At 68.6% G+C, this 55,377-nt stretch carries 54 protein-coding genes (2 of these 54 running past the window's edge); 26 read left to right on the top strand and 28 right to left on the bottom strand.

Annotated features, from left to right (window positions below; genetic code table 11):
* From M2351_RS38065 to M2351_RS38050, 4 genes are all read right to left on the bottom strand, one after another.
* Positions 1-277: the 5' portion of an exopolysaccharide biosynthesis protein gene (locus tag M2351_RS38065; protein ID WP_264661173.1), read on the bottom strand. Its footprint begins 398 nt before the window's first position; 277 of the gene's 675 nt are visible here — the first part of the coding sequence; the start codon lies at positions 275-277; its stop codon lies beyond the left edge, outside the window.
* 144 nt (positions 278-421) lie between these two features.
* Positions 422-1,657: a sensor histidine kinase gene (locus M2351_RS38060; protein ID WP_264661172.1), complete on the bottom strand. Its 1,236-nt coding sequence runs from the start codon at positions 1,655-1,657 to the stop codon at positions 422-424.
* Positions 1,658-1,668: 11 nt separating this feature from the next.
* Entirely contained in the window at positions 1,669-2,781 is a 1,113-nt protein-coding gene (locus tag M2351_RS38055) for a cobalamin B12-binding domain-containing protein (protein WP_264661171.1), read from the bottom strand.
* 132 nt (positions 2,782-2,913) lie between these two features.
* Positions 2,914-3,348 (bottom strand): response regulator, encoded by a 435-nt coding sequence (locus M2351_RS38050; RefSeq protein WP_264661170.1) that lies wholly within the window; start codon positions 3,346-3,348, stop codon positions 2,914-2,916.
* Between the two features lie 242 nt (positions 3,349-3,590).
* Here M2351_RS38050 and M2351_RS38045 point away from each other — a divergent pair, with 242 nt between their 5' ends.
* Complete coding sequence (locus tag M2351_RS38045) at positions 3,591-5,744, top strand: ATP-binding protein (RefSeq protein WP_264661169.1); 2,154 nt, start codon at positions 3,591-3,593, stop codon at positions 5,742-5,744.
* A gap of 65 nt (positions 5,745-5,809) precedes the next feature.
* Positions 5,810-6,406 carry a hydrolase gene (locus M2351_RS38040; protein ID WP_264661168.1) on the top strand — a complete coding sequence of 199 codons (597 nt, stop codon included), beginning with the start codon at positions 5,810-5,812 and terminating at the stop codon, positions 6,404-6,406.
* Positions 6,407-6,431: 25 nt separating this feature from the next.
* Here M2351_RS38040 and M2351_RS38035 read toward each other — a convergent pair whose 3' ends face one another.
* Together M2351_RS38035 and M2351_RS38030 are read right to left on the bottom strand one after the other, a co-directional pair.
* Complete coding sequence (locus M2351_RS38035; RefSeq protein WP_264661167.1) at positions 6,432-7,172, bottom strand: DUF4410 domain-containing protein; 741 nt, start codon at positions 7,170-7,172, stop codon at positions 6,432-6,434.
* 339 nt (positions 7,173-7,511) lie between these two features.
* A complete protein-coding gene (locus M2351_RS38030) occupies positions 7,512-8,033 on the bottom strand; it encodes a helix-turn-helix domain-containing protein (RefSeq protein WP_264661166.1) in 522 nt (173 codons plus the stop codon).
* Positions 8,034-8,614: 581 nt separating this feature from the next.
* On the opposite strand from M2351_RS38030, the gene fliF reads away from it, so the two are divergent.
* From fliF to M2351_RS37980, 10 genes are read left to right on the top strand one after another with little or no spacing between them, the layout of a single operon-like run.
* Positions 8,615-10,279, top strand: coding sequence for a flagellar basal-body MS-ring/collar protein FliF (gene fliF / locus M2351_RS38025; RefSeq protein ID WP_264661165.1), 1,665 nt, complete (start codon positions 8,615-8,617; stop codon positions 10,277-10,279).
* A gap of 4 nt (positions 10,280-10,283) precedes the next feature.
* Positions 10,284-11,045, top strand: coding sequence for a FliH/SctL family protein (locus tag M2351_RS38020; RefSeq protein WP_264661164.1), 762 nt, complete (start codon positions 10,284-10,286; stop codon positions 11,043-11,045).
* A 24-nt stretch (positions 11,046-11,069) separates the two neighbouring features.
* Positions 11,070-11,399, top strand: coding sequence for a flagellar motor switch protein FliN (gene fliN / locus M2351_RS38015; RefSeq protein WP_264661163.1), 330 nt, complete (start codon positions 11,070-11,072; stop codon positions 11,397-11,399).
* Positions 11,396-12,292 (top strand): motility protein A, encoded by an 897-nt coding sequence (locus M2351_RS38010; RefSeq protein ID WP_264661162.1) that lies wholly within the window; start codon positions 11,396-11,398, stop codon positions 12,290-12,292. Before fliN ends, M2351_RS38010 begins: the two co-directional genes overlap by 4 nt.
* A 3-nt stretch (positions 12,293-12,295) precedes the next feature.
* Positions 12,296-13,825, top strand: a complete 1,530-nt coding sequence (locus tag M2351_RS38005) for a sigma-54 interaction domain-containing protein (RefSeq protein ID WP_264661161.1) — start codon at positions 12,296-12,298, stop codon at positions 13,823-13,825.
* A gap of 35 nt (positions 13,826-13,860) precedes the next feature.
* Positions 13,861-16,029, top strand: coding sequence for a flagellar biosynthesis protein FlhA (gene flhA / locus M2351_RS38000; protein WP_264661160.1), 2,169 nt, complete (start codon positions 13,861-13,863; stop codon positions 16,027-16,029).
* 46 nt (positions 16,030-16,075) lie between these two features.
* Complete coding sequence (locus tag M2351_RS37995; RefSeq protein ID WP_264661159.1) at positions 16,076-17,128, top strand: flagellar biosynthesis protein FlhF; 1,053 nt, start codon at positions 16,076-16,078, stop codon at positions 17,126-17,128.
* Complete coding sequence (locus M2351_RS37990; RefSeq protein ID WP_264661158.1) at positions 17,125-17,919, top strand: MinD/ParA family protein; 795 nt, start codon at positions 17,125-17,127, stop codon at positions 17,917-17,919. The genes M2351_RS37995 and M2351_RS37990 overlap by 4 nt, the downstream gene beginning before the upstream one ends.
* A gap of 34 nt (positions 17,920-17,953) precedes the next feature.
* On the top strand, positions 17,954-19,909 hold the full coding sequence (locus M2351_RS37985) for a hypothetical protein (protein ID WP_264661157.1): 1,956 nt from the start codon (positions 17,954-17,956) through the stop codon (positions 19,907-19,909).
* 14 nt (positions 19,910-19,923) lie between these two features.
* The gene (locus M2351_RS37980) at positions 19,924-20,283 is read left to right on the top strand and encodes a hypothetical protein (protein ID WP_264661156.1); all 360 of its coding nucleotides are present in this window, start codon (positions 19,924-19,926) and stop codon (positions 20,281-20,283) included.
* Between the two features lie 13 nt (positions 20,284-20,296).
* Here M2351_RS37980 and M2351_RS37975 read toward each other — a convergent pair whose 3' ends face one another.
* Together M2351_RS37975 and fliI are read right to left on the bottom strand one after the other, a co-directional pair.
* Positions 20,297-20,734, bottom strand: coding sequence for a flagellar FliJ family protein (locus tag M2351_RS37975; RefSeq protein ID WP_264661155.1), 438 nt, complete (start codon positions 20,732-20,734; stop codon positions 20,297-20,299).
* Positions 20,731-22,077, bottom strand: coding sequence for a flagellar protein export ATPase FliI (fliI, locus tag M2351_RS37970; RefSeq protein WP_264661154.1), 1,347 nt, complete (start codon positions 22,075-22,077; stop codon positions 20,731-20,733). Before fliI ends, M2351_RS37975 begins: the two co-directional genes overlap by 4 nt.
* A gap of 268 nt (positions 22,078-22,345) precedes the next feature.
* Between fliI and ctrA the strand changes: the two genes are divergently transcribed.
* The gene (gene ctrA / locus M2351_RS37965) at positions 22,346-23,077 is read left to right on the top strand and encodes a response regulator transcription factor CtrA (protein ID WP_264661153.1); all 732 of its coding nucleotides are present in this window, start codon (positions 22,346-22,348) and stop codon (positions 23,075-23,077) included.
* Positions 23,078-23,150: 73 nt separating this feature from the next.
* On the opposite strand, the gene M2351_RS37960 is transcribed toward ctrA, so the two are convergent.
* Positions 23,151-23,375 (bottom strand): DUF1127 domain-containing protein, encoded by a 225-nt coding sequence (locus M2351_RS37960; protein WP_264661152.1) that lies wholly within the window; start codon positions 23,373-23,375, stop codon positions 23,151-23,153.
* A 145-nt stretch (positions 23,376-23,520) separates the two neighbouring features.
* Here M2351_RS37960 and gcvA point away from each other — a divergent pair, with 145 nt between their 5' ends.
* On the top strand, positions 23,521-24,462 hold the full coding sequence (gene gcvA, locus M2351_RS37955; RefSeq protein WP_264661151.1) for a transcriptional regulator GcvA: 942 nt from the start codon (positions 23,521-23,523) through the stop codon (positions 24,460-24,462).
* Here gcvA and M2351_RS37950 read toward each other — a convergent pair.
* Genes M2351_RS37950 through M2351_RS37930 form a run of 5 tightly spaced genes read right to left on the bottom strand, consistent with a single transcriptional unit; the run spans position 24,428 to position 30,162 of the window.
* Positions 24,428-25,273 (bottom strand): CheR family methyltransferase, encoded by an 846-nt coding sequence (locus M2351_RS37950; protein WP_264661150.1) that lies wholly within the window; start codon positions 25,271-25,273, stop codon positions 24,428-24,430. The genes gcvA and M2351_RS37950 overlap by 35 nt on opposite strands.
* Positions 25,270-26,436: a protein-glutamate methylesterase/protein-glutamine glutaminase gene (locus M2351_RS37945; RefSeq protein WP_264661149.1), complete on the bottom strand. Its 1,167-nt coding sequence runs from the start codon at positions 26,434-26,436 to the stop codon at positions 25,270-25,272. Before M2351_RS37945 ends, M2351_RS37950 begins: the two co-directional genes overlap by 4 nt.
* Before the next feature lie 54 nt (positions 26,437-26,490).
* Entirely contained in the window at positions 26,491-26,856 is a 366-nt protein-coding gene (locus tag M2351_RS37940) for a response regulator (protein WP_209762250.1), read from the bottom strand.
* 52 nt (positions 26,857-26,908) lie between these two features.
* The gene (locus M2351_RS37935) at positions 26,909-27,409 is read right to left on the bottom strand and encodes a chemotaxis protein CheW (RefSeq protein ID WP_264661148.1); all 501 of its coding nucleotides are present in this window, start codon (positions 27,407-27,409) and stop codon (positions 26,909-26,911) included.
* A complete protein-coding gene (locus tag M2351_RS37930; RefSeq protein ID WP_264661147.1) occupies positions 27,406-30,162 on the bottom strand; it encodes a hybrid sensor histidine kinase/response regulator in 2,757 nt (918 codons plus the stop codon). Before M2351_RS37930 ends, M2351_RS37935 begins: the two co-directional genes overlap by 4 nt.
* 240 nt (positions 30,163-30,402) lie before the next feature.
* On the opposite strand from M2351_RS37930, the gene M2351_RS37925 reads away from it, so the two are divergent.
* The gene (locus M2351_RS37925; protein WP_264661146.1) at positions 30,403-30,576 is read left to right on the top strand and encodes a hypothetical protein; all 174 of its coding nucleotides are present in this window, start codon (positions 30,403-30,405) and stop codon (positions 30,574-30,576) included.
* 186 nt (positions 30,577-30,762) lie between these two features.
* Here M2351_RS37925 and M2351_RS37920 read toward each other — a convergent pair whose 3' ends face one another.
* Positions 30,763-31,413: a histidine phosphotransferase family protein gene (locus M2351_RS37920; protein ID WP_264661145.1), complete on the bottom strand. Its 651-nt coding sequence runs from the start codon at positions 31,411-31,413 to the stop codon at positions 30,763-30,765.
* A gap of 150 nt (positions 31,414-31,563) precedes the next feature.
* Between M2351_RS37920 and M2351_RS37915 the strand changes: the two genes are divergently transcribed.
* The 4 genes from M2351_RS37915 to M2351_RS37900 all read left to right on the top strand — a co-directional run bounded on the left by M2351_RS37915 (position 31,564) and on the right by M2351_RS37900 (position 34,332).
* The gene (locus tag M2351_RS37915) at positions 31,564-31,773 is read left to right on the top strand and encodes a DUF3553 domain-containing protein (protein ID WP_264661144.1); all 210 of its coding nucleotides are present in this window, start codon (positions 31,564-31,566) and stop codon (positions 31,771-31,773) included.
* A 35-nt stretch (positions 31,774-31,808) separates the two neighbouring features.
* Entirely contained in the window at positions 31,809-32,189 is a 381-nt protein-coding gene (locus M2351_RS37910) for a c-type cytochrome (protein WP_264661143.1), read from the top strand.
* A 104-nt stretch (positions 32,190-32,293) separates the two neighbouring features.
* The gene (locus M2351_RS37905; RefSeq protein WP_264661142.1) at positions 32,294-32,416 is read left to right on the top strand and encodes a hypothetical protein; all 123 of its coding nucleotides are present in this window, start codon (positions 32,294-32,296) and stop codon (positions 32,414-32,416) included.
* Between the two features lie 134 nt (positions 32,417-32,550).
* Positions 32,551-34,332, top strand: coding sequence for a sensor histidine kinase (locus tag M2351_RS37900; protein WP_264661141.1), 1,782 nt, complete (start codon positions 32,551-32,553; stop codon positions 34,330-34,332).
* A gap of 88 nt (positions 34,333-34,420) precedes the next feature.
* Here M2351_RS37900 and pdxA read toward each other — a convergent pair whose 3' ends face one another.
* From pdxA to lptG, 3 genes are all read right to left on the bottom strand, one after another.
* Positions 34,421-35,437: a 4-hydroxythreonine-4-phosphate dehydrogenase PdxA gene (gene pdxA / locus M2351_RS37895; RefSeq protein ID WP_264661140.1), complete on the bottom strand. Its 1,017-nt coding sequence runs from the start codon at positions 35,435-35,437 to the stop codon at positions 34,421-34,423.
* Positions 35,437-36,933 carry a peptidylprolyl isomerase gene (locus tag M2351_RS37890; RefSeq protein WP_264661139.1) on the bottom strand — a complete coding sequence of 499 codons (1,497 nt, stop codon included), beginning with the start codon at positions 36,931-36,933 and terminating at the stop codon, positions 35,437-35,439. The genes pdxA and M2351_RS37890 overlap by 1 nt, the downstream gene beginning before the upstream one ends.
* Before the next feature lie 162 nt (positions 36,934-37,095).
* Positions 37,096-38,190 carry an LPS export ABC transporter permease LptG gene (gene lptG, locus M2351_RS37885; protein WP_264661138.1) on the bottom strand — a complete coding sequence of 365 codons (1,095 nt, stop codon included), beginning with the start codon at positions 38,188-38,190 and terminating at the stop codon, positions 37,096-37,098.
* A gap of 227 nt (positions 38,191-38,417) precedes the next feature.
* Between lptG and M2351_RS37880 the strand changes: the two genes are divergently transcribed.
* The 3 genes from M2351_RS37880 to M2351_RS37870 all read left to right on the top strand — a co-directional run bounded on the left by M2351_RS37880 (position 38,418) and on the right by M2351_RS37870 (position 41,862).
* Complete coding sequence (locus tag M2351_RS37880; RefSeq protein WP_264661137.1) at positions 38,418-39,917, top strand: leucyl aminopeptidase; 1,500 nt, start codon at positions 38,418-38,420, stop codon at positions 39,915-39,917.
* Between the two features lie 8 nt (positions 39,918-39,925).
* Positions 39,926-40,375 (top strand): DNA polymerase III subunit chi, encoded by a 450-nt coding sequence (locus M2351_RS37875; RefSeq protein WP_264661136.1) that lies wholly within the window; start codon positions 39,926-39,928, stop codon positions 40,373-40,375.
* Positions 40,376-40,614: 239 nt separating this feature from the next.
* Complete coding sequence (locus M2351_RS37870) at positions 40,615-41,862, top strand: ATP-binding response regulator (protein WP_264661135.1); 1,248 nt, start codon at positions 40,615-40,617, stop codon at positions 41,860-41,862.
* Here M2351_RS37870 and M2351_RS37865 read toward each other — a convergent pair.
* The 3 genes from M2351_RS37865 to M2351_RS37855 form a co-directional block, all read right to left on the bottom strand.
* Positions 41,859-42,464 (bottom strand): helix-turn-helix domain-containing protein, encoded by a 606-nt coding sequence (locus M2351_RS37865; RefSeq protein WP_264661134.1) that lies wholly within the window; start codon positions 42,462-42,464, stop codon positions 41,859-41,861. The genes M2351_RS37870 and M2351_RS37865 overlap by 4 nt on opposite strands.
* Positions 42,465-42,814: 350 nt before the next feature.
* Entirely contained in the window at positions 42,815-44,365 is a 1,551-nt protein-coding gene (gene guaA / locus M2351_RS37860) for a glutamine-hydrolyzing GMP synthase (RefSeq protein ID WP_264661133.1), read from the bottom strand.
* Positions 44,366-44,399: 34 nt separating this feature from the next.
* On the bottom strand, positions 44,400-44,945 hold the full coding sequence (locus tag M2351_RS37855) for a GNAT family N-acetyltransferase (RefSeq protein WP_264661132.1): 546 nt from the start codon (positions 44,943-44,945) through the stop codon (positions 44,400-44,402).
* A gap of 278 nt (positions 44,946-45,223) precedes the next feature.
* Here M2351_RS37855 and M2351_RS37850 point away from each other — a divergent pair, with 278 nt between their 5' ends.
* On the top strand, positions 45,224-46,360 hold the full coding sequence (locus M2351_RS37850) for a hypothetical protein (RefSeq protein ID WP_264661131.1): 1,137 nt from the start codon (positions 45,224-45,226) through the stop codon (positions 46,358-46,360).
* 23 nt (positions 46,361-46,383) lie between these two features.
* On the opposite strand, the gene M2351_RS37845 is transcribed toward M2351_RS37850, so the two are convergent.
* A complete protein-coding gene (locus tag M2351_RS37845; RefSeq protein ID WP_264661130.1) occupies positions 46,384-47,211 on the bottom strand; it encodes a class I SAM-dependent methyltransferase in 828 nt (275 codons plus the stop codon).
* A gap of 70 nt (positions 47,212-47,281) precedes the next feature.
* Positions 47,282-48,652, bottom strand: coding sequence for an RsmB/NOP family class I SAM-dependent RNA methyltransferase (locus tag M2351_RS37840; RefSeq protein WP_264661129.1), 1,371 nt, complete (start codon positions 48,650-48,652; stop codon positions 47,282-47,284).
* A gap of 323 nt (positions 48,653-48,975) precedes the next feature.
* Here M2351_RS37840 and mltA point away from each other — a divergent pair, with 323 nt between their 5' ends.
* On the top strand, positions 48,976-50,139 hold the full coding sequence (mltA, locus tag M2351_RS37835; RefSeq protein ID WP_264661128.1) for a murein transglycosylase A: 1,164 nt from the start codon (positions 48,976-48,978) through the stop codon (positions 50,137-50,139).
* 12 nt (positions 50,140-50,151) lie between these two features.
* Entirely contained in the window at positions 50,152-50,673 is a 522-nt protein-coding gene (locus M2351_RS37830) for a GNAT family N-acetyltransferase (RefSeq protein WP_264661127.1), read from the top strand.
* Positions 50,674-50,685: 12 nt separating this feature from the next.
* Here M2351_RS37830 and M2351_RS37825 read toward each other — a convergent pair whose 3' ends face one another.
* The gene (locus tag M2351_RS37825; RefSeq protein WP_264661126.1) at positions 50,686-51,003 is read right to left on the bottom strand and encodes an EthD family reductase; all 318 of its coding nucleotides are present in this window, start codon (positions 51,001-51,003) and stop codon (positions 50,686-50,688) included.
* Positions 51,004-51,038: 35 nt separating this feature from the next.
* The gene (locus M2351_RS37820) at positions 51,039-51,287 is read right to left on the bottom strand and encodes a DUF1272 domain-containing protein (RefSeq protein ID WP_264661125.1); all 249 of its coding nucleotides are present in this window, start codon (positions 51,285-51,287) and stop codon (positions 51,039-51,041) included.
* Between the two features lie 274 nt (positions 51,288-51,561).
* On the opposite strand from M2351_RS37820, the gene M2351_RS37815 reads away from it, so the two are divergent.
* Positions 51,562-52,323 carry a TrmH family RNA methyltransferase gene (locus M2351_RS37815; RefSeq protein ID WP_264661124.1) on the top strand — a complete coding sequence of 254 codons (762 nt, stop codon included), beginning with the start codon at positions 51,562-51,564 and terminating at the stop codon, positions 52,321-52,323.
* Between the two features lie 93 nt (positions 52,324-52,416).
* On the opposite strand, the gene guaB is transcribed toward M2351_RS37815, so the two are convergent.
* The 3 genes from guaB to M2351_RS37800 form a co-directional block, all read right to left on the bottom strand.
* On the bottom strand, positions 52,417-53,895 hold the full coding sequence (gene guaB / locus M2351_RS37810; RefSeq protein ID WP_264661123.1) for an IMP dehydrogenase: 1,479 nt from the start codon (positions 53,893-53,895) through the stop codon (positions 52,417-52,419).
* Between the two features lie 163 nt (positions 53,896-54,058).
* Positions 54,059-54,769 (bottom strand): RlmE family RNA methyltransferase, encoded by a 711-nt coding sequence (locus M2351_RS37805; RefSeq protein WP_264661122.1) that lies wholly within the window; start codon positions 54,767-54,769, stop codon positions 54,059-54,061.
* 14 nt (positions 54,770-54,783) lie between these two features.
* Positions 54,784-55,377, bottom strand: partial view of a Ppx/GppA phosphatase family protein gene (locus M2351_RS37800; protein ID WP_264661121.1) — the 3' portion only. Its footprint extends 435 nt past the window's final position; only the last 594 of its 1,029 coding nucleotides appear in the window; its start codon lies off the right edge, out of view — the gene reads right to left on this strand; it ends in the stop codon at positions 54,784-54,786.

Below are 55,377 nucleotides of genomic sequence, written 5' to 3'. Positions count from 1 at the left end.
GCATCTGGGCGCCGATCAGGATCATCGGCAGCCCGGTCACCGTGGACAGGCCCGGAACCGGCAGGACATTGGGAATGGACAGGAGAAGAAGAAGCGCCCCGAAGGCCCGGTCGCCCAGGATGCCCATCAGGTCGCCCAGCGCAATGCGCTCGCCGTGGTCGTGCGACAGGAAGTCGTCCAGCAGGGCCGAGGCGGGATTGCGGCACGCGTCCGCCGTCGCCTCGGAACCGGTGGACGTCTTGGGAGGTCGGCCCTCGGGAGATTGGCCGTCGCTCACGGCGCTCCCCACGGGGGCCGTGCGTGGCAGCGGGAGGGTAAACCCATGGACCTTTCGCGACGCAGCATCAGAGGAGTCCCTTCTACAGGATCAGCCGGGCGGGCGCCAGTGGCCATGTGAGCGGAGGCGCGAAACCATTGTGTATCAATGATTTGCTGAGCCGACCGGCAGGTCGACCGTGAAGGCCGAACCCCGCCCGGGGGCCGAATCGACCGAAATGCGCCCGCCGTGCCCCTCGACGATTGTGCGGCAGATGTAAAGGCCCAGGCCCACCGTCGTCTCCCCCGCCGTGCCCAGCGTGCCGGACCGGCCGAAGGGCTGGAACAGCTGCCCCAGTTCCGATTCCGGGATGCCCCGGCCGTTGTCGGCCACCACGATGCGGGCGTGCGGGACGCCGCCCACGCTCCCCTCCGGCGTTGCGCCCACGGTCACCCGGATCAGGGCGCCGCGGTCGGAGTATTTGATGGCGTTGGACAACAGGTTGTTGAGCACCTGCTCCACCTTGGCGGGGTCGACCTCGACCGTGCCTAGGGCGTCGTCGTTCACGGACAGCTCGATCGTCATGGCCTTGCCATCGGCCAACACCCGGTTCATGGAGACGTTCCGCCGCACCAGCCGGACAAGGTCGGTCGGCCGCGGCACCAGCCGCAGCCGCCCGGCCTGCACGGCTGCAAGCGACAGCGCGTCCTCGACCAGATGGCGCATGAACAGGCTGGATTCGCGGATGCGCTCCACGCAGCTGCGCTCCGCGTCCTCCAGCCGGCCGTCCAGCCGCTCCTCCAGGATCTGCGCGAAGCCGGCGACGACCTGAAGGGGGGAACGCAGGTCGTGCGCCAGCATGCCCATCAGCCGGTTCTTCTGCTCGTTGCTGGCGGCCAGCTCGCTGTTCGCCTTGGCCAACGCGCGTTGGGCGTTGGCAAGGTCGCTGTTGAGGCGCGACATTTCCTCGAACAGAGCCTCGACCGAGGCCTCATCCGCCGGGAACCCGCCGCCGTCCGGGCGGACCGCACCCAGCGCCCGCACCCGCAGGGCGAGCGCCGGGTCCTCCCCGGCGACCTGCTCGGCGATGGCGCGCACGGCCATCGGCACGCGGGCGACCGTCAGGACGAGCCCCTCCGCATCGCGCCGCCCGGACAGGTAGAGCGTACCGCCCTGCTCGACCGGCGACGCGAGCGGCCGGTCGAGCACCAACCCCATCCGCCGCAGATCCGCGAACAGGTCGAGCGCGCGCCCGACCGCGTCCGGCCCGAACAGCATCGGAAAGGGGCGCCCGGCTTCGGAATGCAGGGCCTCGGGATGCAACTCCGGAAGGCCGGCGCCGATGGCGTGGGCCGTCCGCAGCCGTCCGTCGAAGTCGCAGGCCAGGACCAGCGCGTCCATCCGTTTCCCCTTTACGCCGCGCCGGGCAGGGAGTCGGCCAGCGCCCCGGCAACCGAGATCGCCTCGGCCGCGGTCACCGCGCAGGCGTCCGCCCCCACGGCCTTCCACAGGTCGGGCACCAGGTTGAACGGATAGCCGCCGACCAGGATGCGCAGGGGCTGGTCGCCCAGTTCCGCCCGCACGGCGGCGATCAGGTCGGTCACGGTGCCGACATGGGCGCTGATTGTGGCGGACACCGCCAGGATGTGGGCGTTGCGCTCGCGCACCGCCTGCACGATGGCGCGCGCCGGCGCGTTGGCGCCGAGGTAATAGGTGTCCCACCCGGACATCTCGAAGAAATCGGCGACCATGCGGATGCCGACCTCGTGCAACTCGCCGCTGACGCAGGTGGCGACCATGGACCGGTTGCAGCGCTCGGCCGCGAAGATGCGCGGGTAAAGCTGGGCCATGACCGCCTGCGTGGCGGCGGTGGCGAAATGCTCGTGCGCCACGCTGATCGCGCCGGTCTGCCACAGCCGCCCGACCTCGCGCAGAGTCGGCTGGAAGACGTGCAGGTAGACGTCGGCGACGGCCATGCCCCCCTCCACCCGGTCCAGCACCAGGGTGGTGGCGCCGCGCCGGTCACCGGCCAGCAGGCGGTCGAGATAGGTCTTCGCCAAGGCGCCGTGCGGAGCATCCTCCGCAATGAATCGCGGGACGTCGACCGCCATGCCCGGCAGCCCGTCCAGCGCCGCCGCGACGCAGGCGCGCACCCGTTCCGCCGTCGCGTCGTCAACCCGCGCGGCGATCACGTCGCGCAGGATCTCCAGGCTTTCCCCCAGCTCCTCCACCGGAATCCCGATGTTGGCGAACAGCACCTTGACCCAACCGACATACTCGCGGAACAGCGCCGGGCGGTTCGCCGCCACGGCCTCCGCCAGGTACAGCACGTGGAAGCGCAGATCCTCGGCGCACTTGTCGCACCCGGCCTCGCCGTAGCGCGCGTAGAGCGCCGGCCACCGCTCGAACTGGATGGCGACCACCGCGCGGGCCAACTCATCGCACCGGCTGGCGATGGGGTTTGGGGCAATGGAGTTGGGTGGGGGGCGTACGGGGCGCATTCCGGCCTGAATGGTCCCGAGCATGGCGCGGCATCTCCGATTTGCATCACGGTTCGGAACGATAGTTGCGCAATCGCGCCCGACCTTACAACCTCCGTACCGTCACGATCACCGAATTTGCCCAATCCCTCCATCCCGCCCGAGCGGTCACGCGGATCAGCGCCCCTTCTGGATGACGAAGGTCAGGCGCTTGATCAGGTCGGCCTTGGACACCGGCTTCACCAGATAGCCGGAGATGCCGTAGGCGATGGCCCGCTTGACCGTGTCGGCCTCCCGATGGGCGGTCAGGACAACCACCGGCAGGTCGGCCAGCGGGTTGCCCGTGGCGGTGCGCAGCGCGTGCAGCAGGTCCAGCCCGCTCATCCGCGGCATCTCCAGGTCGCAGATGGCGACGTCCACCTCGTCCGCGTGCTTGCGCAGGATCTCCAGCGCCGCCATTCCGTCCGACGCCTCCCACAGCCGGCGCACCTTCAGGTCCTGGAGAAGCCGGCTCATCAGCCGGCGCGTGAAGTCGTCGTCCTCGATCAGCAGAACGCCGAGATCGTTGATGGCCTTGATTTGAGAAGAACTGTTCGCGCCGTCGGTCAGCATCCCTGGAACCCCGCTCCGCCCACAGCGGCGTTGCAAATCACGCCGCGCTGAACACGTTAACGCCGTCGGGACGGATAGAGAAGCCTCCAAAAAGGGAAAAGAAAGTCATATCCGCAACCTTCGCTCGGCCTGCGCTTTCCATTGGCGCCGTCACGTCTCCGAAGTCTTGGACATGGCTTTCACGGCCATGACCGCCTATGGTGGGCGATCACGCCGAAGCCACCGCCTGAAGACCCGCCGCCGTGTCCCCGTCCCGCTTTCCCCCACCGTCCGAGACCGGCGACTGGCTGATCGACCCGTCGTGCGGCGGAGTGCTGGCCGAGGTGGCGCAGGCGACGACGTCCGGCATCGCCTTGGTGGACCCGAACCGGCCCGATCGGCCGCTCGTCTACTGCAACCGCGCCTTCCGCGAAATCACCGGCTATGCCGAGGACGAGCTGATCGGCCGCAACATCCGCCTTCTCCAAGGGCCGGACACCGATCCGGACACGGTGGAGAGGGTCCGCGTCGCGCTGGAAACCGGGCAACCGGTGTCGGTGGAGGTCCTGAACTACCGCAAGGACGGCACCCCCTTCTGGAACGCGCTGTCGATCCGTCCGGTGACGGACCCCGACGGGCGCCTGCGCTGGTTCGTCGGGACCTGCATCGACGTCACGCGGAGCCGCCGGTCGGAGCAGGAACTGCGCGACGCGCAGGAGCAGCTGACCCGGCTCGCCGCCGAGACCTTCGCGCTGGCCGAGGACCTGGACCGCGCGCGGGAGGAGGCGGAGGCCGCCCGCGTCGCCGCCGAGAACGCCAGCCGGGCCAAGTCGCGCTTCCTGGCCATGATGAGCCACGAACTGCGCACGCCGATGACCGCGGTGATCGGCATGGGCGACCTGCTTCTGGGAACGCCGCTCAGCGAGGCGCAGAAGGGCTTCGTCAAGACGCTGCGGTCGTCCGCCGACACGCTGCTGACAATCCTGAACGACATCCTCGACTTCTCCAAGATCGAGGCCGGGCAGCTGGAGATGGAGGAGATCGACTTCTCCCTGTACCGGCTGGTCGAGGACGTGGTGCAGCTCTTCGCCGTCCGCGCTGCCGCCAAGGGCCTGTCGCTGACCGCCTCCATCGCGGAGGACACGCCCCGCCACGTGCGCGGCGACCCGACGCGGCTGCGCCAGGTGCTGTTCAACCTCGTCTCCAACGCCATCAAGTTCACCGACCGCGGCGGGATCGAAATCGCCGCGTGGCGCCCCGACGTGGACGAAGGCGATGGTAGCGCGGGCACCGACATGCTCCTGCGGTTCGAGGTCGCCGACACCGGCATCGGCATGACCGAGGAGCAGCGCGCCCGCGTGTTCGAGGCCTTCGTCCAGGCCGACGCCTCGACCAGCCGCCGGTACGGCGGCACGGGCCTGGGCCTGGCCATCTGCAAGCGGCTGGCCGAGGCGATGGGCGGCGACATCGCCGTGTCCAGCCTCCCCGGCCGCGGGACGACCTTCCGCTTCACCATCCGCTCCCGCTTGGCCGAGGCGCCGCCCGCCGCCGACGCGTTGGCGCAGCCGCTTCCCGAAACCCTGGTGCTGCGTTCCGGATCGGGTGAGGACGCGGCGGGACGTCCGGCGGCGTCGCTGCGGCTTCTGCTCGGCGAGGACAACGACGTCAACCGCATGCTGATCTCGGCCATGCTGACTCGGCTGGGGCACCGTATCGACGCCGTGGCGGACGGGCGCGCCGTGATCGCCGCCTTGCAGGCCGCCGACTACGACGCCGTGCTCCTCGACATGGAGATGCCGGTGATGGACGGCCGGTCCACCGCGCGGGCCATCCGCCGGATGAGCGGCCCGGCCTCCCGCCTGCCGATCATCGGCATTTCCGCCGACGCGCTGCCCGAGCACCGCGACGGCCACATGTCCGCGGGCCTCGACGCCTATCTGACGAAGCCGATCGACTGGGAACATCTGAACGCCGTCATCATCGACCTTGCCAGCCGGCCGCTCGACGACCGGGCCGTCCCGGTGCCCGGCAAGGCCGACGCCGTTCCGGAGCGCGACCTGTTCGCCCGGCTGCCGCTGGTCGACCGCGTGAAGCTGTCGGAGCTGAGGCTGGCGCTGGGCTCCGAAAGCCTGGACGGCATGCTGCGCCTGCTTCCGGAGACGGCGATGCGCGAGCTGACGGCGATCCGCTCGTCCCTGCAGGGAAATCGCCCGCGCGACCTGCGGCAGGCCGCCCACACGCTGGCCGGGCTGGCCGCCAATTTTGGCACGCCCCGCATGGCCGCCATCGCCCGCGCGCTGAACGACCATTACACCGACCCGGACAAGGTCGCGGCCCTGGTGCCGCTTCTGGAAGGCGTGGTGGAGACGACCAGCCGCGTGATCCTGGAAAGCGAGGCCGGCCCGCTCCCTGGGTGAGCCATTGAGCGGGATGCCGGTCGCGCCACTGGATTCGCGCCGGCCGGGATTGTTACGGTGATGGCATGCAGCTTGACCTATTGAACCGACCGGACGGTCGCACCGCGATCCTGATGCCGTCGGGCTTCATCCTCGATCTTCTGGAGCCGGACGCGACGGGCATGCCGATCACCGACATCGCCCAATGCCTCGCCGCGCAGCCCCGCTGGGGCGGCGCCGCGCGGCCGTGGTATTCCGTCGCCGAACACTCCGTGATGGTGTCGCGCCTCGTGCCGCCGCCACTGGCCTTTTCCGCGCTCATGCACGACAGCGAGGAGTTTCTCGGCGATTGGCCGTCGCCGGTAAAGGTCCTGCTGGACCGCGGCTACGTCAAGCAGCGGTTGCAGCCGGTCAAGGGCGCCCTGTGCCGCTGGTTCGGCTTCGAGGACGACCAGCCCGAGGTGAAGCACGCGGACCTCGTCTGCATGGCGACCGAACTGCGCGACCTCCTGCCGGCGGCCTGGATGGACTGGGGCCATCTCCCCCCGCCACATCCGTCCACCATCGTCCCGGTGGGCCCGGAACGCGCCTACACCCTGTTCCTCGACCGGTACGAGGAGGTGAAGCATCTGGCGAAACCCGCGCCGCGCCCGCGGAAGCGGCGCAGCCCGTCCCCCCGCTGACGCCAACGCGACGGACAGCCGAGCGTCACCGCCACCCCTGCGACGTGTAGTAGTCCGCGATCCGGTCCGCCACATCCTTACCCATGCGCTGGGCGTCGTCGCGAACCTCCGCCCGGAACGCCTCCGACGCGGCGGAGGGGGCCGCCCCCAGCGCCGCGCCGCTGGCAAGGCGACGGCCGATCGCGCCGACGCCCATGGTTTCCGCCATGCCGGGTTTCCGGCCGCTCGTCGAAGCGCCTTCATAATTCACCAGCAGGAAGGGCGCGCTGCCCACCGGCCGGTAAAGAAGCTGCACATCCGCCTGGACGTCGCTGCGCCCGGCGCCGAGCCCGATCACGTTGCGCTGGGTTCGGTTGCCTTCGTCGATGGAGATCAGCTGTCCTTCGACCAGCAGGTCGCTCCCACCGCCCACGGACGGGCCACCCGCTGCCCGTTCCGCCGGAATGCCGCGCTTGCGGAGTTCCGTGACGACCGCCTCGGACATGGCGTTGACCACCCGCCGTCCCACCGCGATCTCCTGTTCCGTCCGCGGTGTTCCCTGGGCGGCGCTGACCAGCCGGGAGCTCAGCCCGCGGTCGAGTTTCACCTCGTCCGGCGTCACGGCCAGATCGGAGACAAGCACGCGGGTGGGTGGCGGGAGGCGCGGCCCCCGGTAGACCTGCGTGGCCTCCATCTCCGGCTTGGCGCAGGCCACAAGACCGGAAACGACCACCAGCGCCACAGCCAGTTGGATCATAGCGGCAGGCGCTGCCAAGTTCGGCGTCATCGGAACCCTCCCCTTCGGCCGAGACGGAGGGGATCGCCTCTCCGACCTTACGGAGAAATCGAGGTTCCGTCCCCACCACAGGCCAGCACCCGGCCCAGTCATGGGTCAAGAGTTCGCTGGCAGAACTGCGCGCCTCATTTGACGCGACGTTCGCCTTTATTGGGATTTGAATGTTGCGCGAACGTCGGGGATGGGCCGCGCCCGGCCGCATCAGGCGTTTCGCGCCCTTTTGCGCGGCAAGCGGGCGGGTGCGCCGTTGTGCGTCACCCGCCCCGCAAGGGTCTTCCTGAACCTATGGACCCGGACCGCGTCGGCTTGGCGTGCATGGGCCGCGCGGCCTTACGCCTGTCCGACGGTGTGACCGGCGCCACGTCCGCGGCGGCTGCGCGCGGCGGCCTGCCCGATGGCGACGTCGTCGCCCATGCCCGGCATGCCCTCGCCCTCGGCTTGGTTCGCGCACCGCTCCGCCAGTTCCCGGATCGCGCCACGGATCTGCGGGTCACGGATGTTCTGGAAATAGCGCGCCAGCATCAGCGCCTCGCGCGACCGCAGCGTGCCTTCCGATTCCTCGGCCTGCGGCACGCCGGCTCCACCTTCCTGGGCGGCGTGGCGTTCCTCCAGCCCCTCGAAGAAGACCGACACGGGCACCCGGAAGAACTGCGCCAGCTTGAACAGCCGGCTGGCCGACACGCGGTTGAAGCCGCGCTCGTATTTCTGCAGTTGCTGGAACGTCAGCCCCAGCGCCGACGCGACGTCGCTCTGGCTGAGGCCGGCCAACATGCGCAGTTCGCGCAGGCGCTGCCCGACGAACACATCGACCTCGTTGAGGCCTTCCTTCTTTTCACGGCCGCGTTTTTTCACAGCATCCCCCACCGTTGGCTTGGTTTCGACCCGACGCACGGCCCGGCACCACAGGACACCGCCGAACGAAAGGCCGGCGGGACTCTGGAATGAGTCGAGAAAGTTCCCGTGCCGCTTATGCCATGGCTAAAACGGCACAACGTCGGCGTCAATTGCAACTCAGCTATGACGTCGAACCCTCAAAGTCAACCTCTGCTGCGTCATTTACTACCACAGAAACACCGTGATATCTGGGAACAGCACCGAATGAATGATGATGTTATTCTTTCTTTCGGGGTATTTCCGGACCATCGCCCCGCAGCGGCGACAAAAGAGGCACGCGTCGATCGCGAAAGCGGACCGAATCCTTCTCCACCCGCGCAATGGACGTGCGTGGCCGGCGCGCATCGGTAGGCATTTTTTGCCGGGGACTGGGCAATATCTGCCCACGCATTAACCCTCTGTTCATCAAGACAACGCAGCATGCCCGCTGAAGTAGACCCCGGCGCGGAATTTGCAGCCGCACTTGCTGCGCCTGCGAAATCAAGGACTTCTCCAGGAGTTCCTTGCCGAGTTGGGGCATCCGATCGGGGTGGACGCGCGTGAACAACCTTTTGCAGACCTTGCGCAATCTCGGCCCCGCGCGCCTTGCGGCGATCGGCGGCGTGGGGATTCTGCTGATCGGATTCTTCGTCTACCTGATGACCCGCCTCTCCACCCCGGAGATGGAGCTTCTTTACTCCGACCTCCAGCAGGGCGAAGCGGCCGCCATCGCCAAGAAGCTGGACGAGGCGAAGGTTCCTTACACGGTTGACAAGACCGGCACGAAGATCACCGTCCCGGCCGACCAGGTGGGGCCGGTCCGCATGCGGATGGCCGCGGCCGGGCTGCCGTCGGGCGGGTCGATCGGCTACGAGCTGTTCGACAAGGGCGAAGGCTTCGGCGCCACAAGCTTCATGCAGAACATCAACCACCTGCGCGCGCTGGAAGGCGAGATGGCGCGCACGGTGCAGACGCTGAACGGCGTGCAGCAGGCCCGCGTCCACCTCGTGCTGCCCAAGCGCGAGCTGTTTGCCCGCCAGCAGAACCCGGCGACGGCCAGCGTCTTCCTGAAGCTGCGCCCCGGCGCGCAGCTGTCGCGCGAGAACATCCAGGCGATCCAGCAGCTGATCGCCGCCTCGGTCCCGAACCTCGACCCCAGCCGCATCTCCATCGTCGACGACAAGGGCAAGCTGCTGTCGCGCGGCGCCGGCAACGACAGCGCCGACGCCATGCTCGCGTCCGCCGAGGAGAAGAAGGTCACCTACGAGAACCGCATCGCCCGCACCATCGAGGATCTGCTGGGCCGCACCGTCGGCTACGGCAAGGTCCGTGCGGAGGTGTCGGCCGACCTCGACTTCGACCGCATCACCACCCAGTCGGAAATCTTCGACCCGGAAAGCCAAGTCGTCCGCTCGACCCAGACGGTCAGCGAGACGAACGAGAGCAGCGACCGCGACCCGCTGTCGCCGGTCACCGTGGACCAGAACCTGCCCACCGCGCAGTCCGGGAACAACGCCGGCCCGATCTCGCACAACAAGCAGGGTCGCAACGAAGAGACGATCAACTACGAGATCAGCAAGACCACCAAGAACCACGTCCGCGAGACCGGGCAGGTGCGGCGCCTGTCCGTGGCCGTGCTGGTGGACGGCACCTACGCCCCGGCCAAGGACGGCAACCCGCCCGCCTACCAGCCGCGGACGGAGCAGGAAGTGGAGAGCATCAAGGCGCTGGTCCGCTCGGCCGTCGGCCTCGACGCGGTGCGCGGCGATTCGCTCGAAGTCGTCAACATGCGCTTCTGGACTCCGGAAGACGACATGCAGAAGCCGGAGGAGCTGTTCCTGGGCATGACCAAGGAAGACCTGTTCCGCATCGCCGAAATGGTGGTGCTCGGGATCGTCGCCGTGCTGATCATCCTGCTGGTCATCCGCCCGCTGATCACACGCGCCTTCGAGAAGGCCGATCAGCAGGAGGACGACGACATGGACCGCCTGCTGACCGACCAGAGCGGCCTGCCCGCGGCACTCGCCGCCCCGACCGGCGCGCTCGCCCAGGATCTGGCGCTGGAAGCCGCTCAGGCCGAAGAGGATCTGGAGCAGATGATCGACATCAACCGCGTCGAGGGCCGCGTCCGCGCCTCCTCGCTGCGCAAGGTGGGCGAGATCGTGGAGAAGCACCCGGAGGAAGCGGTGTCGATCCTGCGCAACTGGCTCTACCAGGAGAGCTGAGGCGATGAGTTCCGTCCGCAAGTTCCTCTTCGACGAATCCTTCGACGTGGACGCCCCGCCGCCGCGGCAGTACCAGGTCGAGGAGGACTATCTGCCCGAGCCGGAGCCCGTGCCGGAGATCCCGGCGGAGCCGCCGCCTCCCCCGCCGCCGGTCTTCGGCGAGGAGGATCTGGCCGCCGCCCGCGCCCAGGGCTTCGCCGAGGGCGAGACGGCCGGCAAGTCCGCCGGCTATGGCAAGGGCTTCGTGGACGGCAGCAGCGCCGGTCGCGGCGAGGGCTACGAGAAGGCCCGCGTGGAGATCGAGGCCACCGTGCAGGCCCGCATCGCCAACGCGCTGGAAGCCATCGGCGGCGGCGTGCAGCACCTGATCAACGAACACAACGCGGTGCGCGGCGTCCTATCCGACCAGCCCGTGCACGTGGCGCTGACCATCGTCCGCAAGCTGATGCCGGAGCTGGCCCGCCGCGGCGGCCTGGCGGAGGTGGAGGGCGTCGTGCGCGCCTGCCTGACCGACCTGATCGACGAGCCGCGCCTCGTGGTCCGCGTGGCCGAGGACACGGTCGACCTGGTGCGCGAGCATCTCGACCAGGTGATCGGGTCGCGCGGCTTCGGGGCCAAGCTGATGGTCGCGGGCGACCCGGCTCTGGCCCCCGGCAGCTGCCGGATCGAATGGGCCGAAGGCGGCGTGGAGCGCGACACTGGGCGCCTGATGGCCGAGATCGAGCGCCGCGTCGCCACGGTCCTCGACGCCCCGGCGCCGGCCTGAGACCGATTGCTTTGGAGAGTTTAGATGGGTAAGGACAGCTTCTCCCTCGACGAGTTGGACAACGGCGGCCGCGGCGATGTCTCGGACTACGAGACCGGCCTCGGTCCAGCCAAGGATCTGGAGGCGGTCTACGACATCCCGGTCCAGATCTCGGCCGTGCTCGGCAAGTCCACCATGCAGGTCAGCCAGCTCCTGAAGCTCGGCCGCGGCGCGGTGGTGGAGCTTGACCGCAAGGTGGGCGAGGCCATCGACATCTACGTGAACAACCGCCTCGTCGCCCGCGGCGAAGTCGTGGTGGTGGAGGATCGCCTGGGCGTGACCATGACCGAAATCATCAAGTCGGACCGCGGATGAGCGTCACCCGGGATACGTCCGACCAGCCGCGCCGCGGCGGACGGGGTGGCCCCAGCGCGACGTCGCCGTCGCGCGGCGCGCGGCTGCGCGGCGGGGTGGACGCGGCGACCCTGGTCGGGCTTGCCGCCGCCACGGGCGTCATCCTCGTCGCCATCGCGGCGGGCGGTTCCTTGCGCGCCTTTCTCGACCCACCGTCGCTGATCATCGTGGTCGGCGGCACGCTGGCGGTCACCACCGCGTCCTTCTCGCTGGGCGACGTGGCGCGGGCGTGGCGCGACGCCGGGGCCGTGCTGGTCCAGCGCACCAACGACCCGCGCGGCGTGGCCCGGCAGGTGCTTCTGCTGGCCGAAGCCGCGCGCCGCGCGCCGGAAACGCTGCGCAACGTCCTGCCGGAGCTGCGCACCGACTCCTTCCTGCACCGCTCCGTCACCTTGGTGGCGGAGGGCCTGCCGCCCGACGACATCGAGCGCATGCTGACCGGGGAGGTGGAGGCCGTCGGCTCCAGCCACATCAAGAGCGCGGGCGTGCTGCGCCGCGGGTCGGAGGTGGCGCCGGCCATGGGGCTGATCGGCACGCTGGTCGGCCTCGTCCAGATGCTGGGCAGCCTGAACGACCCCTCAAGCATCGGCCCGGCCATGGCGCTGGCGCTGCTGACCACCTTCTACGGCGCCGTCCTCGGCAACGTCGTGCTCGCCCCGCTCGCCGCGAAGGTGGAGCGGGCGGCCGAAGAGGACGCGCTCATCAAGACTCTGTACACCATCGGCGCCGTATCCATCGCGCGTCAGGAAAATCCGCGGCGTCTGGAGATGCTCCTGAACGCCGTCCTGCCGCCTGGAAAGCGGATCCAGTACTTCGACCGGGACTCCGACCGGGGATTTCCGAGGGGAGCGTAAACGATGCGTTTGCTGATCGTTGGAACGTTGGAAGGATACATCACCGCCGCGGGCAAGATCGCCATGCAGCGCGGTGCCAAGGTATCCCACACCGACAGCATCGAAGGGGCGCTGGGCGCCCTGCGCGCCGCCGCGGGTGCGGACCTGGTGATGATCGACGTCAAGTTGGACATCGCCAAGTTCATCGAAAGCCTGAAGGCGGAGCGCATCACGATCCCGGTCGTGGCCTGCGGCATCGGCACCGACGCCGCGGCGGCGGTGAAGGCGATCCGCGCCGGCGCCAAGGAATACATCCCCCTGCCCCCGGACGCGGAACTGATCGCCGCGGTGCTGGAGGCGGTGGCAGAGGAAAGCCACGCCATCGTCTGCCAGGACCCGGCCATGCTGGCGACCCTGCGCATGGCCGACCAGGTGGCGCCCAGCGACGCCTCGGTCATGATCACGGGCGAGAGCGGCACCGGCAAGGAGCTGATGGCCCGCTACATCCACCGCAAGAGCCGGCGCGCCGACGCGCCCTTCGTCGCGGTGAACTGCGCGGCCATCCCGGAGAACCTGCTGGAGTCGGAGCTGTTCGGCCACGAGAAGGGCGCCTTCACCGGCGCCGTCGCGCGGCGGCTCGGCAAGTTCGAGGAGGCAAACGGCGGCACCCTGCTGCTGGACGAGTTGTCGGAGATGCACCCGCGCCTGCAGGCCAAGCTGCTGCGCGCCATCCAGGAGAAGGAAATCGACCGCATCGGCTCCTCGGCGCCGGTGAAGGTCAACGTCCGCCTGGTCGCCACCTCCAACCGCAATCTGGAGAACGAGGTCCGCAGCGGCAACTTCCGCGAGGACCTGTATTTCCGCCTGAACGTCTTCAACGTCGCCATCCCGTCCCTGCGGGAGCGGCCGGCGGACATCCCGCTGATCGCCGACCATTTCCTGCGCAAATACGCGCAGGCCAACGGGCTGGGCGAGAAGCGCCTGTCCGACGACGCGCTGCTGATGCTGCGCAGCCACCACTGGCGCGGCAACGTGCGCGAGCTGGAGAACACCATGCACCGCGCGGTGCTGCTCTCCCGCGGCGAAGTGGTCGGGCCGGACGCCATCCTGCTGACCAGCCAGATGCTGGCGCCGGAGGGCAGCGCCCAGGCCTCCATCCCGCAGAACTCGCCGGTGGCGAACCCCTTCGCCGGTCCCGGCGGCACGGTGCCGGCCGCCCCGCGCGGCTACGCCCCGCAGGGCCAGGGCTACCCGAGCCTGCCGACCTCCTACGCGCCGCCGCCGGGCTATGTCCCCGGCAGCGCCCCCTCCACGCCGCCCGGCGGCGGAGGCGGCGCGCAGCCGGCCGCCGTGCAGGGGCTGGTTGGCCGCACCGTGGCGGAGGTGGAGCGCGACCTGATTATTGGCACTCTGTCCCACTGTCTCGGCAACCGCACCCACGCCGCGAACATCCTCGGCATCTCCATCCGCACGCTGCGCAACAAGCTGAAGCAGTACAGCGAGGAGGGCGTGCCCGTGCCGCCGCCGGGCGCCGAGGAACGCGCCGCGGTCTGATCCGCTAACAGGTACGAAGGCGGAGATCGGGCGGCATGGCGCTGACGGAGCAGACGAATCAAGGGCAGGCGGGCGGGGGCCGGCTGGGCAACATGGCCGCCTTCGGCGACATGCTGGCCGTTGCGAAGTCGTCGCTGAAGCGCGGCGACATCGTGATGGCGGCCGGCATCATGCTGATCGTCGTCGGCCTGATCCTGCCGCTGCCGTCACTGCTGCTCGACATGATGCTCGGGCTGAACGTCACGATCTCCATCCTCATCCTGATGGTCGTGCTGTTCATCGAAAAGCCGCTCGACCTGTCGTCCTACCCGACGATCCTGCTGATCACCACGCTGCTGCGCCTGTCGCTGAACATGGCGTCGACGCGCCTGATCCTGACGCACGGGCACGAGGGCACGGCGGCGGCCGGCCACGTCATCGAGGCCTTCGCAGGCTTCGTGATGGGCGGCGACTTCATCATCGGCGTGATCGTCTACGCGATCCTGACGATCGTGAACTTCAAGGTGATCACCGCCGGTTCGGGCCGCATCGCGGAAGTCGCGGCCCGCTTCACCCTGGACGCCATGCCCGGCAAGCAGATGGCCATCGACGCCGACCTGTCCGCCGGCATGATCGACGAGACGACCGCACGCGCCAAGCGCAAGGAGCTGGAGGACGAAAGCGCCTTCTTCGGCTCCATGGACGGTGCGTCGAAGTTCGTGAAGGGCGACGCGGTCGCCGGCCTGATGATCATGTTCATCAACATCATCGGCGGCGTGGCGCTGGCGGTCCTGCGCTACGACATGCCGGTGCTGCAGGCGCTGGACACCTTCACGAAGCTGACCATCGGCGACGGCCTCGTTTCCCAGATCCCGGCGCTGGTCATCTCCATCTCCGCCGGCTTCCTGGTGTCGAAAGCCGGCACGGGCGGCTCCACCGACAAGGCGGTGGTCGGCCAGCTGACCGGCCATGTCAGCGCGCTGGGCCTGTCGGCCGGTGCCATCACCCTGCTGGCCCTGATGCCCGGCATGCCGCTGCTGCCCTTCCTGCCGGTGATCGGCGCGGTGGGGGCCGCCGCCTACTACCTGCCGAAGATCCGCGCGAAGAAGGAGGCGGAGGAGGCCGAAGCCGCCGCGGCGGAGGCCGCGGGTATGGGCCCCGGCGGCGGTCCGGCGCCTGTGGCCGACGAGCCGATCTCCACGGCACTCGCCATCGACCTGATTCGGCTGGAACTCGGCTACGGCCTGCTGTCGCTGATCAACCAGCCGCAGGCGGGCAGCCACCGGCTGACCGACCAGATCAAGGGCTTGCGCCGGCAGATCGCCGGCGAGGTCGGATTCGTCATGCCCGCGGTGCGCATCCAGGACAACCTGCAACTGCCGCCCAACGCCTACATCATCCGAATCAAGGAGATCGAGGCGGGGCGCGGCGACATCCGGCCCAACATGCTGCTGGTCATGGATCCGCGCGGCGAGGCCATGAGCCTGCCCGGAGAGCAGACCATCGAGCCGACCTTCGGCCTGCCGGCCATCTGGATCGAGCCGGGCTACCGCGAGGAGGCCCTGTTCAAGGGCTACACCGTCGTGGACCCGTCCACCGTCATCACCACGCACCTGACGGAGCTGATCAAGGACAACATGCCGGAGCTTCTGTCCTTCACCGAGACGCAGAAGCTGCTCGATGAACTCGACAAGGAACACCAGAAGCTCGTGGCCGATGTGGTGCCGCAGCAGATCACCGTGGGCGGACTGCAACGTGTGCTGCAGAACTTGCTTGCGGAACGCGTGTCGGTACGCGATCTTGCAACAATCCTGGAAGGCGTATCGGAGGCGGCAAGTCAAACCCGCAGCATCACGCAGATCACGGAGCATGTGCGCACGCGCCTGGCCCGCCAAATCTGCGACGCGAACATCAACGAGATGGGCTTCATCCCGCTCGTCACGCTCTCCCCCGAATGGGAGCAGGCGTTCGCGGAATCGCTGGTGGGTGACGGCGACGACCGGCAACTGACGATGGCGCCAAGCCGCCTGCAGCAATTCATCACTTCGGTCCGCCAAACCTTCGAGCGACACGCCATGATGGGCGAGACCCCCGTCCTGTTGACCAGCCCCCTGATCCGTCCCTTCGTCCGCTCCATCGTCGAGCGGTTCCGGCCGGCCACCGTGGTGATGTCGCAGAACGAGATCCACCCCAAGGCGAAGATCAAGACCCTGGGGCAGATCTGATGGCACACGCCGCACACCATGACGTGACAGGGACGGAGCCTCGCGCATGCGGCTGAAGTCCTTCCACGCCAAATCCATGTCCGAAGCCATGCGGATGGTCCGCCAGGCGCTGGGCGACGACGCGATCATCGTCGCCACGCGCGAGGAGGAAGGCGGCGGCGTGCGCGTGACCGCGGCGGTGGAGGAAGACGACCTCGTCATGGCGCCGTCGCGCGCGACCCACCACGCGCCGCCCAAGCCCATCCTGGTGGAGGAGCCGGAGATCGACGTGGGCGAGGTGGTGGCCGACGTGCTGCACCGCCACGGCGTCCCCGCCGCGCTCGCCGAACAGCTGATCGACGCGGCCTCCAGCCTGGACACCGACGACCCGATGCTGGCGCTGGGCGCCGCATTGGACAGCATGTTCACCTTCAGCCCGCTGCACGACAAGCGCACCGGCAACAAGCCGCTGATCCTGGTCGGCCCGCCCGGCGGCGGGAAGACGCTGATCGTCGCGAAGCTCGCCGCGCAGGCCGTGTTCAAAAAGCGCAAGGTCGGCGTGATCACCACCGACACGGTGCGCGCCGGCGGCATGGAGCAGTTGGCCGCCTTCACTCGCCTGATGAAGATCAAGCTGGCGACGGTGGAGGACCCCGACGCGCTGGCCGGCGCCTTCGAGGTGAACCGCGGCTGCGACGTCGTCCTGGTGGACACCGCCGGGCGCAACCCCTACGACCGGGAGGAGATGGCCGACCTGAAGGCCCTCCTGTCCGCGGGCGTGGCGGAGCCGATCCTGGTCCTGCCCGCCGGTATGGACGCGCTGGAGGCCGCCGACATCGCCCAGTCCTTCAAGGCGATGGGCGTGCGCCGCATGCTGATCACCCGCCTGGACATGGCGCGCCGTCTGGGCAGCCTGCTCGGCACCGCGCACCGCGCCCGCATGGCCTTCTGCAACGCCAGCGTCTCTTCCAAGGTTGCAGAGGGGCTGACGCCATTGAACCCGATGGCCTTCGCCCGCCTGATGATGCCCCCCGAGGCCAAAGCGGCGCGTGCCGCCGCCAAGGCCTCTCCTTCCAAGACCAAAGCCGTACGTTCTTCGTCGTCGAGGACCATCCCATGACCGATCCGGTATTTCCGGCCGCCCTCAAGAACGTTCGCCCGCTGCGCGGGGGCAACGTCATCGCCGTGGCCAGCGGCAAGGGCGGCGTCGGCAAGACGTGGTTTTCGATCACGCTCGCCCACGCCCTGACCAAGATGGGCAAGAATTCGCTGCTGTTCGACGGCGACCTCGGCCTTGCCAACGTCGACATCCAGCTGGGATTCCAGCCGAAGAACGACCTGGGCGCCGTCATCAACGGCGACGTGACCCTGGGCCGCGCGGCCCAGCGCTTCCCTGAAGGCGGCTTCGACATCATCGCCGGCCGCTCCGGCTCGGGCACGCTCGCCCAACTGCCGAGCCAGCGCCTGTCCGGCCTGCGCAACGACCTGCTGGAGCTGGCGCGCAACTACGACTGCGTCATCATGGACATGGGCGCCGGCGTGGACCGCACGGTGCGCACCCTGTCCGGCCCGGCCGGAACGACGCTGGTGGTGACGACGGACGAGCCGACCTCGCTGACCGACGCCTACGCCTTCATCAAGCTGAGCCACGCCACGAACCCGACGGCGGACCTCCGCGTGGTGGTGAACATGGCGCAGAGCGTGAAGGACGGGGAGCGGACCTACGGCACCATCCTGAAGGCCTGCCAGAACTTCCTGAAGTTCAAGCCCTCGCTGGCCGGCATCATCCGCCGCGACCTGAAGGTGCGCGACGCCATCCGCAACCAGTCGCCGCTGCTCACCCGCTCGCCGGGCTGCGACGCCGCGCGCGACGTCCTGGCCATCGCCCAGCGGCTGATGAGCGGCCAGTAAGGCGCCCCGGCAGCCGGTCCGCAAGGAAGGGGACATGGGAGCCACCGTCCCACCCCCCGTCGCCGGCCCGGCCACGCCGGCCGGTCCTGCGCCTGCGGCCCCCGCCGCACCGGCGCTGGCGACCGAGGTGACGGTCCGGACCTTGCCGGAGCGGTTGCAGGACCTGACCCGCGCGGTGGTGCTGACCGGCACGGTGGCGGGCGAGACGCCGGACGGGCTGACCCGCGTCCGCACCCAGGCCGGTGAGATCCTGCTCGACACGCCAACGCCGCTGCCGACCGACAAGCCGGTCACGCTCCAGATCACACCGGGCCAGACGTCCGCGCAAGGGGTCAAGGTCCTGCTGCTCCTGACCACCGGATCGACCACGGCGCCAACCACACCCGGGACGCCGGCCGGTCCGACGGGACCCCAGCCGGGGGCCGGCCAGGGTCCCGCCGTGATCCTGCCGAACCCGACCGTCCCCTCGGCAACGCCGACGGCCACGGCGGGCGCGCCGATGGCGCAGCCGCTGCCTCTGCTGGTGCCCGGCAGCATCATCCCGGCCCTGGTCATCGCCGCCACGCCGAAGCCCCCGGCCCCGCGCGGTGCAGCGCCCACCCTGCCCGGCCAGACCGCTCCACCACCGACACCACCCGCCGCCACGCCCCCGGCAACGGCCGGCGCGCCATCGGCCCCAGCGGGCACTCCAACCCCGCCCACGGGAGCATCTCCCCAGCCCGCCGCCCAGCCCGGCCCGCTGCCAAGCGCATCCCCGCCCCTGGGCAAGCCGATGCTCGACACACCGGTCCAGTTGGGAGGCAACGCCGCGCACCCCGGCGCCGAATCGCCCTCCACCGCCCCGGCCACGCCGGAACCGCCCGCAACGCCGCCCAGTCCCGATGCTCAGACGTCGCCGGAGCCGGACCTGCCGCAGGGCGGAACCGTCGCGCTCAAGATCCTGACAGTCACGCCACCGCCCGACCAGCCTCTCCCCAGCCAGCTGCAAGGTAAGCCCCCGGAGGGCCAGCCCCCCAAATCACCCAACCCGCAGGGCAATCCCTCAGCAGACGCCGATTCCAAGGCGCCGCCATCCACCAGCCTGGAGGACATGCCGGACCTGCCGGATGCCGCCGCCCCGGACGAGCCTGTGCTGCGCGGCACGGTGGCCGGCACGACTCCGCAGGGCCAGCCGATCCTCGCCACTCGCAAGGGCATGCTGGCCCTGAACGTCCAAGCCAGCCTGCCGGCGGGGGCCACGATCACGGCGGCCCTGACCGACCCCGGCCAGGCGCTGCGGACCGCCGCGCCCGCGCCGACACCCACCGGCCCACTGACGGAGCGCGACTGGCCGGCGATGCGCCAGATCCTGTCCACCCTCGCCGGCGTGGACCACGCGGCGGCGCAATCCCTGCTCGCCACCGTGATGCCGCAGCCGAACCGGAAGCTGACCGCGGCACTGAGCTTCCTTTTGTCGGCAATCCGCGGCGGCGACGCCCGCGGTTGGCTCGGCGAGGACGCGACGACCGCCCTGGAGAAGGCCGGGCGCGGCGACCTCGTCCAGCAGCTGGACCGCGAGTTCAAGTCGCTCCAGCAGCAGTCGGCCGACCCGCTGCCCGGCGACTGGCGGCCCTTCATCCTGCCGATGTTCGACGCCAACGGCCCGCTGCCCATCCGCCTGCACATTCACCCGATCAAGGGTGATGAGGAGGAAGACGGCGGCCGCAAGGGCAAGCGCGACGGCAAAGGCAGCCGCTTCCTGCTCGACCTGGAGCTGAGCCGCCTTGGTCCCCTCCAGCTCGACGGATTGGTGCAGCCCAACCGGTTCGACCTGATCCTGCGCAGCCACACCGTGCTGGCGCCGGAGCTGCGCCTTGACCTGATCCAGATTTTCGCCGACAGCATCCGCGCCGTGGGCTATGTCGGCGGCCTGTCCTTCCAGTCCGGGGCCAAATGCTGGGTGAAGCTGACCCGCGCCGGCGGGGCGGGCAGCAAAAGTTACACCGCCTGAAAATGCCGCAGCCCATGCACCGCCGCGCCCTGCTGACCAGCGCGCCCAACCCGGACACCCGCCATGATTACCTGGTCGATTTGGAAGGCGAGCCCCTGCCCGGCACGCGCCTGACCGTGCGCTATGTGCCCGACCGTCTGGTGCTGAATCCCGCCGGCTTCATCGGCTACCTGGGCGACCTCTCCACCCTCACCGGCGGCGGACTGGAGGCGCTGGCGCTCACCGTGCTCGACGACCTCAACAACGAGCTGGTGCCCCGCTGGGCCGAGATCACGGTGGAACGCCCGGCCCCCGTACCCCATCGCGTCGTCGTGGAAGACCGCCAGCCCGGCTGGGACAACCCGCATCTCTTCGCCCGGATGCGGCGCATCTAGACCAATCGCGGCGTCACGGCTCGGCGCCGTTCTCCTCCTGCTGGCGACGGCGGAAGCCGACGAGCGCGGTCTCGTCCAGCATGTTGGCCTCCTTGCGCTTCAGCTTTTCCTTCTCGCGCTTCAGCCGCTCCTCTTCGGCCAGCTCATAGCGCTTCAGCTCCTGGAAGGCTTCGGCCATCTCGTCGGTGGCGACGGAGATCTGGCCTTCCACCTGCCCCATGGACTGGGTCAGGCGCCGGCCGCGCTCCATGGCGGCCTGGATGTAGTTGCTGTAGGTGAAGGAGTATTCGACGTTGCTGCGGGCCGTCTCCTGCTCCGCCGCGATCTCTTCCTTCAGCCGCTCGATCTCGGCCTTCAGGCGGTCGGCGAGGTTCTGAAGCTCGGCCAGCGCGCGGCGCTTCTCGTCGAGCTTCCACTTCTGCAAGCGGATGATGGTCTTGAGGCTGCTCATTCTTGCGGCGGCCACTGTTCGATACCGAAGATGGCGGCCAGCATGGCGTAGCTCTCGTCGAGGTTCGTCGCCTCACGCTTGCCCTGCTTCAGGAAGGCCTCCAGCGCCGGCTGGTAATGGATGGCTTCGTCCACCTGTGGGTCCGTTCCTTTCCGGTAGGCGCCCAGGCGGATCATCTCCGCCATGTTGTCGTAGGACGACATCAGGCGGCGCGCGTGGTTCACCAGTTCGTTCTCGATGGGCGCGTTGCAGCCGGGCATGGTTCGCGACACGCTGCGCAGGATGTTGATGGCGGGGTAGCGCCCGCGCTCGCCGATCTGGCGTTCCAGCACGATGTGCCCGTCCAGGATGCCGCGCACGGCGTCGGCGATCGGCTCGTTGTGGTCGTCGCCTTCCACCAGCACGGTGAACAGCCCGGTGATGGAGCCGGACCCGGCCACGCCCGGCCCGGCCCGTTCCAGCAGGCGCGGCAGTTCGGCGAAGACGGTCGGCGGGTAGCCCTTGGTCGTCGGCGGCTCGCCGGCGGACAAGCCGATCTCGCGCTGGGCCATGGCGAAGCGGGTGACGCTGTCCATCATGCACAGCACGTCGCGGCCCTGGTCGCGGAAATGCTCCGCCACTGCCATGGTCATGTAGGCCGCCTGTCGGCGCATCAGCGGCGCCTCGTCCGACGTGGCGCAGACGACGATGCTGCGCGCCAGGCCTTCCTCGCCCAGATCCTCGGTGATGAACTCCTGAAGCTCGCGCCCGCGCTCGCCGATCAAGCCGATCACCGCAACCTCCGCGGCGGAGAAGCGGGCGAGCATCGACATGACCGACGACTTGCCGACGCCGGAGCCCGCGAAGATGCCCATGCGCTGGCCGCGGCAGCAGGTCAGGAAGGCGTTGATCGCGCGGATGCCCAGGTCCAGCTTCTCGCCGACGCGGGCGCGGGCGTGGGCCGAGGGTGGGTTGTTGCGCACCGGCACGCCGCGCGGTCCCTTGGGCAGCGGCCCCTTGCCGTCCACCGGCTCGCCAAGCGCGTTGATGACGCGGCCCAGCCATGCGTCGGTGGGGAAAACGGATGGCTGGCCGTCCGACACCAGAGCCCGGCAGCCGAGCCCCACCCCGTCAATAGACCCGAACGGCATAAGCAATGCGCGCCCTTGTCGAAAGCCGACCACCTCACAAGGTACTTGGCGACCGTCGCGGGATTCCACGATGCAACGGCCGCCGACGGACAATTCCTTTTCGATGCCGCCGACCTCGACCAAAAGGCCGAGCACAGCGGTGACGCGCCCGAACCGGCTGTAGCCGGGAAGGGCATCGATCTCGTGAAGGAGGCGGGCGACGTCGGCGGGCACGTTTTTGGCTGTTTCGCGGACGTTGACAAGGAATCCGGGACGGATGACCGGGACGGGAGTACGGGCGGCGGCGCGCACAGCGGCGGCCACCACCTGCAGTATGATCGTCTCGAAACATTAACGTTAAATGAAGCGCTATGCCTCTGGCGTTAAGCTGAATCGTCTGTTAACCTCTGTAAACAGACGAGCCGATCTGTTAAGGGTCATACGACCCTACCACGCCTTATCGGGTTGCCAGAAAAGCGCCATCAAACGTCGGGATATCGCCATGAGGGTTCTGCTGGTCGAAGACGATTCGTCCGTCGCCAAAAGCATCGAGTTGATGCTCCAATCGGAGGGCTACATCGTCGACTCAACCGACCTCGGTGAGGACGGGCTGGAAATCGGCAAGCTGTACGACTACGACATCATCATCCTGGATTTGATGCTGCCGGACATCGACGGGTACGAGGTTCTGCGCCGCCTGCGCGCCGCGCGCGTCACCACACCGATCCTGATCCTGTCCGGCCTGTCGGAGCTTGACCACAAGATCAAGGGCCTGGGTTTCGGCGCCGACGACTACCTGACCAAGCCGTTCGACAAGCGCGAGCTGATCGCCCGCATCCAGGCGATCGTGCGCCGGTCCAAGGGCCATTCCGACAGCATCATCCGCACCGGCCGCCTGACCGTGAACCTGGACACCCGCACGGTGGAGGTGGACAGCCAGCCGCTGCACCTGACCGGCAAGGAATACGGCATCCTGGAGCTGCTCAGCTTGCGCAAGGGCACCACGCTGACCAAGGAGATGTTCCTGAACCATCTCTACGGCGGCATGGACGAGCCGGAACTGAAGATCATCGACGTCTTCGTCTGCAAGCTGCGCAAGAAGCTGGCGGCGGCCACGCAGGGCGACAACTACATCGAGACGGTCTGGGGCCGCGGCTACGTGCTGCGCGACCCGCACGAGGACGCCGCCCCGCTGCCGCGCGTCCCGCACCCTCAGGCACAGGCAGCGGGCTGACGCCCGCTGCGATTACTCAAAATCCCGTCGTAGGTTGGGTGGAGCGTCAGCGAAACCCAACAGGGCTGCCGGATCACTCCCGCCACAGCGGCTTTTCGACCTCACGCATGGCCTCCGCGCGGCTCAACCCGATGTCGCGCAGCAGCCGGTCGTCTAGGTCCGCCAAGGACCGGCGCTGACGGTGCCGGCCGATCATCCCGACCATCTCCGCCGCAAGCCACGAAAACAGGCGGCGCCCGCCTCGGACAACCGCGAAATCCTGCTCCACGGACCCGATGGCCACGGACCGCTTGCTCATTACCTGACACTCCAGTTCGTTCAACGTCCCCCTTGAAATGCACCGGACTGCGGCTTGCCCGCAAAGGATGCTTTCTCTAACCTGCATGAGAGAATTTCATGCGGCTGGGCAGTTCCCGCCGGACCGCGCGTCTGACGAAAGCATCATGCCGATCCCTCCCCTCAACGGCCTGCGCGCCTTCGAAGCGGCCGCGCGCCACCTCAGCTTCACCCGGGCGGCGGAGGAGCTGAACGTCACCCAGAGCGCGATCAGCCACCAGATCCGCACGCTGGAGGACCGCCTCGGCGTACGGCTGTTCCGCCGCCTGAACCAAGCGCTCGTCCTCACCGACGCCGGCCAGCTTCTGCTGCCCAGCGTGCGTGACGCCTTCGCCCGGCTGGCGGCCGGGCTGGAACGGATCACGCAGCATGAGCGGTCCGGCGTCCTGACGATCAGCGTGGCGCCGTCCTTCGCCAGCCGCTGGCTGATGAGCCGGATTGGCCGCTTCCGGGCGCGCCATCCGGAAATCCATCTGCGGATCAGCGTCAGCCAGCACGAGATCGATTTCGAGCGCGAAGCCGATGTCGACATGGCGCTGCGCCACGGGCTGGGGGTTTGGGAGGGGTTGCGCGCCGACCGCTTCCTGAACGACGAGGTCTTTCCGGTCTGCAGCCCGGCCCTGCTGCACGGGCCGACGCCGCTGGAACGCCCAACGCTGGAGCACCCAGCCGACCTCCGGCATCACGTGCTGCTGGACGACATCGGCCATTCCTATTGGGCGGCGTGGCTGGCCAGCGCCGGCCTCAGCGACCTGAAGCCCACGTCGGAACTGGTCTTCGACGAGATCGGAATCGCTATTGAGGCCGCGGAGAACGGCCAGGGAGTCGCGATGGCGCGGGCGACGCTGGTGTCGGAAGAGTTGGCGACCGGCAAGCTCGTCCGGCTGTTCGGGCTGAGCTTGCCGGGCGATTTCGGCTATTACGTCGTCTGCCCGGCGGAAACCGCCGAGCGGCCGAAGATTGCCCTTTTCCGCCGCTGGGTCGTCGAGGAGGGCGCCGCAGCCGCAGCGGCCCTCAGCCCGCCGCCTTCAACCCACCCGGCGCCGTGAAGCCGCCCAGGCTGTAGAGCCCGCGCTGCCCATCCACCGGCTTGAAGCGCTCCGTGATGCCCAGGACCGTCTCGGCGCCGCCGAGATACAGCACGCCGTCCTGCGGCATCTGCCGGGCGATGGAGTCCAGCACCTTGGTCTTGGTCGGCTGGTCGAAATAGATCAGCACGTTGCGGCAGAACACCACGTCGAACTGGCCCAGCGCCGACAGGTCGCCCAGCAGGTTGAACTCGCGGAAGCTGACCATCTGCCGCAGCTGCTGACTGATCTGCCACTTGTCGCCCTGCTGCTTGAAATGCTTCACCAGCATCTGGATGGGCAGGCCGCGCTGCACCTCGAACTGGGTGTAGACGCCGGACTTGGACCGCTCCACCATCTCCGACGAGATGTCGGTGCCGACGATCTCGATCCGCCAGCCGGCGATCTTCGCCGCGTCCTCGTTCAGCATCATGGCCAGCGAGTAGGCCTCCTGCCCCGAGGAGCAGGCCGCCGACCAGATGCGGATGGACCGCTTGGTCGCACGCGATTCCAGCAACCGCGGCAGGACGATCTGCCGGAACTGGTCGAAGGGCTTCTGGTCGCGGAAGAAGGAGGACTCGTTGGTGGTCATCGCCTCCGTGATGTCGCGCAGCAGGGCTTCGTCCTTGCGCGTGCGCACGGTGGCGGCCAGTTCCTCCAGCCCCTTCATGTTCCACTTGCGCGCCACCGGCATCAGCCGGGATTCGAGCAGGTAGGCCTTGTCGCGGGTGAGGACGAGGCCGGAACGCTGCTTGAGCAGCGTGGAGAACATGTCGAAATCTTCGACTCTCATGCTGCCCTCGACGCGAACTTGCGGATGTAGGGTCCGATTTCCTTCAGCGGCAGCACGGCGGAGCAGATGCCCGCCTGGGCCACCGCGCCGGGCATGCCCCAGACGACGCTGGACGCCTCGTCCTGCGCGATCAGCGTGCCACCGGCGTTCACCACCTCGGTGCAGCCCTTCAGCCCGTCCTGGCCCATGCCGGTCAGGATGCAGGCCAGCACCTTGCGGCCATAGGCGCGCACGATCGACCGCATCATCGGGTCCACCGCCGGGCGGCAGAAATTCTCAGGCGGGTCCTTGGTCAGCGCGATGACGTTGGCGCCGGCGCGCTGGTGGACCAGCATGTGGAAATCGCCGGGCGCGATGTAGCAGCGCCCCTGAACGATCGGCTCGCCATCCTTCGCCTCCTGAGCGTTCAGCCCGCACTGGCGGGTGATGTGCTCCGCCAGGATGGTGGTGAAGGTGGCCGGCATGTGCTGGGTGATCAGGATGGGCTGCGTCACGCCGCCCTTCAGGTGGCTCAGCACCTCGAACAGCGCCTGCGGGCCGCCTGTGGAACTGCCGATGGCGATCAGATCTGGCTTCACCGGGGCGCCGACGCCGACGGCCGGCGCGGGGCGCAGGGTCACCGGCGGCGGTTCGCGCTTCAGGAAGGCCGGCGAAACTGGGGTCAGCGGGCGCAATTCCCCGCGGGAGCGGGAACCGGCGCGCTTGGCCGCAGCACCCAGGGCCTTCACCTTGGACACCAGCTCGCGCTTGAAGTCCTCCGCCCCACCGATTTCGCGGGTCGAGGTAGGCTTCGGGATGTAGTCGGCGGCACCCGCCGACAGGCAGCGCATGGAGATGTCGGCCCCGCGCAGCGTCAGCGTGGAGGCCATGATGATCTTGACCTGCGGCGCCACCGCCAGCAGCTTGGGGATGGCGGTCAGGCCGTCCATCACCGGCATTTCGATGTCCAGCACGATCACGTCGATCGAGTTGCGCTGGAGCGAGTTGATGGCCATCTGCCCGTCGCCGACGGACGCGACGACCCGGATGTCGGGGTCGCCTTCCAGGGCACGGGTCAGCAGGCCGCGGATCACGGCGGAGTCGTCCACCACCATGACCCGGACCGGGTCCTGGTTGGTCGGCGGCGCTGCGGCAAAGGGGCTCTTGCCAAAACGGTCGGACATGACGTGGTCAGCCTTTCGGCGGCCAGGGCGGCTGCGATGCGGAATGTCTCCGCATCACAGCAGACCGACCTGCTGGAACTTTGTCTGGATGATATCGCTGTCGAAGGGCTTCATGATGTACTCGTTCGCCCCGGCGGACAGCGCCTCCTGGATGTGCGCCAGATCGTTTTCCGTCGTGCAGAAGACGACCTTGGGGAAGTCCCCGCCGCTCATCTTCCGCAGACGGCGAAGGAACTCGATGCCGGTCATCACCGGCATGTTCCAGTCCAGCAGGATCGCGTCCGGCATCCGGTCCGCGCAGGCTTCCATGGCCTGCTTGCCGTCTTCCGCCTCGGTGCAGGCGAAGTTCAGCTCCTCCAGGATCTTCCGCGCGACCTTACGGACCACGCGGCTGTCATCGACCACAAGGCAGGATTTCATGGTGACTCGGACCTCAAGGCTTCGCTTTTTCCGCAGACCGGTGAGAGTAGCCTCAGGCCGCTTCCATAGTGGTGAAGTTCAGCAGGCGCGGCACGTCCAGGACCACCATCAACTGCCCGTTCAGGCGGTAGATGCCGGTGGACACCTCCCGCCAGCGCGGATCGAGCGTCGCCGGGTTGCGCTCGAAGTCGTCGTTGGACAGGCTCAGCACCTCGCCGACGCTGTCGACCATCAGGCTGTACAACTCGCCGCGCAGGTCGACCACGATGGACATGCCCGGCTTGTCCTTCGGGCGCGACGTCAGGCCGAGCCGCAGGCGGACATCGATGGCGGTGACGATGCGGCCGCGCAGGTTCAGCGATCCGGCGACCTCCGGCGGGGCGAGCGGGATGCGGGTGATCCGCTGATGCCCGAGCACGTCCTGGACCTGGAGGACCGGGATGCCGAACAGCTGGTCGGCAATCGTCATGGTCACATAGTCCTGGTTGCCGCCGGAGACGATCTCGTCGCCCTTGGCCTTCTTGGTCGTGGTGGGCAGCTTGGCGTTGCTCATGCGGCACCTTTCTGCTCGGACAGCGTCTGCTGCAGCGCGTACAGCAGCGCGTCACGGTCGAACTTGGCGACATAGTCGGTGAAGCCAGCCTGGCGTCCGCGGTCGAGGTCGCGCGGGCTGGCGTGGCTGGACAGGGCGACCATCGGGATCGCGCTCCAGCGGCCGCCCTGGCGGACCGCCTCGGCGAAGTCGAAGCCGCTCATGCCCGGCATCTCGATGTCCGACACGATGACGTCGAAGTCCTCGCCCGACTCGCACAGCGCCAGGGCTTCCGTGGCGTTCTCCACGGCCGTGACGTCGTAGCCGGCCACCGACAGCAGCGGGGTCAGCAGGTTGCGGAAGAAGGGGCTGTCGTCGACCAGCAGCACGCGCTGCTGCGACTTCTCCTCCTCGTAGCCCTCCGTGGAGGACGAGCCGAACCAGTCCTTGTAGGCCTGGGTCAGGAAGAAGCCGGCGTCGATGACGTCGGTCGCCTTGCCGGCGATGATCGCTGAGCCCATCATGCCCGGACGCTCGGCGGTCAGCTGGACCACCAGCCGCTCCTCCACGATGTCCACGATCTCGTCGACGATCAGGCCCATGCTGCGGTCGCCGTCGGCGAAGACCAGCACCGGCTGGCGCCCTTCGGTCTGGATGACGAAACCCGGATCGATGGGGACCAGCGGCATCAGCTTGCCGCGGTACTGGACGACCGGCAGGCCGTTGGAGGATTCGACCGAGCTGAGATCCACGTCTTCCAGGCGGGCGACCAGCGACAGCGGCACCGCCTTCGGCGCGCCGGCGCCGGCGCGGAACAGCAGCAGCGCCATCTTGTCCTCCTGGCGGGTCGCCTGGACCGAGGTGGCCTCCTTGCTGACATTCTCCCCCATGGCCATCTCGCCGGTCGCCGACGCGATGCCGTTGGGATCGAGGATCATGATCACCGAACCGTCGCCGAGGATCGTGTTGCCCGAGAACATCTCGATGTGGCGCAGGATCGGCGCCACCGGCTTCACGACGATTTCCTCGGTGTCGAACACGCGGTCGACCATGATGCCGAAGGTGTAGGTGCCGACCTGGGTGACGACGATGAAGGTCTCGTCGTCCTTCTTGTCCTTGCCTTCCTCGTCGTCGAGCCGCAGCAGCTGCTGGAGCGAGACCAGCGGCAGCAGGCGGTTGCGCAGGCGCAGGACCGGCGTGCCCTTCAGCCGCTCGATCGTATGCTCGCTGTCCGCGGCGGCGCGCACCAGCTCGACCACGCTGATCTGCGGGATGGCGAAGCGCTCGCCGGCGCACTCCACGATCAGGGCGGAAACGATGGCCAGCGTCAGCGGGATCTTGATGACGAAGGTCGAGCCCTTGCCCTGCTGGGACTTGATCTCGATCGTGCCGCCGATCTTCTCGATGTTGGTCTTGACCACGTCCATGCCGACGCCGCGGCCGGACACATTGGTGACCTTCGCGGCGGTCGAGAAGCCCGGCTTCATGATGAACTGGATGATCTGCTGGTCCGACATCGTCGCCAGCTCACCCTCGGTCGCCAGGCCGTTCTGGATCGCCTTCTGCTTGATCTTGTCGATCGCCAGGCCTTTGCCGTCGTCCTGGATCTCGATGATGATGTGGCCGCCTTCGTGATAGGCGTTCAGCGTGATGCGGCCGGTCTCCGACTTGCCGGAGCGCAGGCGCTCCGCCGGGGTTTCCAGGCCGTGATCCGCCGAGTTGCGCACCATGTGCGTCAGCGGGTCCTTGATCAGCTCCAGCACCTGGCGGTCCAGCTCGGTGTCGGCGCCGAGCATCTGGAGGTCGATCTTCTTCGCCAGTTCGTGCGCAAGGTCGCGGACCAGGCGCGGCAGCTTGGCCCAGGCGTTGCCGATGGGCTGCATGCGCGTCTTCATGACGCCTTCCTGCAGCTCCGACGTCACGTGGTTCAGGCGTTGCAGCGGGGCGGCGAACTCGCTCTCCTTCTGGGACCGCAGGATCTGCAGCAGCTGGTTGCGCGTCAGCACCAGCTCCGAGACCATGGTCATCAGGTTTTCGAGCAGGTCCACGTTCACGCGGATGGTCTGCGCGGCGACCGCCGATTCCTTGGCGGCGGCTTCGGTGCCGGCCGGCCCGTTGTCCACGGCGGCGGCCGGTGCCGGGACCTTGGCGGCGGGCGCGGGTTCCGGGTCCGGAACCACGAGGTCGTGGGACGGCGCCGGCTCCTCCGCGGGCTCCGGCGCGACCGGGGCCAGCGCGGTGCTGGTCGGACCCGGCGTGGCGTTCCAGAGCGCCTCAAGCTCGTCGAGCGTGACGTTGCCGGAGGACGACGGGATCGGCAACTCCGCGGCGGCGACGGCCGGGGCCGTGGGCTCGGGCGCCGGGGCGGGCTTCGCCGCGGGGGAGCCGCCGCCCAGCTTGCCTTCGGCGCACAGGTTCAGGCGCTCGATCAGCGGCAGGTCGTCGCCGGGCGGCTCGGCCTCGGTGGCCTCCAGCACGGCGAGCAGGCTCTTGATGGTGTCCAGCGCCTGCAGGATCAGCGACACCGCTTCCGGGGTGATGGTCAGTTCCCCGTCGCGGAACTTGCCCAGCACGTTTTCCGACGCGTGGGCCACCTTCTCCAGGCGCGGCAGGCCGAGGAAGCCGCAGGTGCCCTTGATGGTGTGGACGAGTCGGAAGATATTCGACAGCAGTTCCGGATTGTTGGGATTCTGCTCCAGACGGACCAGTTCCACGTCGAGAACGGACAGGTTTTCGTTGGTTTCCGTCAGGAATTCAGAGAGCAGATCATCCATGTCGCGATCCCCAAGCCCTCAATGATGGTCCGATTCCGGCCGGCCGTCCGGGCTAGCGGCTTGCACAAAGCCGCCGGTACGGGCCATTCCAGCTACCCGGGGAGCGTGTCAAACACTGATTAAGAGAACCTTACCTCTTTCGATACCACCCCGGCGGTCCGGTTGCGAAAGGCCGCCCTCGTTTCCATAGTCACAGCCGGGCGCACGTCGCCCGACCTTGGAAGGCGGGAGAGCGCAGGCATGACTGATGAGGACGCAGCGCAGGCGGTGCGCGCGGCGGTGGCCACGCTGAACGAGGCGATGGCCGCCGCGGCCCGGCGCAGCATCGCCGTGGAACTGCGCACCACGGCGCACCAGACCGCCGAGGGGGTGGAGCGCATCGTCGCCGAGGCGCGCCTCTTCAAACGCCTTTAAAGCGGATTGCAATCCGCTTTGGACCGCGACCGCGGTCCCGGCCGCACGTGCGGCCGAAGCCCGGCCTCTCGCGGGAACTTCGTTCCCGCTGGCGGCAGGCGGATGCCACAGGCATCCGCTGAGAGCCGGCAAATGAGGCCATGTGAATCTAAGGCGAATGCAAATTCGCTTTAAGGAGCGCGCTCTTTACCACTCCACGGTGAAGACCAGAGTCTCCGGCCCGGACGGCGTGGCGGCGATGCGGTACCCGTCATCCTCGGCGAAGCGGCCGGTCATGTAGGCGTGGATGGTGCGCGGGGTCAGGTCCGCGGGCGCGACGCTGCCGTTCAGCGCCGCCTCCGCCTCCGGCTTCAGCGCGCCCGGCCGGCCGGTCGCGGTGATGGTGAAGCGGCCGGACTGCTCGTCGCCCGTCGCGGCGACGGCGATGGTGCCGCCGTGGGTCAGCGCCTCGTCGGCCAGGATGATGACGTTCAGCAGGGCCTTCGCAGCCCCCCGCTTGAAGGCGAGCTGGTCGTTCGGCACCCCCGCCGGCCAGTCCAGCCGCGTGCGCCCGCCCTCCAGCAGCCCCTGCGCGGAGGAGCGCGTGTCGGCGAAGCCCTTCTGCTCCCGCCCGGCGAGCCCGTAGGCGAGGCGGAACACGCGCAGGCGCCGGTCGGCCTGTCCCGACGAGTGCTCGATCAGCTTGATCGCCTCGCCCGCGAAGCCGCCGCCGGCCGGCTCGTCGTCCTCCATCTCCTCGATCAGTTCCAACCCGTTGCGGATGGCCCCGACCGGGCTGACGAGATCGTGGCAGATGCGGGAGGCGAGAAGCTCGATGACGCGGATGTCCAACGGCACGGACGGTCTCCAGACTTGTGTGACGGGCTTGAGTGGCAGGGCAGACGGGAACTGCGGACGAGAACTTCCGCAAAGCCCCCCGCATTCTGTAGCATCGGGATCGGAAGCATTCGTTTGTATCATCTCAACACGGCGAAGGGGAGAGAGGCCATGGATGATTCGCTGGTTCCCGGTGCCTGGGTTCGCCATCCCGGTCAGCCGGACTGGGGCCTGGGACAGGTGCAGTCGGCGATCGGCGACCGCGTCACGGTGAATTTCGAGCACGCCGGCAAGGTGCTGATCAACACGGCGGTGATCGCGCTCACCGTCACCGACCCCGGCGCGGAGTCTCCCGACGACACGGCGGGGGCACGCCGATGACGCACCGACGGGCGCACGGGCGGGGGATGGTCTGGATGGTCCCTGCCCTGCTGCTGGCCGCCGGGCCGGCGCTGGCCGACCCTGCCTCCGGCCCACCGCCCGACCCGGAGCACGGAAAGGCCCTGTTCCGCGCCTGCGCCCTGTGCCACACGCTGACGCCGGATGGCGGCAACCGCGCCGGGCCTACCTTGTGGGGCCTGTTCGGAAGGCCGGCCGGGTCGGTGCCCGGATACCGCTATTCCGACGCGCTGAAGAACAGCGGCATCGTCTGGGACGAGACGACCGTCTCGCGCCTGTTCGAGGCCGGGCCGGACACCGTCACGCCGGGCAGCAAGATGCCGCTGCAAACGATCCCCAGCCCATCCGACCGCGCCGACCTCCTCGCCTACTTGCGCGAGGTGACGACCCCGCCCTGACAGCCGGCATCGCCGGGGTTGAAGCCAAGCCCACGCCCGCCTATGGTCGTTGGAAAAGGGCGCCCGCGCGCCCCGCAACTCACCACGCACGGGGAGCGTCACCCATGAAGGCCATGGTGCTTGGATTCGCCGCCGCCGCTCTGATCGCTTTTGGCGCCTCGGTCGCCCTGAAGTCCGTGGACGACAGCTCGGCGCACCGCTACTCGGCCGCCTCCGTTCGTCTGTAAGACCGACCCGCCTCCAATTTTCGTAAAAGGTAAGGAAGCCCTTTCCGGGCGAACGGCCGCGCAGTATCATCAACCCCCGAGCGAGTAGTGGTCGCCGGATGGCTATCGGGTTGCGGTCGCGTCTGAAATGGGGAATGGGCGCGTTCGGCATTCTTCTGATCCTTGGCTTCAACGCCATGATCGGATACGACCTCCTGCGCGACCACCTGGACACCCTGCAATCGGCGCGCGACGACACGCAGAAGCTGTCGCTGGTCCTTGAACGTCGCGCCACCGACAGCTTCGCCGGCGTGGACAAGATCCTGGCGGGCCTGACGGAGGTCCTGTCCGTCAGGGACGACACCTTCCAGCGCGCCGATCCCGACATCCACGCGCTGCTGCGCCGCCAGACGACGCTGTCCCCGCTGACCCGGGCCATTCTCTTCATCAATGCCGACGGCCAGCTTCTCCACGACTCCGACACGCCGCAGCCGGCCAACCTGAACCTGTCCGACCGCGACTACTTCATCGCCCAGAAGGAACGCCGGACCACGGGAACCTACGTCGGCCTGCCGGTGCGCGGGCGCACGTCCGGAACCTGGTTCGTCAGCATGAGCCGGCGCTTCGAAACACCCGACGGACGGTTCGCCGGGGTGATCGTTGCCATCGTCGAGCCGATCGCCTTCCGGCGCTTCTACGAGACGCTGCGCCTTGGTCACGACGCCATCGTCACGCTGTTCCACGCCGACGGCCAGATCCTGGCGCGCCACCCCGGCCACGACGCGAACATCGGCCGGTCCGCGCTGAACAACCCGCTGTTCACCACCTACCTGAGGTCAGCGGCGGAGGGCACACGCGAATACCGGGCCCCGGGTGAGGAGCAGCCGCGCGTCCTCAGCTATCGCCGCTCGGCGGACTTCCCCATCGTCGTCGATGTCTCCGTCGCGCGCGAGGCGGTGCTGGCTCCATGGCGCAAGAAGGCGTTCAACGCGGTGCTGGTGCTGGCCGCCGGCAACGGCATGCTCGCCCTGCTGATCCTGCTGCTGGTGCGCGGAATCGGCCAGCGCGAGCGCATGCTGGCCGACCTGCAAGCCAACGAACGCGCCCTGCGGGCGAGCCAGAGCCGCCTGATCGCCGACATCGCCGCCCGCCACCGCGTGGAGGCGGAATTGATCGCCGCCAAACAGGCTTCCGACGACGCGAACCAGGCGAAGACTCAGTTCCTCGCCAACATGAGCCACGAGCTGCGGACCCCGCTGAACGCCATCATCGGCTTTTCCGAGGCGCTGCTGACCGGGATCTTCGGGCCGATGGCGCCGCGCCAAACTGACTATGTCGGCGACATCCGGCGTTCCGGCCTGCATCTGCTCAGCCTGATCAACGACATCCTCGACACCACCAAGATCGAGTGTGGCAAGTACAGCCTGCACGAGGAAAGCCTGTCGGTCCGTGACCTCGCCCTGCACGGCCTGCGGCAGATCGAGCCCCTGGCCGAGGAGAAGGGCATCGCCCTGGCCCTTCAGGTCCCGTCGACGCTTCCACGCCTGTGGGCCGACGAACGGGCCATCACCCAAGTGCTCCTGAATCTTCTGTCGAACGCCGTGAAGTTCACCCCGGCGGGCGCCCGGACGTCGCTGTCGGCCTTCCTGACGGCGGACGGCGCGTTGCGGCTTCAGGTGGCAGACACCGGCATCGGCATCCCGGCCGCGGACCTCCAGCGCGTGTTGGAACCGTTCCAGCAGGTGGAGAACGTCCACACCCGGCGTTACCCCGGAACTGGCCTCGGCTTGCCGCTGGTGAAATCGCTGGTGGAGTTGCACGGCGGCAGTTTCATGCTGGAGAGCGAAGCCGGCAAGGGCACCACCGCCACGGTCACCCTCCCCGCCTTCCGCGTGCGCGCCCAGTCGCCGACGGGCGCAACCGTGGCGGCACCGTAGGTTGGGTGGAGCCGACGGCGCAACCCAACAGCGTCGCAATGCTGACCAAGTTGGGTTCCGCTGGCGCTCCACCCAACCTACGAATTGGCTACGATCCCGCCCTCGTCCGTGCCATTTGGTCGGCCGTCTGCATCGCGGCGATCAGGCTGGAGGCGCCGGCTTTGCCCGTGCCGGCGATGTCCAGCGCGGTGCCGTGGTCGGGCGACGTGCGGACGAAGGGCAGCCCCAGCGTGATGTTGACCCCGGTGTCGAAGTCGATGGTCTTCAGCGGGATCAGCGCCTGGTCGTGGTACATGCACAGCGCCGCGTCGAACCCGCCGCGCGCCGCCGCGTGGAACAACGTGTCGGACGGGCGCGGGCCAACGGCGTCGATGCCTTCCGCGCGCAGGGCCGCGACGGCCGGCGCGATGATCTCGATCTCCTCCCGCCCCATGCTGCCGTCCTCGCCGGCGTGGGGGTTCAGCGCCGCCACGGCCAGACGCGGCCGCTCGATGCCGAAGTCGCGGGCAAGGCCCGCCGCGGTGACACGCCCGGCGTGGATGATGGCCGCCGTCGTCAGCTGGTTCACCGCGTCGCGAAGCGACACGTGGATGGTCACCGGCACCACGCGCAGGTCGCGCGCGGCCAGCATCATCACCGGCTCGTCCGCCAGCCCGGCGAGGTGCGCCAGATATTCGGTATGGCCCGGGTGGCGGAAGCCGGCGGCGTAGAGCGCCGACTTCTGGATCGGATTGGTAACGACCGCCGCGGCCTCGCCGCTGCGCACCAGCGCGACCGCCCGGTCGATGCTGGCGATCACCGCCGCCCCGTTGACCGGGTCGGGACGGCCGGGCTCGACCGGCGCGGCGAGCGCCTGGGGCAGCACCGGCAAGGCATTGGCGAACACGCCGCCAGCCTCGGCCGCGGAGGACACGGCGCGGACCGGGACGTCCAGCCCGATGCGCGCGGCCAGCCGCGTCAGCCGGTCCGGATCATCCAGCAGGACGAAGGGGGGAACGGCCTCGGCGACGCGCGCCGCCCAGGCCTTCAGGACGATGTCGCCGCCGATTCCGGCCGGCTCGCCCATGGTGACGGCGAGCGGCGGCCGGACTGCGGAGCCGGTCATCAGACCCGGAACTCCACGAATGCGGAGCGGCGCAGGTCGCGCAGGTAGCGGCGGGACAGCAGGTCCGCGCGCTCGTTGATCAGGTCGCGCTCGATCTCCTCGCGCGGCGGCATCTTGATGTCCTTCGGATCGACCGGCGGCGGGGGCGGGGGCGGCGGGGCCGGGGCGGCGACCTGCTGCGGCTCCGGCTCGGGCGGCGGCGCGATCATCGGCATGTCGCGCTTGCAGACGATCAGGATGACGGCGCCGCCCGGGCTCATCAACACGGGGCTGGGCTGCCCGACCGGGATGGCGACGACCAGCTGCTGCAGGCCGGGCGGCAGGTCCTTGGCGCGCAGCGTGCCCATGTCGCCCGATTCCGGAATGCCGGTGGCCTTGGCCTTCGCCTCGAAGTCGGCGCAGCTCTTGATCGACTTGCGGAGCTTCTCGGCCTCGGCCTTGACCGCGGCCAGCTGCTCCTTGCCCTGCCCCTGCACCGGCAGGACGATCTGCTTCATGTTGACCTTGGTCTTGGCAAGGTCGGGCTTCGGCTGGGCGCGCGGCCGCGGCGGGGGCGGCGGGGCCGCGGCCTCGCTGGCGCCACCGGTGGCGGTGGCGCTGCTGCCGAAGGCGCGTTGGTCGCGCACCAGCAGGACGTGATAGCCGGTCGCCGTGCGCACCGGGGCCGACATCTGGCCCGGCCGCATGGTGGTCAGCACCTTGTCCATCTCGGGGTTCAGCTCGCCGGAGCGGACCCAGCCCATGTCGCCGCCCGCGGCGGCGCCGGCCGACTGCGAGAACTGGCGGGCCAGCGCCGCGAAGTTGCCGCCGCGCCGCACCTCCTCGACCAGACGGTCGGCGGTGCGGTGCACCTCGTCCTCCTGGTCGGGGCTGTCGACGGCCAGGAAAATCTCCGCCACCAGATATTCCGGCTTGCCGATGTTGGCCTTGATGCGCTGCATCACGGCATCGACTTCCTCGTCGCCGACCACGATCTCCTGGCGGATGCGGCGCTGCATCACCTTCTGCCAGGCGAGCAGGGCGCGCACCTGCTCCTTCAGCGTCGACACCGGCACGCCCTGGTTCTTCAGCAGCGCGTCCAGCTGCGGGCGGCCCATGCGGTTCTGGTCGGCGATGCGCTTGATCGCGTCGTCGATCTCCGCCTGCGGCACCGTCACGCCGAGGCGCTTGGCCTCCTGGATCTGGAGGCGTTCGTCCACCAGCTGGCGCAGGATCTGCGGGGTCAGGCGCTGTCGTGTCTCCGTCGTGTCCTGCACCCCGGCGTTCAGCAGCGCCAGGCGGATACGGGCGTAGACGTCGGACAGGGAAATGACCTCGTCATTGACCACCGCGGCGATCCGTTCGGCCGGAGCCGGCGCGCCGGCGGGAGCGTTGGTGACCTTCCCGGCCGGGGCCTTCGCCGCCTGCGCAAGGGCGGACGACGCGGGGACGGCGGCAAGAAGGGCACAAGCGGTCGCCGCGGCGAAGGCTGACCGGACGGCTCGCAAACTCGACATGGTGCTCCAGCTCCAGAGGTGGTTGCCGTTTAATACGGCCCGACCACGCGCGTGTAAACGGAATCGTGGACGCGAGAGTGGAACGGAATTGTGGCCAAAGACGGGGCGCCCGCCCCGCCGCCCCGACTTTTCCCTGCGCCGCCTCGAGTCGGAAGGCCGGCCTCAGCCGTCTTCCAGATGCAACAGCGCGGCGATGCCCAGCAGCAGGCTGACCGCCGCCGGGCTCCAGGCCGCCATGGCCAGCGGGATCGTTTCCGAAATGCCGAAGGTGCGGATGACGTCGGACGCCACGAACAGCACAAATCCGGTCAGCACGCCGCCGGTCACCATGGCCATGGTCCCGCCCCGGCGCGGCAGCCGCAGGGAGAAGGCGGCGGCGAACAGCACCATCGCGACGTAAAGAAGCGGCTGTGACAACAGCGACTGGTAGTGCAGCCGGTGCCGCGTCGCCGGGAATCCGGTCGCCTCCAGCGTCTGGATGAAGCGCGGCAGCTGCCAGAAGGAAATCGTCTCGGGCGAGGCGAAGCTCTCCTCGATGGTCGCCCGGTCCAGCTCCGTCGGGACGGTGTAGGTCGGGACCGTCTCCGATTCCTTCTTGCCCTCGTTGATCGTGGCGCTCTTCAACTCCAGCTGGCGGGCCTGCAGCACGGCGGTCGGCGCGTCCACGCGGCCGAGGTACTTCATGTCGCCGTCGAAGCGCAGGACGATCACCTGCGACATTTCGAAGGTCTGTGGGTTGATCAGGTCCGCGTGGATGAAATACTGCTCCCGCTCGCCCTGCTGGCGCAGCCACAAGCCGCTGCGCGACACGTCGAAGCTGCTGGCGCGAAGCTTCAGGTAACGGTCCTGCATCTGGTTGTACTTGGCGATGAAGACCGCGCCGACCGGGTTGATCAACGTCACCTTCACGGCACCGATCAGCGCCGCGGCGATCAGCACAGGCATCAGGAACTGCCACGCCGATACGCCGACCGCACGCGCCACCACCAGCTCCGCGCTGCGCGTCAGCCGCCAGAAAGTGAACATGCCGCTGAACAGGATCACGAAGGGGAAGATCTGCTGCCCGATCTCCGGCAGCTTCATCAGGGCCATTTCGACGATCAGGCCCAGCGTGATGTCCGGCTTGCTGCCGGCGCGGCGCAGCAGCTCCACGACGTCGAGCAGCAGGATGATCGACAACAGGATCAGCAGCAGCAGTACGAACCAAGTGACGAACTGGCGCCCGATGTAGCGCGACAGCGTGGCGGATGAGTACATGGCGCCGGCCTCCCCGGCCGATGAACGGGCGAATGGCGCCCCGGCCGGTGCGATGACCGCGGCGCCGCCGGGGCTATGTACTGCGGACCGGCGCAGGAAACAACTGGCCCGCGCCTTGACAGGGCGCCTGGGAAGGTCTTTATCGCAAGGAGGTTGCTGATCGATCCCACCCTTCCCGGCGCGGGCCAGATGTTCTGGGCGCCGGGCGTTCCAGCCGAGAGGACTCGATGAAGTTCGCCTTTGCCAAGCCGTCGCTCCCCAAATCCGGCACCGTCGCCGTCACCGTTGCCAACGAGCGGACGCTCGGCGCCGCCGGCCAGGATCTGGACCAGAAGACCGGCGGAGCGCTGACCCGCGCCATGAAGGCGAGCCGGTTCACCGGCAAGAAGGAGGAGACGCTCGCCATCCTCGCCCCCGCCGGTGTCGAGCTGGACCGCATCCTGCTGGTCGGGCTGGGCAAGCCGGAGGAGGTGGGCGACGCCGCCCTCCAGGCCGCCGGCGGCGCCCTGGTCGCGGCACTCGACAAGTCGGGCGAGAGCGAGGTGTCCGTGCTGCTCGACCTGCCGGCCGGCGCCGGCGTCGTCCCGGCCGACGCGGCGGCGGAACTGGCCTTCGGCGGCCGCCTGCGCTCCTACAAGTTCGACAAGTACCGCACGACCGAGAAGAAGGATGCCAAGCCGTCCCTGAAGCGGGTCAACGTGCTGACCGCCGACGCCGACGCCGCCAAGCGCGCCTACGGCCGGCTGGAGGGGCTGGCCGACTCCGTCGCCTTCACCCGCGACCTGGTGTCGGAGCCCGCCAACGTCCTGCACCCCGAAAGTCTGGCGGAGCGCTGCAAGGACCTGGCCGAGGTCGGCGTCGAGGTCGAGGTGCTCGACCTCAAGAAGCTGAAGAAGCTCGGCATGGGCGCGCTGATCGGCGTCGCCCAGGGCAGCGCCTACGAGCCGCGCGTCGTCGTCATGCGCTGGAACGGCGCCCCGGACGCGGAGGACCGCCGCCCCGTCGCGTTCATCGGCAAGGGCGTCACCTTCGACACCGGCGGCATCTCCATCAAGCCGGCGGCCGGCATGGAGGACATGAAGTGGGACATGGGCGGTGCGGCCGTGGTCATCGGCACCATGCGCGCGCTGGCCGCCCGTAAGGCGAAGGTGAACGCGGTTGGCATCGTCGGCCTTGTGGAGAACATGCCGTCCGGCACCGCGCAGCGGCCCGGTGACGTCGTCACTTCCATGTCCGGCCAGACCATCGAGGTCATCAACACCGACGCGGAGGGGCGCCTCGTCCTGGCCGACTGCCTGTGGTACGCGCAGGAGAGCTTCAAGCCGCGCCTGATGGTCGACCTCGCCACCCTGACCGGCGCCGTCATCATCGCGCTGGGCCACGAGCACGCTGGCCTGTTCGCCACCGACGACGCGCTGGCCGACGGGCTGCTGGCCGCCGGCACGGCGGTGGGCGAGCCGCTGTGGCGCCTGCCCATGGGCGACGCCTACGACAAGGACATCAACTCCGACATCGCCGACATGAAGAACGTCGGGTCGGGCCGCGGGGCCGGCAGCATCATCGGCGCGCAGTTCCTGAAGCGCTTCGTCAACGACGTGCCCTGGGCGCACATCGACATCGCCGGCGTCGCTTGGTCGAAGAAGGACAGCGCCACGGTGCCGAAGGGCGGCACGGGCTTCGGCGTGCGCCTGCTCGACCGCTTCGTGGCCGATCATCACGAAGGCTGAGGTTGTCGTTGACCGAGATCCGCTTCTACCACCTCCAGCGGCGCACGCTCGAACAGGCGTTGCCGAAAATCCTGGAGAAGGTGATCGAGCGCAGTTGGCGGGCCGTCGTGCTCGCCGGCTCGCCCGAGCGGGTGGACGCGCTCAACCAACATCTCTGGACCTACGACCCTGCCTCCTTCCTGCCGCACGGCAGCGCCCGCGACGGATTCGCCGAACGGCAGCCAGTCTGGCTGACCGCGGAGGACGAAAACCCCAACGGCGCCACCGTGCTGGTCCTGGTCGACGGCGTCACCAGCGAACGGCTGGGCTCCTACGACCTCGTCTGCGACCTGTTCGACGGCAACGACGAGGAGGCGGTCCTGGCCGCGCGCGACCGCTGGAAGGCCTGCAAGGCCGCCGGCCACGGGCTGACCTACTGGCAACAGAACGACCGCGGCGGCTGGGAAAAGCGCGCCTGAGCGCCACCGCATCCACACCACCGACCGTTGCATCAGCGGATTGTTTTCGCGCGAGCCGACAAACTGGTTGCAATGCGCGGCATTTATGGTGACCTTAAGGTAATCCTTTCCGAAGGATTAACCTTCCCGGATCCAGGCTATTCCCTCCCCGCCGCCCGCCGGCACCGGAGGACCGGCCCGGCGACGTCGAGGGACAGTGGAACGGCACCGGGCTTCCGCGGGACAACGACAGCGCCTTCATGACACGCAGCATCGACCAGAGCCTCGCGCGGGAAATCAAGGATGCCGCCATCCTGATCGTCGACGACAACCATTCGAACGTCGAGCTGCTGCGCGAAATCCTGAAGCACGACGGCTACACCGGCGTCCGGGGGGAAACCGACCCGCGCGTGGTCCCCGCCCTGTGCGAGGCCGAACGATTCGACTTGCTGCTGATCGACATCCGCATGCCGCACATGAGCGGGTTCGAGCTGATGGAGCGGGTGCGGGCCATCCACGCCGACGACTACGTCCCGGTGCTGGTCCTGACCGCCCACACCGACCAGGAGACCCGGCGCAAGTCGCTGGAACTGGGCGCCAACGACTTCCTGACCAAGCCCTTCATCGCGTGGGAGCTGCTGCACCGCGTCCGCAACATGCTGGACATCCGCATGCTCTACCGCCGCGCCGCCGAGGAGAACCGGGAGCTGGAACGGCGGGTAACGGAACGCACCGCCGAATTGAGCGCGGCGCTCGACGCCGCCCGCCAAGCCGACCGCGCGAAGCTCGATTTCCTGTCGGTGATGAGCCACGAGCTGCGCACGCCGCTGAACTCCATCATCGGATTCGCCGAGGTGCTCGCCAAGGACGGGCAGGACCGGCTCGGCGAGCGCGACAGCCAGGAATACGTCACGCTGATCGAGGAGAGCGGTAAGGCCCTGCTCACCATGGTCAACAAGATCCTCGACTACACGCGCGCCTCGACCGGCGGCATCGAGCTGTCGGAGTCGGACATCGACCTGCCCCACCTTCTGGACAGCTGCCTCTCACTGCTCGCCCCCAAGGCGCAGGCAAAGAGTGTCGCGCTGTCGGTCGATTCGCTGCCGCAAGGCGGCCCACCCACCTCCAGATCGCCCGTCACCCTGCGTGCGGACGACCGCCGCCTGCGCGAGATGCTGATGGGCGTGCTCGACAACGCGGTGAAGTTCAGCCACCCCGGCGGGCGGGTCGGCGCCCGCATCGAGCGGCGCGCCGACGCGGTCGCCATCATCGTGTCCGACGACGGCCCGGGCATTCCGCCGGACATCGCCGGCCGCATCTTCAGCCCCTTCACCCAGGCCGAACGCTCGCTGGTCCGCAAGCACGAGGGAATCGGGCTCGGCCTGCCCATCGTGCGCCGCTTCGCGGAGCTTCACGGCGGTGCGGTGGTCCTCGACAGCACGCCCGGCCAAGGCACCACCGTCACCATCCTGCTGCCTGCCTCACGCCTCGTGGCGCCCGCCGCCTAATCGCACACGTCGTCCGCGGTGATGACCTGCAGGTCCGTGTCCGGCATGCCCTCCCCGTCGTCCGTGTAGATCGGCTGGTCGATCAGCACGATCACGCGGAAGCCGTCCATGGGAACGACGCTCATGCGCCGTTGCAGCACGGTGCGCCGGCAGGCGACGGCCCGGTCCTTGTAGGACAGCGACAGCACATCGCTGTTGCCGTTCAGCATGGACAGCGCGTAGCGCTCCATCATCTCAAGCGAGAGGCCGTCCAGCCGGCGCAGGATCGACGTCCCGACCAGATCGAGCCGGTGCTGCCGCAGCCAGCCCTCCAGGAGCGGGGAGATGGTGTGGACGATCATGCCCGGCGTGTAGAGCGTGCATTTCTCCCCCATGCTCCGGACCATGGCCTGGATGCCGACGAAGGTCGGGTGCTGCCGGTAATGGCCGGTGAGCATGTCGCGCAAGAGGGCCTGTTCGCGCGGGCTCGGAATGTTCATTCCGGATTCCCAGCGCCCAACCACCTCCTCCGTTGTCGCCATCATGATGGCGAACTGCGCCGGGGTGACCCCGTGCAATTCACGCAGCGCGCGGACGATGTGCGGCCATTCATGCGCCTCCATGGCGCTGGTCTCCTTTCCAAAGGCATACCAGCATAACCACTTTCGGGCCGGATCAGGATTCTCAAAGAGGAGTGACGGCCCGTGTTACTCGAAAGAAACAGGCCTGTGTCGCATTTTTACAGCCCAGGGATCGCCGACGCGCTCTTTCTGCGCCTTCCAGGCGGAGAAAAGCTGTTCGGAAACGCCGAATCGGGAACGGGACGGCCGGCACAGCCGTTTCAAGGCGGAAACAAGCAGCCCCCCTCCCGCGGTGGGAAGAGGGGCTGTCTGGACGAACGATTTATTTGGACGAACGATTCAAGGGCTATCCAGCGCCGCGCGCATCCCGCGCCCGCCGGAAAAAGCCTTCTTCACTCCCACTCGATCGTGCCGGGCGGCTTCGAGGTGATGTCGTAGACGACGCGGTTGACGCCGCGCACCTCGTTGACGATGCGGTTCGACACGCGCGCCAGGAAGTCGTGCGGGAACGGGTACCAGTCGGCGGTCATGCCGTCGGTGGAGGTCACCGCGCGCAGCGCCAGGACGTGGTCATACGTACGCCCGTCGCCCATCACGCCCACGGTGCGCACCGGCAGCAGCACCGCGAAGGCCTGCCAGATCGCGTCGTAGAGGCCGGCGTTGCGGATTTCCTCCAGGTAGACCGTGTCGGCCTTGCGCAGGATGTCCAGCTTCTCCGGGGTGATCTCGCCGGGCACGCGGATGGCCAGGCCCGGGCCGGGGAACGGGTGGCGGCCGATGAAGGCGGGCGGCAGGCCAAGCTCGCGGCCGAGCGCGCGGACCTCGTCCTTGAACAGCTCGCGCAGCGGCTCCACCAGCTTCAGCTTCATGCGCTCCGGCAGGCCGCCGACGTTGTGGTGCGACTTGATGGTGACCGACGGGCCGCCGGTGAAGGACACGCTCTCGATCACGTCGGGGTACAGCGTGCCCTGGGCCAGGAACTCCGCCCCGCCGACCTTGGCGCTCTCCTCGTCGAACACCTCGATGAACAGGCCGCCGATGATCTTGCGCTTCTGCTCCGGGTCGGTGACGCCGGCCAGCTTGCCCAGGAACAGGTCCGACGCCTTCCGGTGGACCAGCGGGATGTTGTAGTGGTCGCGGAACAGGGTCACGACCTCGTCCGCCTCGCCGGCGCGCATCAGGCCGGTGTCGACGAAGATGCAGGTCAGCTGGTCGCCGATGGCCTCGTGGATCAGCACGGCCGCGACCGAGGAATCGACGCCGCCGGACAGGCCGCAGATCACCTTCCCCTTGCCGACCTGGGCGCGGATCTTTTCGATGGCCTGCTGCTTGAAGGCGGCCATGGTCCAATCGCCCTTCAGGCCGGCGACGCGGTGCACGAAATTCGCCAGCAGCTGCGCGCCGTGCGGGGTGTGCACGACCTCCGGGTGGAACTGCACGCCGTAGAACTGGCGGGCGTCGTCGGCGATGGCCGCGAAGGGCGCGCCGTCGCTGACCGCCACCGCCTGGAAGCCGTCGGGCAGAGCGGTGACGCGGTCGCCGTGGCTCATCCACACCTGCTCGCGCGCACCCACGTCCCACAGCCCGTCGAACAGCGCGCAGGTCTGCTTCACCTCGATGAAGGCGCGCCCGAACTCCCGGTGGTCGGAGCCGGAGACGGTGCCGCCCAGTTGGTGGCACATGGTCTGCTGGCCATAGCAGATGCCCAGCACCGGGACGCCCAGGGTGAAGACCGCTTCCGGCGCGCGCGGCCCGTTCTCCTCGGTGACCGAGGCCGGGCTGCCCGACAGGATGATGGCCTTGGGCGCGTAGTCGCGGATCCGATCCTCGCTCATGCTGAAGGGATGGATCTCGCAGTACACGCCGGACTCGCGGACGCGGCGGGCGATGAGCTGGGTCACCTGAGACCCGAAATCGAGGATGAGAACGCGCTCGGCGGACATGGAGACAACCTGATGCGGGGGATCAAGCCCCTGACTACCGCATTTCAGGCCCTGCGGACAAGCGTGCAAGAGGCGTCAAATCCTGCCAACCATAGGCGATTTCCACCAGATCGGCCCCGGCGAACTTGATCGGCCGCTCCGCGACCCGCACGCCGCCCAGCCTTTCGTAGAACCAGCGCGACGGGTTGTCGCGCAGGCACCAGACCACGGCGTTGCGCTTGCCGCCCTCCAGCAGCCGTTCGGCCATGTGGGCCATCAGCCGCCGGCCGATTCCCTGGCCCTTCGCCTCCTCCAACAGGTAGAGCGCGTAGAATTCCCCCTCATACCCTTCCACGGGCACCCGGCGCCCGCCGTAGGTGGCGAATCCGACGACCTTGTCCATGTCGTCGACCACGACCAGGGCGCCCTGCCCCTTGCCGTGCGCCTGCACCGCGTTGTGCCAGCGCATGGCGGCGGCGGCCTCCGACAAGTTCACGAGGTAGGTGTCCGGCACCAGCCCTGGGTAGGTTTCCCGCCAACTGGCGACATGGACCTTGGCAATCCCCACGGCGTCCGACGGACGCGCATCCCGAATCACCATCCCCTCGCCCATCGAGCGCCCCCGCACCATTGTCCTCTCTGGAGAAGTGGGAGCGCGGGGCGGATCCGTCCAGTTGGCCGTCCGCGATAGGCGGTTGGGGCGGTCGATGGCCGGATGACACGACGCAAGCCAGCACTAAAATGAATATTGCTCAAGCTTCGGTGCAGCCCTTTGGATAGTTAGCTAACTACGCAATATCAATGACTTACTAATACTATGGGTATTCACTGTACGGAACAACGATCCAGTGTATGGACAGAAGCGAAGAAGAGTGCCCAATGGTCAACAGCGCGATCGGTTCTTCGCTCGTCACATCCGCCACCGGCTATTGGAAGCCCGCGACGCCCGGAACATCCGCTGGCACTTCCGCATCAACGGCTATCGGCAACCATGTCCGCACCGAAGCCGTGTCGGTGAGCAAGCTTGGGCAGGCTTTGAACGGCGCCGCGGCCGACCTGTTCAAGCACCTCGACAGCAAGGCCCGCGGGACGTTGGAAGGCCTTGTCAATAGTGGGCAGATCAGCGCCGATGAGGTAGTGACCGGCCTGAAGTCGCTTGCGACCCAGGCAACCTTCAACCGCTACGTCGCGGAACGCCCCCACGACGATGAGGACAGGCAGAAGCTGGCGGACACCGAAGCTGCCTGGCAGAAGCTGCAGGCCTACGGCAGCCGCATGTCCGGCGCCTTGTCCGAGATTGGGCGGAAGACGTCGGACATCCAGGAGGCCCAGCAACACGGCGACATCACCATGGACGAGATGGCAGAGCGCCTTCGCCCCGTCCAGGATGCGTTCAAGTCGCAGATCGCCGAGGCCGAAGCCGCCTACGGACGGCCTTCCGACCAGACGGACGTTCTGACCGACGCCAGCGGCTTCACGAAGAACGTCAAGGGATTCCAGGCGGCCATGTCATCCCTGGGACCGGACAGCGGCTTTCTCGCGCCATTCTCGCCGGAGGGAAACGCCGCCGAGGAGAAGCTCCAGAAACTTGGCTTCGACGCCAAAGTCTTTGGAAACGCCCTTCAATCCTTCGCGGCGAGCGTCGACATTCCCGGAATCGGGCGCGGTGACGGCTGGTCGGAACCGACCGGCAACGCCGAGCCGACAGCCGCGCCCACGGAACCCTCCGAAACGGCCTCTGGGGCGGCCACTGGGGCGGCCACAACGACTGCCGCTTCGCCGGCCCAGAAGCCAGCCGCCGCCGCCACCACCGCGGGCAATGCTGGAAACGCGCAGGCCGCGCTGTCCATGCTGCAATCCGCTCTCGGCTCAAGCACGCAGAAGGCTGAAAGCGGCAACACCCCGGGGGCGTTCGCGGGGGTGGCCGCTGCAAACGCCGATTTGACCGATGGGCTGCTGAACGCCCTGAAAGCCGGGACCGGCCCCACACGGATCGACAAGACGACAGCGGACTGACCTGGGCGGATCGGCCCCGCCACTCACACCCTCCGGCAGACCACCTCGGTCGGAAGGATGCGCTGCTCCTCCAGGTTCCGGACCTGGTTGCGCGCCATGTCGCGGAAGTCGGGTCCGAGGAGCAGGTGAAAGCCAATCGGCGGCGGTCCTTCGCTCGCCAGCCGGTCGCGCAGGGACTGGAACCAGGCGCGGCCGTCCGCGCTGGTGTCGCGCCAGCCGACGACCTCCAGCCCGCTGTCGGCCAGCAGCCCGCGAAGCTCGTCCGGCGTGGCGAGGAAGCTGGTGGCGGGATCGCGCGCCCAGGGGACGGGAAAGTGCACCGTCCCGCCCGGCCCCTGCAGCAGGTCGTACAGGCCGAACAGGCCGCCGGGCTTTAGCACCCGCGCGATCTCGGCGTAGAGCCTCGGCTTGTCGGCGATGTTCATCGCCACATGCTGCGTGTAGACCCGGTCGAAGCTGGCCGCCGCGAACGGCATGTCGAGCGCGGAGCCCTGCCGGTACTCGACCACGCCGCCCAGCCCGACCCGGTCCGCCAGGACCGTCGCCGTGCGGCAATACTCGTCGGTGAGGTCGATCCCGACGATTCGGCAGCCGTGGACGTCCGCAAGCCGACGGCTGGGTCCGCCGAGCCCGCTGCCGACGTCCAGCACCGTCAGGGCCGCCTCCAGCCCCAGCGCCCGCCCCAGCTCGTCGGTGGCTTCGCGCCCGCGGATGTGGAACTCGTCGATGGGGGCGAGGTCATCGGGGCGCAGGCGGTCGATGTCCTTCCCCGCCCGCTCCAGCGCGCCGAGGATGTCCGACGCCAGATCCCGGCGCCCGTAGTGCTCGGCGACCTGCTGCTCGATGGACATGAACCGACCTCCCTCGCTGTGGGCTCCGCTTCCGGCGGTTGCACCACAGTATCGGGATTGCCGGACCGCGTCACGGCTCCGTTGCAGCCGCCTCCGCCCCGTCCACGCCTTCCGAAGCCGCCTCCGCCGGAGCTTCCTCGGCCTTGCGCACCATCACCGCGGCGAAGAAGCCGTCGGTGTCGTGGCGGGCCGGGGTCAGGCGCAGGTAGGGGCCCTCGGCCGGCGGGGTGCCCGCCTCCTCCTCCGCCCAGACATCGGCGACCGGCATCACGGTGAAGTCCGGGTGCGTCTCCAGGAAGGCGGCGATCTGCTTCTCGTTTTCCTCCGGCAGCATGGAGCAGGTGGCGTAGACCAGCCGCCCGCCCGGCTTCACGAGGCGCGACGCGCTGTCCAGGATGTTCGCCTGCAAAGGGAGCAACTGGTCGAGGCCCGGGCCGAGCTGGCGCCAGCGGCTGTCGGGGTTGCGGCGCCATGTGCCGGTGCCGCTGCACGGGGCATCCACCAGCACGCGGTCGAACTTGCGCTTGTGGCGCTTCACCCAGGGGTCGCGCTCGCTGGTCAGCGGGTGCGCCTCGATGTTGTGCAGGCCGGCGCGGCGGAACCGCTCGGCGGCGCGCTTCAGGCGGCCGGCCAGCACGTCGCAGGCCACGACGCGGCCCTTGTTCTTCATCAGCGCGGCGATGGCCAGCGTCTTGCCGCCGGCCCCGGCGCAGAAGTCCACCACCTGCTGCCCGGGCTTCGGCGCGACGGCCAGCGCGACGAGCTGCGAGCCCTCGTCCTGGATCTCGACCAGCCCTTCCTTGAAGGCGTCCACGGTGCCCAGCGGCGGGCGCCCCTGCACGCGCAGGCCCAGCGGCGACCAGCGCGTCGGCTCCGCCGTGATGCGGGCGCGGGCCAGCGCCTTGGTGGCGCTCTCACGGTTGGCCTTCACCGGGTTGATGCGCAGGTCGAGCGGCGCCGGGTCAAGCAGCGTCTTCATCTCCACCGCGAAACGGTCGCCCAGCGCTTCCCGCATGGGCGCCTCCGCCCAGGGCGGGCACTCCACTTGCACGCTCTCCGGCATCTGCGGATGCTCCAGCGTGTGGGTGTCCAACTCGTTGGCGAGCTTCGCCTCCTCCGGCGCCAGCGCGTCCGGCGCGAACTTGGTGGAGCCGAACAGCGCCTTCACCGCCGACGCCGCCTTGCCCTCCGCCAGGATCTCGTTGGCCAGCGCGCGGGCGCGCGGGGTCGGCGGGTGGCCCAGCCGCTCCAGCCACCAGGTCAGGCGCGCGTGCCGGCGCAGGATCGCGTAGGCCGTCTGCGCCACCGCAGTGCGGTCCTTGGACCCGATGTAGCGGCGGGCGCGGAAATAGGCGCTCATCACCGCGTCGGCGGGGCGCGGGGTTTCGTCGATCTCGGTCAGCAGGTCGATGACCGCCTGAAGGCGGGCGGCGGGAGTCATGGCTTGGGTCCTTGAGGGAACAGGGTCGGGCGCGGGAAATGGGGAACGCCCGCTCATGTATGGGTCGATAACCCGGATGACCACCCCTTGTCACCCCCCGCTGACGCGCCCCTGCCCACCCGAGTCGTTTTGCCCGCCGGCCATTCACCCCGGGCCTGTGACAAGACGGCCGGCTTTTGCTTGGCATCGCGAAGACCTGTTGACCGAAATCCCGTAAAGAGGCAAAAAAGAGGTAGAGGCGTCCGGCCTTGCCGTCTTGGTCGCGGCAAGTTCTGCCTTCCCTCCTCTTTGGCGAATTCAGAAAACTCTGTACGGGGTCCGCGATGGCGGCTGCGGTCGGCAGTGTCATGGCGCGCGTGCCTGCGCGCGTCTCCACCCTTCTTGCGCTCGGGCTCCTGGCGGCCTGCGCCGGCACCACGCCGTCCGGCACCGGGCCGGTCGCGACAGGCACGCCCGCGCCGCGCCCGGGGCTGGAGAAGGTCTCCGCCGACTTCCGCGCCCTGCCCGGCTGGACCGACGACGACCACGCCCAGGCCCTGCCCGCCCTCCAGCGCACCTGCCGCTGGGTGGACGCGCAACCCTCCGACCGGCCGCTCGGCCCCAACCCCGCGGCCGGCACCACCGCCGACTGGCGGCCGATCTGCGCGGCGCTGCGCACCCTGCCCGACGGCGCCCCGGAGACGGCGCGCCGCTTCTTCGAGGAAAACTTCACGCCCGTGTCCCTGTCCGCGGGGCAGGAGGGCCTGTTCACCGGCTATTACGAGGTGGAACTGCGCGGCAGCTGGACCCGCACCGATCGCTACAACGTCCCCATCTACCGCACGCCCAAGCGCAGCAAGCGCGGCATCCCGTCCCGCGCCCGCATCGTGGACGGCGCGCTGAAGGGCAAGGGGCTGGAGATCCTGTGGGTGGATGACCCCATCGACGCCTTCTTCCTGGAAATCCAGGGCTCCGGCCGCGTCCGGATGACCGACGGCTCGGTGGTGGCGCTGGGCTACGCCGGGCAGAACGGCCACGGCTATTTCCCCATCGGCAAGCACCTGATCGACATCGGCTTCTGCACGGCGGAGCAGGTGACCATGCCACTGATCCGCCGCTGGCTGAACGAGCATCCGGCCGAGGCCAAGCGGGTGATGAACCTGAACCCCTCCTACGTGTTCTTCCAACTGCGCCCCAACATCGGCGCGCGGGGCGCCCGGAACATGGAACTGACCGGCGGGCGCAGCCTTGCGGTCGACGCCGGCTACATCCCGCTCGGCGTGCCGCTGTGGCTGGAGCTGCGCGACGCCCCGGTGCCCAACGGCGAGATCAAGCGCCTCGTCGTCGCCCAGGACACCGGCGGCGCCATCAAGGGCCCGGTGCGCGGCGACCTGTTCTGGGGCCACGGGGCGGAGGCCGAGGAAGGGGCCGGCGTCATGAAGGCCCGTGGGCGCTACACCATGCTCGCCCCGCGCAACGCCTCCTTCCTGCTGGCCCAGCGCCGCTGAGGAGAGACACCGTTGGAGTTGGTCCGCCTGCCCAGCATGCCCGACCGGGCGGCCGCCCTGGCCGCGCTGGAGGAGATCTTCTTCCTCTCCACCCTGCGGACGAATTTCGCGTCGCCGGAGGATCGCGCAGCCTTCTTCCGCACCTGGACCGGCTGGTACGTGGAGAGCGCGCCGGACGACGTCTGGTTCGCAGTCGATAGCGACGGCACCATCCTCGGCTATCTAACCGGATGCAAGGACAGCGCCGGGGCAACCGACCTCGCCCGCATCATCCCGAAATACGAGGTCTTCGCCGACCGCTTCGCGGCCTTCCCCGCGCACCTGCACGTCAACGTTCGGCCCGGTCACCGCGACCGCGGCGTCGGCCGTATTCTGGTTGACCACTTCGCCGAGGATTGCCGGGCCGACGGGCTGCCCGGCGTCCACCTTGTCACCGGGGTCTTCGCCCGCAACGTCGCCTTCTATCAGCGCGCCGGCTTCATCGAGGCGACCCAGCGCGGTCCGCTGTTGTTCCTTGGGCGCCGCCTGCGCTGAGCCACGATGCGCCTACTGCGACAGCTTCACTTCGCTGAAGTGGATGACCGGTTCGATGTCCGTATAGTTCGGGATGTCGCCCTGAAGCTGGGCCGCGTTCGGAAGGAAGGCCTCGTAAAAGGCGTCCGCCGTATCGAACAGAAACGAACAGGACGCGACGAAAGCCGGCGCCGATCCGGGAAGCGCACCACTGATCCCATGCTCCACGGTGACGCCACGCACCCCCGGGCCCAGCTTCTCGATGGCCATTGGCATGTGGGTGCTTACGTAATAATCGATGTCGAAACGAGCGCCGTCCTTGTTCGGGTATTGGATGGTAATCTTGATCATTTTTACAGCTCTCCTTAAGGGTGAACAAACATCGTTCAGAATGCGCCTGCACAGCCACCCGCCTTCAGAACACGTTTCAACGACGGCGGATTGTTGACAAGCTTTTCGGCTGGACGGATCGGACGGCGCGCAAGCTCTCCGCCGCAATTCGTGCAGGGTCCCTTCAGCGCGTTGTCCTTGCATGGGATGCAGGAGGTGCAGTCGAAGGAACAGGTGTAGGCATCAATCGCGTCCGACAGCAGGTCCCGTTGGCAGCACTTGCAATTCGGACGCAGGGCACGCATCGTTGCGCTCCGCAGTGGTGGTGGACCGATCCTAGCGAACGCAACCTGCACTGAAAAGCCGGTTGTGTGCCCGCAGAATGCAGCCTTCCCAAGCCAGCACCCGAAGCTCTAAAACGAACTTCCGTTCGTTTTAGATTCAAATGGCCTCACTCGCCGGCCGGGCTTCGGACGCATAGGCGTCCGGGCCCGCTGTCGCGGTCCAAAGCGGATCGAAATCCGCTTTAGGGTCCGCGCGCGGCCGGTGTGCCGCATATGCCTGGGAAGTGCCTCTGCCATGAACCGCCCGCCGCGCCTGATCGAAAGCTTGCAGAACCCGCAGTTCAAGCTGTGGGAATCGCTGCTGGAAAGCCGCGGCTTGAAGAAACAAGGCAAGTTCCTGCTGGCCGGCCTGAAGACCGTGCCGGAGGCGCTGGCCCGCTGGCCCGAACGCTTTTCAACGGTTCTGTTCGCCGACCCGACCCAGATCGACGGCTGGAGCCTTCCCGCGCACATCGATCCGGTGCAGCTCGCCCCCGCGCTGTTCCGCACGCTGGACGCGTCGGGGACCGGCTTTCCGCTGCTGGTCGGCGGGGTCCCTGAGATGCCGCTGGTCGACCTGTCGCAGCCGCCGCATGGCCTGGAGCTGGTCTGCGCGCTCGGCGATCCGAACAACCTCGGCGCCCTGCTGCGCAGCGCCGCCGCCTTCAACGCACGGCGCGTGATCCTGCTGGAGGGGGCCGCCCACCCCTTCCACCCCAAATGCCTGCGCGCCGCCTCCAACGCACAGTTCGAATTGACCCTGCTGCGCGGCGGTCGCTGGGATGATCTGAAGGGAGCCGTCGGCCCGATGGTCGCGCTGGACGCCGGCGGCGCGGACATGGCCGCCTTCCCCTGGCCACGCGACGTCCGTCTGGTGCTGGGGGAGGAAGGCCAGGGCATCCCCGACGACCTGCCGGTCCGACGCCTGTCCATCCCGACCACCGGCGCCGTGGAATCGCTGAACGCCACGGTCGCGGCGAGCGTGGCGCTGTTCAGCTACTTCACATCGATCAGGTAAAGATGTTGGGTTTCGCTATCGCTCCACCCAACCTACGAAGCACGAGCCGCGTAGGTTGGGTGGAGCGCAGCGCAGCCCAACACCCTCAACCCGTCACCCCTGCCGGTAGTTCGGCGACTCGTTAGTAATCGTGATGTCGTGCACATGGCTTTCGCGCAGGCCCGCGTTGGTGATGCGGACGAACTCGCACTTCGTCTGCATCTCGGCGATGGACTTGCTGCCGGTGTAGCCCATGGCCGCGCGCAGGCCGCCGACCAGCTGGTGGATCACCGCCGACACCGGGCCCTTGTAGGGGACGCGGCCTTCGACGCCTTCCGGCACCAGCTTCATGGTCGAGACTTCCTGCTGGAAGTAACGGTCGGCCGAGCCGCGCGCCATGGCTCCCACCGAACCCATGCCGCGGTAGCTCTTGTAGGAGCGGCCCTGGAACAGGATGACCTCGCCGGGGCTCTCGTCCGTGCCGGCGAACAGGCTGCCCAGCATCGCGACGCTGGCGCCCGCGGCGATCGCCTTGGCGAGGTCGCCGGAGAACTTGATGCCGCCGTCGGAGATCACCGGGATGCCCAGCTTCTCACAGGTCTCCACCACGTCCATGACGGCGGTCAGCTGCGGAACGCCGACTCCGGCCACGATGCGGGTGGTGCAGATGGAGCCCGGGCCGATGCCGACCTTCACGGCGTCGGCGCCGGCGTCGATCAGCGCCTTCGCCGCGTCGCCGGTCGCCACGTTGCCGGCAATCACCTGGGTGTAGTTGGACATGTTGCGCGCGGCGCGCACTTGGTCCAGCACCTTCAGCGAATGGCCGTGCGCGGTGTCGACCACCAGCACGTCGACGCCGGCGTCGAACAGAGCCTCCGCCCGGCGCAGCCCGTCGGAGCCGGTGCCGGTGGCGGCGGCGACGCGCAGGCGGCCCTGGGCGTCCTTGCAGGCGTTCGGGTAGGCCTGGGCCTTCTCGATGTCCTTCACGGTGACGAGGCCGATGCAGCGGTAATCCTCGTCCACCACCAGCAGCTTCTCGATGCGGTGCTGGTGCAGCAGGCGCTTGGCCTCGGCTTGGCTGACGCCCTCGCGGACGGTCACCAGATCCTTGGTCATCAGTTCGCTGACCGGCTGCTTCGGGTCGCTGGCGAAGCGCACGTCGCGGTTGGTCAGGATGCCGACCAGCTTGCCGCTGCCGCGGGAGTCCAGCGTCTCCACCACCGGAATGCCGGAGATGCGGTAGTCGGCCATCAGCTGCAGCGCGTCGGCCAGCGTGGCGCCGGGGGTGATGGTGATCGGGTTGACCACCATGCCGGACTCATACCGCTTGACCTTGCGGACCTCCTCGGCCTGCTGCTCGATGGTCAGGTTGCGGTGGATGACGCCGATGCCGCCGGCCTGGGCCATGGCGATGGCGAGGCTGCTCTCGGTCACCGTGTCCATGGCCGAGGACATCAGCGGGATGCCGAGTTCGATGGACTTGGTCAGGCGGGTCCGGGTGTCGACCTCGTTCGGCAGGACCGAACTTTCGGCCGGCACCAGAAGAACGTCGTCGAAGGTCAGGGCTTCGCGGATCGAGGTCGAGCGGGCCATCGGAAATCTCCCGGAAGGACAGGGGGGCCGGAAAAAATTTCGCCGCACTATACACAAGACCGTGGGCTTGTGAAGGCGCGCACACCACAAATTATCGTGTACGACGGCCCGAACGCGCAGGCCAGCCATGACCTGCGCGTACGCGTCTCAACCTGCGGCCGTGTCAGTCGTTCGCGTTCGCGCCACGAAAACCCGTGGCGACGACATAGGTTTCCGACGATTCCGCACGGCTGGCCGGCGGCTTCGCGTGGCGGACGGTCGTGAAATCGCGCTTCAGCCGCTCCAGCAACGACTTCTCCGCCCCGCCCTGAAACAGCTTGGCCACGAAGGCCCCGCCGGGGGCCAGCACCTCCTCCGCGAAGTCGTAGGCGGCCTCGGCCAGCGCCATGATGCGCAGGTGGTCGGTGTGCTGGTGGCCGATGGTCGGCGCGGCCATGTCGCTCAGCACCACGTCGGCCGGGCCGCCCAGCGCCTCCTTCAGCCGGTCGGCGGCGCCCTCCTCCAGGAAGTCGGCCTGCATGGTGGTGGCGCCGGGGACCGGGTCCATGGGCAGGATGTCCAGCCCGACGACCGTCCAGCCTTCCTTCGCCGTCTGCACCTTATCGACCGCCACCTGGGTCCAGCCGCCGGGGGCGGCGCCCAGGTCGACCACGCGCTTGCCGGGGGCGAGCAGGTGGAACTTCTCGTCCAGCTGCAACAGCTTGAAGGCGGCGCGCGAGCGGAAGCCGCGCTTCGTCGCTTCGTGCACGTAGGGGTCGTTCAGGTGCCGCTCCAGCCAGCGGGCCGACGAGGTGGAGCGCTTCGTCGCGGTCTTCACGCGAACGGTGGCGCGGCGTCCACCCGGCTTGGAGGAGGACGGGGGCTTTCCAACCATGATCTCACAGTTCCTTAATACAATTCCCGCGCCGACCCGATCAGCTCCACGAGGATGCCCTCGCGCAGGCCGCGGTCGGCGATGCGCAGCCGCTGGACCGGCCAACAGTCGCACAGCGCGTCCAGCACCGCGCAGCCGGCGATGACCAGGTCCGCGCGGTCCTGGCCGATGCAGGGATGCCGCGCCCGGCCGTCGAAGTCCAGCGCGACGAGCCGTTCGATGACCGCGCGGGCGTGGTCGATGCGCAGGAAGCTGCCGTCCACCGCCCGGCGGTCGTAGCGGCACAGGCCGAGGTGAACCCCCGCCAGCGTCGTCACCGTGCCCGACGTGCCGAGCATCTGCACCTGCCCCGCCAGCACCCGCTCGCGGATGCCGTTGCGCGCCTCGAAGCCGGCGATGGCGGAGGACACCGCCTCCACCATGTTGCGGTACATGTCGCCGCTCACCTCCGGCCCACCGAACTGCTCCGTCAGGCCGATGACGCCGCAGCGGATGGAGGTCTGGTCGAGGATGCGCGGCGGCCGGTTCTTCTCCACCGCCAGCCACATCAGCTCGGTCGAGCCGCCGCCGATGTCGAACACGACCGCGTAGGGCACGGAATGGTCCAG

The sequence above is a fragment of the Azospirillum canadense genome, assembly GCF_025961225.1.
Taxonomy (GTDB): Bacteria; Pseudomonadota; Alphaproteobacteria; order Azospirillales; family Azospirillaceae; genus Azospirillum; species Azospirillum canadense.
The sequence above is the reverse complement of the archived record's forward strand: the minus strand, read 5'-3'. Positions and strand labels throughout refer to the sequence as shown.

What these genes read in the sequence shown, in the direction of transcription:
- M2351_RS38060 (WP_264661172.1), bottom strand. Translation starts at nt 1,657, where the DNA reads ATGGACGCGCTGGTCCTGGCCTGCGACTTCGACGGACGGCTGCGGACG.
- M2351_RS38055 (WP_264661171.1), bottom strand. Translation starts at nt 2,781, where the DNA reads ATGCTCGGGACCATTCAGGCCGGAATGCGCCCCGTACGCCCCCCACCC.
- M2351_RS38050 (WP_264661170.1), bottom strand. Translation starts at nt 3,348, where the DNA reads ATGCTGACCGACGGCGCGAACAGTTCTTCTCAAATCAAGGCCATCAAC.
- M2351_RS38040 (WP_264661168.1), top strand. Translation starts at nt 5,810, where the DNA reads ATGCAGCTTGACCTATTGAACCGACCGGACGGTCGCACCGCGATCCTG.
- M2351_RS38035 (WP_264661167.1), bottom strand. Translation starts at nt 7,172, where the DNA reads ATGACGCCGAACTTGGCAGCGCCTGCCGCTATGATCCAACTGGCTGTG.
- M2351_RS38020 (WP_264661164.1), top strand. Translation starts at nt 10,284, where the DNA reads ATGAGTTCCGTCCGCAAGTTCCTCTTCGACGAATCCTTCGACGTGGAC.
- fliN (WP_264661163.1), top strand. Translation starts at nt 11,070, where the DNA reads ATGGGTAAGGACAGCTTCTCCCTCGACGAGTTGGACAACGGCGGCCGC.
- M2351_RS38010 (WP_264661162.1), top strand. Translation starts at nt 11,396, where the DNA reads ATGAGCGTCACCCGGGATACGTCCGACCAGCCGCGCCGCGGCGGACGG.
- M2351_RS38005 (WP_264661161.1), top strand. Translation starts at nt 12,296, where the DNA reads ATGCGTTTGCTGATCGTTGGAACGTTGGAAGGATACATCACCGCCGCG.
- flhA (WP_264661160.1), top strand. Translation starts at nt 13,861, where the DNA reads ATGGCGCTGACGGAGCAGACGAATCAAGGGCAGGCGGGCGGGGGCCGG.
- M2351_RS37995 (WP_264661159.1), top strand. Translation starts at nt 16,076, where the DNA reads ATGCGGCTGAAGTCCTTCCACGCCAAATCCATGTCCGAAGCCATGCGG.
- M2351_RS37990 (WP_264661158.1), top strand. Translation starts at nt 17,125, where the DNA reads ATGACCGATCCGGTATTTCCGGCCGCCCTCAAGAACGTTCGCCCGCTG.
- M2351_RS37985 (WP_264661157.1), top strand. Translation starts at nt 17,954, where the DNA reads ATGGGAGCCACCGTCCCACCCCCCGTCGCCGGCCCGGCCACGCCGGCC.
- M2351_RS37980 (WP_264661156.1), top strand. Translation starts at nt 19,924, where the DNA reads ATGCACCGCCGCGCCCTGCTGACCAGCGCGCCCAACCCGGACACCCGC.
- M2351_RS37975 (WP_264661155.1), bottom strand. Translation starts at nt 20,734, where the DNA reads ATGAGCAGCCTCAAGACCATCATCCGCTTGCAGAAGTGGAAGCTCGAC.
- ctrA (WP_264661153.1), top strand. Translation starts at nt 22,346, where the DNA reads ATGAGGGTTCTGCTGGTCGAAGACGATTCGTCCGTCGCCAAAAGCATC.
- M2351_RS37960 (WP_264661152.1), bottom strand. Translation starts at nt 23,375, where the DNA reads ATGAGCAAGCGGTCCGTGGCCATCGGGTCCGTGGAGCAGGATTTCGCG.
- gcvA (WP_264661151.1), top strand. Translation starts at nt 23,521, where the DNA reads ATGCCGATCCCTCCCCTCAACGGCCTGCGCGCCTTCGAAGCGGCCGCG.
- M2351_RS37950 (WP_264661150.1), bottom strand. Translation starts at nt 25,273, where the DNA reads ATGAGAGTCGAAGATTTCGACATGTTCTCCACGCTGCTCAAGCAGCGT.
- M2351_RS37945 (WP_264661149.1), bottom strand. Translation starts at nt 26,436, where the DNA reads ATGTCCGACCGTTTTGGCAAGAGCCCCTTTGCCGCAGCGCCGCCGACC.
- M2351_RS37940 (WP_209762250.1), bottom strand. Translation starts at nt 26,856, where the DNA reads ATGAAATCCTGCCTTGTGGTCGATGACAGCCGCGTGGTCCGTAAGGTC.
- M2351_RS37935 (WP_264661148.1), bottom strand. Translation starts at nt 27,409, where the DNA reads ATGAGCAACGCCAAGCTGCCCACCACGACCAAGAAGGCCAAGGGCGAC.
- M2351_RS37930 (WP_264661147.1), bottom strand. Translation starts at nt 30,162, where the DNA reads ATGGATGATCTGCTCTCTGAATTCCTGACGGAAACCAACGAAAACCTG.
- M2351_RS37925 (WP_264661146.1), top strand. Translation starts at nt 30,403, where the DNA reads ATGACTGATGAGGACGCAGCGCAGGCGGTGCGCGCGGCGGTGGCCACG.
- M2351_RS37915 (WP_264661144.1), top strand. Translation starts at nt 31,564, where the DNA reads ATGGATGATTCGCTGGTTCCCGGTGCCTGGGTTCGCCATCCCGGTCAG.
- M2351_RS37910 (WP_264661143.1), top strand. Translation starts at nt 31,809, where the DNA reads ATGGTCCCTGCCCTGCTGCTGGCCGCCGGGCCGGCGCTGGCCGACCCT.
- M2351_RS37905 (WP_264661142.1), top strand. Translation starts at nt 32,294, where the DNA reads ATGAAGGCCATGGTGCTTGGATTCGCCGCCGCCGCTCTGATCGCTTTT.
- M2351_RS37900 (WP_264661141.1), top strand. Translation starts at nt 32,551, where the DNA reads ATGGGCGCGTTCGGCATTCTTCTGATCCTTGGCTTCAACGCCATGATC.
- pdxA (WP_264661140.1), bottom strand. Translation starts at nt 35,437, where the DNA reads ATGACCGGCTCCGCAGTCCGGCCGCCGCTCGCCGTCACCATGGGCGAG.
- M2351_RS37890 (WP_264661139.1), bottom strand. Translation starts at nt 36,933, where the DNA reads ATGTCGAGTTTGCGAGCCGTCCGGTCAGCCTTCGCCGCGGCGACCGCT.
- lptG (WP_264661138.1), bottom strand. Translation starts at nt 38,190, where the DNA reads ATGTACTCATCCGCCACGCTGTCGCGCTACATCGGGCGCCAGTTCGTC.
- M2351_RS37880 (WP_264661137.1), top strand. Translation starts at nt 38,418, where the DNA reads ATGAAGTTCGCCTTTGCCAAGCCGTCGCTCCCCAAATCCGGCACCGTC.
- M2351_RS37870 (WP_264661135.1), top strand. Translation starts at nt 40,615, where the DNA reads ATGACACGCAGCATCGACCAGAGCCTCGCGCGGGAAATCAAGGATGCC.
- M2351_RS37865 (WP_264661134.1), bottom strand. Translation starts at nt 42,464, where the DNA reads ATGGAGGCGCATGAATGGCCGCACATCGTCCGCGCGCTGCGTGAATTG.
- guaA (WP_264661133.1), bottom strand. Translation starts at nt 44,365, where the DNA reads ATGTCCGCCGAGCGCGTTCTCATCCTCGATTTCGGGTCTCAGGTGACC.
- M2351_RS37855 (WP_264661132.1), bottom strand. Translation starts at nt 44,945, where the DNA reads ATGGTGATTCGGGATGCGCGTCCGTCGGACGCCGTGGGGATTGCCAAG.
- M2351_RS37850 (WP_264661131.1), top strand. Translation starts at nt 45,224, where the DNA reads ATGGTCAACAGCGCGATCGGTTCTTCGCTCGTCACATCCGCCACCGGC.
- M2351_RS37845 (WP_264661130.1), bottom strand. Translation starts at nt 47,211, where the DNA reads ATGTCCATCGAGCAGCAGGTCGCCGAGCACTACGGGCGCCGGGATCTG.
- M2351_RS37840 (WP_264661129.1), bottom strand. Translation starts at nt 48,652, where the DNA reads ATGACTCCCGCCGCCCGCCTTCAGGCGGTCATCGACCTGCTGACCGAG.
- mltA (WP_264661128.1), top strand. Translation starts at nt 48,976, where the DNA reads ATGGCGGCTGCGGTCGGCAGTGTCATGGCGCGCGTGCCTGCGCGCGTC.
- M2351_RS37825 (WP_264661126.1), bottom strand. Translation starts at nt 51,003, where the DNA reads ATGATCAAGATTACCATCCAATACCCGAACAAGGACGGCGCTCGTTTC.
- M2351_RS37820 (WP_264661125.1), bottom strand. Translation starts at nt 51,287, where the DNA reads ATGCGTGCCCTGCGTCCGAATTGCAAGTGCTGCCAACGGGACCTGCTG.
- M2351_RS37815 (WP_264661124.1), top strand. Translation starts at nt 51,562, where the DNA reads ATGAACCGCCCGCCGCGCCTGATCGAAAGCTTGCAGAACCCGCAGTTC.
- guaB (WP_264661123.1), bottom strand. Translation starts at nt 53,895, where the DNA reads ATGGCCCGCTCGACCTCGATCCGCGAAGCCCTGACCTTCGACGACGTT.
- M2351_RS37805 (WP_264661122.1), bottom strand. Translation starts at nt 54,769, where the DNA reads ATGGTTGGAAAGCCCCCGTCCTCCTCCAAGCCGGGTGGACGCCGCGCC.